Origin of the sequence: Marinobacter sp. EhC06 (assembly GCF_001650915.1) — a bacterium.
Lineage (GTDB): Bacteria > Pseudomonadota > Gammaproteobacteria > Pseudomonadales > Oleiphilaceae > Marinobacter.
Genome location: NZ_LXYO01000037.1, coordinates 114,682 through 171,976, shown reverse-complemented (window position 1 = coordinate 171,976; position 57,295 = coordinate 114,682). Strand labels below are relative to the sequence as shown.

Here is a 57,295-nt window from a genome sequence, read left to right as displayed (position 1 = left end):
GTGTTCGTTATGCGGATGAGCAGGTCAGACGCAAAGAAGCCAAGAAGAAATAAGGCGGGACTATGAGCGCGAATAACGAAAGATTGCGTCGCGCACGCAAAGTGCGCATGAAGATCCGTGAACTGGGTACCACTCGTCTGTGCGTTCACCGCACACCGCGTCATATGTATGCCCAGGTCACCACTGCAGACGGCAGCAAAGTGCTGGCTTCTGCCTCCACGTTGGATAAGGAACTGCGCCAGGGTGCAACCGGTAACGTGGACGCTGCCAAGAAGGTTGGTCAGCTGATCGCTGAGCGTGCCAAGGCGGCAGGTGTTGAGCAGGTTGCTTTTGACCGCTCCGGTTACCGTTATCACGGCCGTGTCCAGGCTCTGGCCGACGCAGCCCGTGAAGCTGGCTTGCAATTCTAAGAGGTGGAGAAGATGAGCGTTAACGAACAGAAGGCGCCTGAGCTCCAGGAGAAGCTGGTCCAGGTCAATCGTGTCGCCAAGGTTGTTAAAGGTGGCCGTATTTTCGCCTTCACCGCACTGACTGTAGTGGGTGATGGCAAAGGTCGCGTTGGTTTCGGTCGTGGCAAGGCGCGTGAAGTGCCGGTCGCCATCCAGAAGGCCATGGAAGCTGCACGCAAGAACATGGTAGAAGTTCCGCTTGACGGCACTACCCTGCAATACCCGGTCAAGGCTCAGCATGGCGGCTCCAAGGTCTACATGCAGCCGGCGTCCGAAGGTACTGGTATCATCGCCGGCGGTGCGATGCGTGCAGTACTGGAAGTGGCGGGTGTTCAGAACGTACTGTCCAAGTGTTACGGGTCTACCAACCCGGTGAACGTTGTACGTTCCACCATCAAGGGTCTCCAGGCGACACAGGCGCCTGAAGATATTGCAGCCAAGCGCGGTAAGACCGTGGAAGAGATTCTGGGTTGAAGTCATGGCGAACGCAAAAACGATCAAAGTAACTCTGACCCGCAGCCCGATCGGCTGTCAGCCCAAGCACAAGTTGTGTGTGAAGGGCCTGGGTCTTCGTAAAATCGGTCACACCGTGGAAGTGGAAGACACACCGTCCATCCGCGGCATGATCAACCGGGTTAACTACCTGGTTCGGGTTGAGGAGAACTAAGATGCGTCTGAACGAACTTAGTCCAGAGCCCGGTTCACGTCCCGCCGCACGGCGCGTCGGTCGTGGTATCGGTAGCGGTCTCGGTAAAACCGGTGGTCGCGGTCACAAAGGTCTGAAGGCACGCTCCGGTGGCAGTGTAGCGCCCGGTTTCGAGGGCGGTCAGCAGCCGTTGGCCCGTCGTCTGCCGAAGTTTGGCTTCACGTCCCGTCAGCAGCGCTACGTCGCTGAAATTCGCCTGAACGAACTGGCGAAGGTCGAGGGCGATGTGGTTGATCTGGAGGCCCTGAAAAAGGCAGACATCATTCGCGGAGAGATTCGCGAAGCCAAGGTTATCCTGTCCGGCGAACTGAGCCGTGCGGTAACCGTGAAGGGACTTCGGGTAACCAAAGGCGCGCGCGAGGCAATTTCTGCCGCGGGTGGTAAAGTCGAAGACTAAGGCGAGTCGAGGACTAAATGGCCAAGAACGCATCATTGCCTGCGGGCGCGGGTAAAGGACTGGCGGAGCTGCGATCGCGGCTCTGGTTTGTCTTCCTGGCATTGCTGGTGTACCGGATCGGTGCCCACATTCCGGTGCCGGGTATCAACCCCGACCGTCTGGCGGCACTGTTTGAACAGAACCAGGGCACAATCCTGAGCATGTTCAACATGTTTTCCGGTGGTGCGCTTGAGCGCATGAGTATCTTCGCTCTCGGTATCATGCCGTACATCTCTGCCTCTATCATTATGCAGCTCATGACTGCGGTTAGCCCGCAGCTTGAGCAGCTGAAGAAAGAAGGCGAGGCTGGCCGTCGAAAGATCAGCCAGTACACTCGGTATGGTACGGTTATCCTGGCCCTGGTTCAGGGTTTTGGTATTTCTGTCGGCCTGGCATCACAGGGTGTCACCTTCAATGACAGCTTCAGCTTCCACTTCGTGGCGGTTGTGTCATTCGTCAGTGGCGCTGTGTTCATGATGTGGCTTGGCGAGCAGATCACTGAGCGGGGTGTCGGCAACGGCATCTCCCTGTTGATCTTCGCCGGTATTGTTGCCGGGTTGCCCGGCGCTATCGGTCAGACGCTCGAACAGGCCCGTAATGGCGAGATGAGCCTGCTGGTGGTTCTGGGTATTGGCGTTCTTGCGGTTGCTGTCATTGGTTTTGTGGTCTTCATGGAGCGCGGTCAGCGCCGGTTGACGATCAACTACGCCAAGCGGCAACAGGGTCGCCGGGTGTTTGCCCAGCAGTCCAGTCATCTTCCCCTGAAGGTGAATATGGCCGGTGTTATTCCGCCCATCTTCGCGTCTTCCATCCTGCTCTTCCCGGCATCGCTGGGTCAGTGGTTTGGTCAGGGTGAGGGGATGGAGTGGTTGAGTGACATCTCCCAGGCTCTGGCGCCAAGCCAGCCGTTGTACATTATCCTGTTTGCAGCAGCAGTGGTTTTCTTCTGCTTCTTCTACACAGCGCTGATGTACAACCCGAAAGAAGTTGCGGATAACCTCAAGCGCTCTGGAGCGTTTATTCCGGGCATTCGTCCAGGTGATCAGACCGCCAAGTATATCGATGGTGTTCTGACTCGACTGACGCTGTTCGGTGCAATGTACATTGCAGCAGTTTCCCTGTTCCCACAGTTCCTGATGGTTGCCGGGAATGTACCGTTCTATTTGGGCGGCACCTCTCTGCTGATTGTTGTAGTCGTGGTGATGGATTTCATGGCGCAGGTTCAGTCGCACCTGATGTCTCATCAGTATGAATCGCTGATGAAGAAGTCCAATCTCAAGGGCTATGGTCGGAACGGTTAATCCCGTTCCCCTTGAAAACTGGAGTCGACAATGAAAGTACGCGCTTCGGTAAAGAAAATTTGCCGTAACTGCAAAGTAATTCGTCGCAATGGCTCGGTACGGGTCATTTGCTCGGAGCCTCGTCACAAGCAACGCCAGGGCTGATCCTCAAAGGATCCAGAACTGACATTGTAGAGGGTACGAATAATAGCGCTTGACCCCGGCAGGGGTCAGGCGCTATTATTTCGCGCCCTTTTATAGTGGCGGAAAATTCACACAGCAAAGCTTTGAACGCGGAGTAATTTGGATGGCACGTATAGCCGGTGTCAATATACCCGATCACAAACATGCTGTTGTCTCGCTGACCTACATCTTTGGTGTTGGCAAGACCACAGCCCAGAAGCTTTGCGACGCTACCGGTGTCAAGCCGGACCTTAAGGTCAAAGACCTGAGCGACGAGCAGCTTGAAGCACTTCGTACTGAAGTGGGCAAGGTGTCTGTCGAAGGTGATCTGCGTCGTGAAGTACAGATGAACATCAAGCGTTTGAAGGATCTCGGATGTCACCGTGGTCTGCGTCATCGTCATGGCCTTCCGGTCCGTGGCCAGCGCACCAAGACCAACGCACGCACCCGTAAAGGTCCACGCAAACCTATTCGTAAGTAACAGGTAGGCAAACATGGCAAAGCCAGGTACACGTACCCGTAAAAAGGTGAAAAAGACGGTTGTTGATGGCGTCGCGCACATTCACGCGTCCTTCAACAACACTATCGTGACCATTTCTGACCGTCAGGGCAACGTCCTGTCCTGGGCCACCTCTGGTGGTTCCGGTTTCCGTGGGTCACGCAAGAGTACACCTTTTGCTGCGCAGGTAGCAGCTGAAAGAGCCGGTAATGCGGCTGCTGAATACGGCCTTAAAAACCTGGACGTAGAGGTTAAGGGTCCTGGGCCCGGACGTGAATCTGCAGTTCGCGCGCTGAACGCGTGTGGCTACAAGATCACCAACATCACAGATGTGACGCCGATTCCCCACAACGGCTGTCGTCCGCCCAAGAAGCGCCGCGTCTAACACAGGAGACAGTGAATTATGGCTCGTTATATAGGCCCGAAGTGCAAGCTGTCTCGTCGTGAAGGGACAGATCTTTTTCTGAAGAGCGGTGTTCGCGCGCTCGATTCCAAGTGCAACATCGAGACTCCGCCGGGTATGCACGGCGCGCGTCGCGGTCGTCTGTCCGAGTACGGCGTACAGCTTCGTGAAAAACAGAAAGTTCGTCGTATCTACGGCGTTCTCGAGAAGCAGTTCCGCAACTATTACAAAGAGGCCGCCCGAGGCAAAGGTGCGACTGGTGAAAACCTGCTGCAACTGCTGGAAGGCCGTCTCGATAACGTTGTATATCGCATGGGCTTTGGTTCTACCCGTGCAGAAGCCCGTCAGCTCGTCTCTCACAAGGCGATCCTGGTCAATGATAAGCCGGTTAACATTCCGTCCTATCAGGTACGTCCGGGTGATGTTGTGAGCTTGCGTGAAAAGGCGAAGAATCAGCTGCGTGTTAAAGGCGCACTGGATCTGTCTGCAAGCCGTGCACCGGTGAGCTGGGTAGAGGTCGACGCCAACAAGATGTCCGGCGTTTACAAGTCAGTACCTGAGCGTACTGAGCTGCCGGCCGACATCAACGAGAACCTCATCGTCGAGCTTTACTCCAAGTAAAGCCCAGTTAGCAACGATAGCAGATAGGGGCGTCTATGCAGCGTTCAGTACATGAGTTATTGACACCTCGTACCATTGACGTGAAGGAATCAAGCGCCACACGTGCCAAGGTTACGCTTGAGCCTCTGGAAAGGGGCTTTGGTCATACCCTGGGTAGTGCACTGCGCCGGATTCTCTTGTCTTCGATGCCGGGCTGCGCCGTGACTGAAGCGCAGATTGACGGTGTCCTGCACGAGTACAGCGCCATTGAGGGTGTCCAGGAAGACGTCATCGAGATTCTGCTGAATCTCAAAGGCGTTGCCGTAAAAATGAACGGTCGGGACGATGCCGAGCTCACGCTCAGCAAGAAAGGCCCGGGCGTTGTGACAGCCGGTGATATCAAGCTGGATCATGACGTCGAGATTGCCAACCCGGAGCACGTGATCTGTCACCTTAGCGAGAATGGTGAAGTGAACATGCGTCTCCGTGTTGCTCGCGGTCGCGGCTATGAGCCGGCAGACCAGCGTGGTCTTGACGAGGACGAAACTCGCGCCATCGGACGCCTGCAGCTGGATGCAACATTCAGCCCGGTTCGTCGTGTGGCTTACGCCGTGGAAAGTGCACGGGTAGAGCAACGGACCGATCTGGACAAGCTGGTTATCGACCTGGAGACCAATGGCACCATCGACCCGGAAGAAGCAATTCGCCGGGCGGCGACCATCCTCCAGCAGCAACTGGCGGTGTTTGTTGATTTCGATCATGAGAAAGAGCCCGAGCGTGTTGAGGAAGAGGAAGAAATCGATCCGATCCTGCTGCGTCCGGTTGATGATCTGGAATTAACAGTGCGTTCAGCTAACTGCTTGAAGGCTGAGAACATTTACTACATCGGCGATCTTATCCAGCGCACAGAAGTTGAGCTGTTGAAGACGCCTAACCTTGGTAAAAAGTCGCTGACCGAGATCAAGGACGTTCTGGCGTCCCGTGGTCTGTCACTGGGCATGCGTCTTGATAACTGGCCGCCGGCTAGCCTTCGTGGCGACGACCGGGTTCTGGGCGGTTAATCGCCGATTAGTTTAAGGTAAGGAATCAGAGCAATGCGTCATCGTAAGAGTGGTCGTAAGTTCAGCAGGACCAGTGCGCATCGCAAGGCCATGTTCCGTAACATGACTGCGTCACTGGTTGAACACGAGCTGATCAAAACAACGCTGCCGAAAGCCAAAGAGCTTCGTCGGGTAGCTGAGCCTTTGATCACGCTCTCCAAGAATGATTCGGTCGCGAATCGTCGTCTGGCGTTCTCACGCCTGCGTGACGATGCTGCGGTTGCCAAGCTGTTTGATGAGCTTGGACCCCGTTACAGCGAGCGTCCGGGTGGATACCTTCGTATCCTGAAGTGTGGCTTCCGTGCTGGCGACAATGCCCCTATGGCATTTGTTGAGTTGGTCGGTCGTCCGCTGGATATCGAAGCGGAAGAGGTGGACGAAGACGAGGATTAATTGCCTCGGCTTCGGCCAACGATGAAAAAACCGGGTTCCGTGAGGTTCCCGGTTTTTTTGTGTCTGAGTTTCAGGGAATTCGTAGTTTTCGAGGTTAGGTGGCTGGCAAGGCGGTGGGGGTTTACCACCCCCTCGCCGACAGGGCTCTCCATTGCCCGCCAACTACTTCTTCAACATGGGCTTCAAGTAGCGGCCTGTGTGGGAAGCAGTGTTCTCCGCAACTTCCTCGGGCGTGCCCTCGGCAATGATCTGCCCACCGCCGGAGCCACCCTCCGGGCCCAGGTCGACAATCCAGTCTGCCGTCTTGATAACGTCCAGGTTATGCTCGATCACCACGATGGTGTTGCCGTGGTCACGCAACCGTTCCAGAACATTCAGTAGTTGTTGGATGTCATAGAAGTGCAGGCCGGTGGTGGGCTCGTCCAGAATGTAGAGGGTCTTGCCGGTATCCCGCTTGGAGAGTTCCTTGGCCAGCTTCACCCGCTGGGCTTCCCCGCCTGAGAGTGTCACTGCGCTTTGCCCCAGACGGATATAGGAGAGGCCCACATCCATCAGGGTCTGGAGCTTGCGGGCCAGGAAAGGCACGGCATCGAAGAATTCGCGTCCTTCCTCAACGGTCATTTCCAGCACTTCGTTGATGTTCTTGCCCTTGTAGCGCACTTCCAGGGTTTCACGGTTATAGCGCTTGCCCTTGCAGACATCGCAGGGAACGTAGACATCCGGCAGGAAGTGCATTTCCACCTTGATCACGCCGTCACCCTGGCAGGCTTCGCATCGGCCACCTTTGACGTTGAAGGAAAACCGCCCGGGCTTGTAGCCGCGGGAGCGTGCCTCCTGGGTTCCGGCGAAAAGTTCGCGGATGGGGGTGAACAGGCCGGTATAGGTGGCCGGGTTGGAGCGTGGTGTGCGACCGATGGGGCTCTGGTCAATGTCGATGACCTTGTCCAGGTTATCCAGTCCCTTGAGTGACTGGTACGGCGCATGATTCAGGCTGGTGGCCTTGTTGAGTTTGGCGGCGGCCACCGGATACAGGGTGCTGTTGATCAGAGTGGACTTGCCCGACCCGGACACGCCGGTGATACAGGTCATGATTCCCAGGGGCAGGTTCAGGGTAACGTCTTTCAGGTTGTTGCCGGTGGCGCCAGCCAGCGTTAACGACTTTCCGCTGCCCTTATTGCGCTGCTTGGGAATGGCTATTTCCCGGGTGCCATTCAGATACTGGCCGGTGAGAGAGTCGGGGTTGTCGATGATCTGTTGCGGTGTGCCCTGGCCGATGACGTGGCCGCCATGGACGCCGGCGCCGGGCCCGATATCGATGACGTGATCGGCGGCGCGGATGGCGTCCTCGTCGTGTTCGACGACAATTACGGTGTTGCCCAGGTCCCGCAGGTGGGTGAGGGTGGCCAGCAGCCGGTCATTGTCCCGCTGGTGCAGCCCGATGGACGGTTCGTCGAGAATGTACATGACGCCCACCAGCCCGGCGCCAATCTGGCTTGCCAGACGAATACGCTGGGCCTCGCCACCGGACAGGGTGTCGGCACTGCGCTCGAGGGTCAGGTATTCCAGGCCCACGTTTACCAGGAACTGGAGTCTCTGGCGTACTTCCTTCAGTATTTTCTCGGCGATTTCGCCTTTCCGGCCCGGCAGCGCCAGGGTTTCGAAGTAATCGTGGGCCTCGCCAACCGGCAAGTGGGTAACATCAGAAATATTGTTTTCTTCAATAAAGACATGGCGGGCGCTTCGGCGCAGCCGGGAACCTCCGCACTCCTTGCACGGTTGGGTGCTGAGGTTGCGAGCCAGTTCCTCCCGCATGCTCTGTGAGTCGGTCTCACGGTAACGCCGCTCAAGGTTAGGCAGAATGCCCTCGAAGGGATGAGCCTTCTCCATGATATGGCCACGGGAGTTCACGTAGCGGAAAGGAATGTCTTCATCGCCTGAGCCAAACAGCAGTACGTTGCGGAAGTCTTCGGGTAGGTCCTCCCAGGGTGTTTCGAGGTCGATACCGTAATGGTCTGCCACACTGCCCAGCATCTGGAAGTAATAGACGGCCCGGCGATCCCACCCCTTGATGGCCCCGGATGCCAGCGTCGCCTCCGGGTGATGGACAATTTTCTCCGGATCGAAGAACTGTTTGACGCCCAGGCCGTCGCAGGTTGGGCAGGCGCCTGCGGGATTGTTAAAGGAAAACAGTTTTGGCTCGAGTTCGCTCAGGGCGTAGCCGCATTGGGTGCAGGCGTAACGAGCGGAGAAGGTGTGTTCTTCGCCTTCGCCGGCCATTGGGGCTACCAGGGCAATACCGTCCGCCAGCTGCAGGGCGGTCTCGAAGCTCTCTGCCAGGCGCTGCTCCAGGCCCGGTTTAACCTTGAACCGATCAACGACCACATCAATCTGGTGTTTGCGTTTCTTGTCCAGGGCCGGGACATCGTCAATGTCGTAAACGGTTCCGTCCACCCGCAGGCGGATGAAGCCCTGGCTGCGCATGGTTTCGATAACCTGGAGGTGCTCACCTTTCCGGTCCCGGATCACCGGTGCCAGGATCATCAGCTTGCTGTCTTCCGGCATGGCAACCACCTGGTCCACCATCTGGCTGACGGTCTGAGCTTCCAGGGGTTGGCCATGGTCGGGGCATCGGGGCTCGCCGGCTCGGGCAAAGAGCAGGCGCAGGTAATCGTATATTTCGGTGATGGTGCCGACTGTCGAACGCGGGTTGTGGGAGGTGGACTTCTGCTCGATGGATATGGCGGGCGACAGGCCTTCGATATGGTCCACATCCGGCTTTTCCATCATTGAGAGAAACTGGCGGGCATAAGTGGACAGCGATTCCACGTAGCGGCGCTGCCCCTCTGCATAGAGGGTGTCGAAGGCAAGGGAGGATTTGCCGGAACCGGAGAGGCCGGTAATCACGATGAGCTTGTCCCTTGGCATATCCAGGTCGATGTTCTTCAGGTTGTGGGTTCGCGCCCCTTTGATCTGGATATGGTCCATAACACCTCGCTCGGATAAAAGCGAAAATTATACCGCGTTGGGCCCGCTGCAGCGAAAATGATACCTGGGCCCGGGCCACGCCACCTGTCCCCCGTGAGGGCGCCTTCTGCTACAATGCGCCGCCTGCGAAGGGTATCTGCCCTCAATCTGACCGCTTTCAACCCCGGCTGAGGTACGTAATTGCCATGAATGCGCTGGAAAAACGCTCCGTATCGGCCCTGGCGTCTGTCTACGCCATGCGCATGCTCGGACTGTTCATGGTGCTGCCGGTATTCATGCTGCTTGGCGAAGACCTCAAGGATGCAACGCCGGCTCTCCTGGGGTTTGCCATAGGCGCCTACGGCCTGAGCCAAGCGCTGTTACAGATTCCCTTTGGCATGCTGTCGGACCGGGTCGGCCGTAAGCGCATGATCTACATCGGGCTCGTATTATTTGCCGCTGGCAGTCTTCTGGCCGCGGCCACGGACTCCATATACGTTGTGATTGCCGGTCGGATTCTTCAGGGCGCCGGTGCCATCGCCAGTGTTCTGATGGCGTTGCTCAGTGACCTGACCCGAGAGGAAGAGCGGACCAAGGCCATGGCGACGGTGGGCATCACGATTGGCCTGTCCTTTTCGGTCTCGTTGGTGCTTGGCCCCCTTCTTGGCGCCTGGTGGGGACTGTCCGGGATTTTCTATGCGACGGCGGCGCTTGCGGTGGTCGCTCTAGTGATCGTCAACCGCCTGGTTCCAACTCCCCACCAACATAAAACCAGCGCCGACACTCATCCCGCCAGGGAGATGCTGGGGCGGGTGCTTTCAGACGGGCGCCTGCTGAGGCTGGATTTCGGTATTTTTGCCCTGCACCTGGTCTTGACCGCCCTGTTTCTGGTGTTTCCTTCCATGCTGCAGAATCAGTTCGGGCTTGCCACCAGTTCTCACTGGTGGTTCTACCTGAGCGTGATGGTAATGTCTTTCTTTGCGATGGTGCCCTTCATCATCATTGGTGAGAAAAAGCGCAAGATGAAGCCGGTTCTGGTTGGGGCGATTGCACTGCTTACATTGGCAACCGCCGGATTTAACGGCGTGTCTGGTAGCCTGGTTGCTGCCTGGGCCGTTCTGTTTTTCTTCTTCATGGCTTTCAATCTGCTTGAGGCCAGCCTGCCGTCGCTGATCAGCAAGGAGTCGCCGGCCGCCAGTAAGGGAACGGCGATGGGTGTCTATTCCACTTCCCAGTTCATGGGCGCGTTTCTGGGGGGCGCCCTGGGCGGCTTTCTATTGGAGAGTGGCGGAATCCAGAGTGTGCTCTGGTTTATGGTGGTGGTGCTTGGTCTTTGGTTGCTGGTGGCGTTCACCATGCCGGCGCCCGGTCATACCACCAGTTTCGTGGTACAGTTGCAGCAGGTAATGAACGAGCAGTACGACGACATCGATGACAATCTCCGCCGCCTCCCCGGCGTGCAGGATGTTGTGATTGTGGAGGAGGCCGCCACCGCTTATCTTAAGGTGGATCGGCAGCAATTTGATGAAGCGTCACTTGCGGACTTTTCTTTTGTCCGGCAGGCTAACAATTCTTGAAATCCGGAGGCACGCACGGAGCGCGGGCGTCCCTGAAAACAGAGTCAGGAGCAGAAAATGGCACGAGGCGTAAACAAGGTAATTCTCATCGGTAATCTGGGACAGGACCCGGATACCCGCTACACCCCTAACGGCAATGCCGTTGTGAACCTGAACCTTGCAACGGACGAAAGCTACAAGGATCGTCAGACCGGTCAGCTGGTGCCGAAAACCGAATGGCATCGGGTTGTCATGTTCGGCAAGATCGCCGAAGTGGCCGGCCAGTACCTGCGTAAAGGCTCAAAGGTCTACATCGAGGGCAAGCTGCAGACCCGCAAATGGCAGAACAAAGAAGGGCAGGATGTATACACCACCGAGGTTGTGGTGGATATCAATGGCCAGATGCAGATGCTGGACAGCCGTGGCGGCGAAGGCGGAATGAGCCAGGGCGCGCCGGCAGGACGGCCCCAGCAGTCTGGCTACAATGCACCGGCGGGACAGCAGAACAACCCGCCGCCGCAGTCAGGTGGCTACAGCAATCAGCCCTCGCAGGGCAGTATGCCCGAGCCGGTTGACGACTTTGACGATGACATTCCCTTCTAGTCAAGAGTATATGTGAAACGGAATCTGACCATCCGAAGTGAATAAAGCCTCCGCTTTGCGGGGGCTTTATTGTTACGGACTTGCAAAAACGATGTGAAATCAATCAAAAAAACGTGGAGTTACGTTCAGTTTCTCATCTATCATGTAATCCATTGTAAAAAGCGCCTGTTTTTTGGGCAGCATAATAATGACTTTAGGCTGGCGAGTGGCCTTCGGATCCTTTTTCAACGGACTCCATGACAAAGACACCAATACTGAGAAAACTGACCGGTCTGTTCAGACGCTCCGGGGCACGGCTGCGGGTGTGTCTGGAGATTCGTCCCGACGGCATTGCCTGGTCGGAATCAGGTGGGCCCGATGCCGCGAGGTCGGGATTTACTGATTGTCTGCCTGCCAGGCGTCAGACGGCGCTTGGGGAGTTGGTGGAGAATCATAGCTGGGCTGGTGCTGCGACGACTCTTGTTCTGCCTCTGGATCAGTACCAGGTATTCCAGATGGATCGTCCGGAAGGCATCGAGGAATCGGAACTGGGCGATGCGCTGAAGTGGAAGCTGAAGGATTTTCTGGATTTCAGCCCGTCTGAGGCGGTCTCCGATGTATTCCCGTTTCCGAAGGACGCTTCTCGAGGCCGTGGTGAACTGATCAACGTGGTCGCTGCCAGGAGAGCTCTGGTCTCGGAGCTGATTGCGCTGGTGCAGGAAGCTGGCCTGGAACTGGAGCGAATTGATATTGCCGAACTGGCGTTGCGAAACCTGGTTTGCAGGCTGGATGAAAACCGGCGCGGCGCGGCGCTGGTCCATCTGAAAGAGAACTACGGCCAGATGGTGATTTGCAAGGACAACACGTTGTACTTGTCCCGTCGGCTTGATGTCACCTCCGAGGACCTCCGTGATGCTGCTCGCCAGGAGTCGGCCGTTCAGTCGTTGGCTCTGGAAATGCAGCGTTCGCTGGACTATTACGAAAGCCAATTGGGCCAGGTTCCGCCGGCGATGATCCGTCTTGTTGCCCGTGACAGCGTCCTTCCGCTCGCCTCGATGCTTTCCTCCTATGTGGCCGCTGGAATTGAAACCCTCGATTGGGGGGCTCTCGGTCTCCAGGCTGATCTGGACAGTCGTTGCCTGCCGGCCTGGAGCGCAGGGCTGCCAATTCTGGAGGATGCTCACCGATGATTCAGCAGGTCAACCTGTACACCGATGAGCTTCGCCCCAAAAAGGAAAGACTCCAGGCGGGAACGGCGGTTGGTGTTCTGCTTATGGGATTGGTGCTGGTTGCGCTCGTGGCCGGTTTCCTGACCTATGAGAATTCCGTAATGGCCAATAAGGCCTCGCGCCTGGATCGACAGAATCAGCAGCTCGAGCAGGCTGTGGCGGAGCTTTCGGCAGCGGTTCAAGCTCGTCAGCCGGATGCAGAAGTGGAGGTGGCTCTGAATCGAGTAACCCAGACCCTTGCACGTCGCCAGCGTTTGCTGGAACGGGTGGAGAGCCTGGTACTCTCGGAAGGCCGCAATTTCTCGCCACAATTGTCAGCATTGGCCCGGCAGATCCCGAAAGATGTCTGGCTAACCGAAGTCACTCTCGAGTCGGGCCCGGACAAAGTCACCATTGCAGGGCGCAGCCGTGATAGTGCTCTGGTACCCCTATACCTTGAAAATCTGGGCGACGAAGCGGCCTTTGCCGGAAAAACATTTGGTGTGTTCCGGTTGTCACGGTCGGAGGAAGGCAGGTGGATCGATTTTCATGTCTCCAGTAAACGCGACGGGGAGGGCGACTGATGGCGGATGCGCCCAACACCTCCCTTGCACGGGCGGCGCAGTGGTATAACCTGCGCCCGATTCGTGAGCGGGCACTGATACTGCTGACGGCGATGGTGCTTGTCCTGGTTCTGGTCTGGGAGCTTGCGGTTACGCCATTGCAGCAACGGCACCATAGCCTGGAGAATCGCCTCCAGACCCTGTCCGCCAGTCGCGATGACATGCTGGCACAGCAGCAGACGCTCAATGCCCAGCTCGCGACCGATCCCTCCCGGGAACTGCGCAACCAGTTAAACGCCCGGCAACAAAGACTGGAACGGCTCAATCAGCAGATTGCGGATACCACTGGGCAATTGATCGCACCCACGGCTATGGTGGCATTGCTCAGGAATATTCTGGCCGCCCAGGAGTCGCTGGAGTTGCAGGTCCTCGAATTACAGACTCCGACCCCGGTCTTCGCACCGGGAGCAACCGAGCAGTCTGCTCAGGAACAGCAGGCGAGGCCTGAGCCACTGCTGTATGCCCACGATGTCGAGCTCCGGATCAAGGGAAGCTACCTTGATGTGCTGAGTTACCTGCAGCGGCTCGAGGCGATGGATGAGCGGCTCGGCTGGATCAGGCTGGAGTACAGCGCGGGAGACTGGCCCTCGGGTGAGGCCATCATCAGGGTGCAAACACTGAGCCTGGATCAGGCCTGGCTGGGGGTGTGAGATGAGCAAGCGCTTGAGTGTCCTGACTTGCAGGTGGGTGTTCCTGGCCGTAGGCTCGCTGGTTCTTTTTCCGGGCGCGGCCCAGGGGTTGCAGGATCCCACGCGGCCACCTGGTCCTCAGGCAACAGTGGCCAAGCCGGCGCCAGAGCGGGCTCTGGCTCTGGATTCCATTCTTTTCAGCAAGGACAGACGAGTCGCCGTTATTGAAGGTGAGGCCCTCAGGGAAGGCCAGGGTTTTGACAACGTGCGGGTTATCCGGATTTTTGCCGATCGGGTTCTGGTAACGGATAACGGCCGCGAACGGGTGTTGTACCTGGAGAGACTTCCGCAGGTTCGGGGAACTCAATGACAGATAATCGGATACTGATGACAACGTTTAAAATCACCGGTGCACTGGCTCTTAGCCTGATGTTGTCGGCCTGCAGTAACAACCCGTTGATGCGCTCGGCAACGGCCACCTCAACCGATGCTGCCGATGCCATTGATCGAAGCCTCGAAGAGGCTGCGCAGACAGAACCGGCAGCGACTACCGCGGGCCAGGTTTCTACGCCTTTGCCTGCGGACGTAAGCGCAGCATTGCTGCCGCCACTGTCCGGCGGCGCCGATCTGGACGAACGTTTCGACGTCAATGCCCGGGGCGTGCCGGCGGCAAGCTTCTTTGAATCGCTGGTGGAGGGGACCCGCTACAACGTGGTGGTTCATCCCGATGTCAGTGCCAGTATCGATCTCCGGCTGGGTGATGTCACCGTACCGGAAGTGATGGATATTGCCGGTGATCTTTATGGCCTGGATGTCCGCCGCAGTGGCCGGTTGTTCCGGGTTCAGGCAGACCAGATCCAGACCCGGCTGTTCCCAATTGATTACCTGCATTTCAAGCGCAAGGGCGGCTCGGAGACCAGGGTAAGCTCCGGTCAGGTGACAGGTGCTCGCAGTGGCAGTTCCGGTAGCTCTAACAGTAATGGAGACAGCACTGGTTCGGGCGAGACCCGCAACCTGGTGGGAACAACCATTTCCACGGAAACGGCTTCGGATTTCTGGCAGGACATTCAGAGCGCGTTGACCATGATTGTCGGTGGCGATGATGGCCAGCAGGTTATCGTCAATCCGGGCGCAGGCCTGGTGATGGTCCGGGCTGGTTCCGAGGATTTGCGCATGGTTGAGGAGTATCTGCGCCGCACCGAGTTGATTATGCAACGCCAGGTGATCCTGGAAGCGAAGATCCTGGAGATCGCGCTTAACGAGGGCTACCAGCAGGGGATCAACTGGTCGGATATCCAGAGTGCGTCGAGCATTACCGCCTCGGACGGTCTGCCTGAGGACTTCACCGCGCAGGCTTTGGCCGGCCAGGTCATTCAGACCTCCGATATTGGAGGCCTGTTTTCTGCCAGCGTGCGGGCTGGCGACTTCACCGGCCTGATTGAGTTGCTTGGCGAACAGGGCAACGTGCAGATTCTTTCCAGCCCCCGCATCTCAACGGTGAACAATCAGAAAGCCGTGATCAAGGTGGGCACCGACGAGTTCTTCGTGACCGACATTGATTTTGATGACAACAATTCCGCCGTAACAGCGACGGATTCGACATCCACCTCGGTGGAGCTCACCCCGTTTTTCTCCGGCATTTCGCTGGATGTGACCCCTCAGATTTCCGAAAACGGCGTCATCACCCTGCACGTGCATCCCTCTGTCAGTGAGGTGAACGATCAGGAAAAGGTGATCACCATCGGCGAGCGGGACGTTACGCTGCCCCTGGCCAGCAGCACGGTTCGTGAAACCGACAGCGTGATCCGTGCCGAGAGCGGGCAGATCGTGGTCATCGGTGGTCTGATCCAGAACTCCAGTGAGGACAACAATTCCGCGGTTCCTTTCTTCAGCGAGATCCCGCTGGTGGGGGAATTGTTCAAGCAGCGGCGGTTCCAGTCGCGCAAGAGCGAGCTGGTCATCCTTCTTCGCCCGGTTGTGGCCGGAACGCCGGAGATGAACGCGGATGTTTCTGCCAGCCGGGAGCGCATGAATGTGCTGCGCGAGTTGCTGCAATCGTCTGAATCCGTCACACCGGAACCGGAGAAAGCCGTTCGATAGCATGTACGAAGCCCATTTCGGACTGCAGGAAGCACCGTTCGCATTGACGCCCAACACCCGCTATTTTCTGCGGGCGCCCAGCCATGGCGATGCACTGGAACTGTTGCTGGTGGCATTGAAAGAGCGGGAGGGCTTTATCAAGATCTCCGGAGAAGTCGGCACAGGCAAAACCCTGTTGTGCCGGCTGTTGCTCAATGAACTCGAGCAGATCGCTCACACCGCCTATATTCCCAATCCCCAACTTACCCCGGATACCCTTTATGAAGCGGTGGCCGAAGAGCTGGGTGTGGATATGTCCGGATGCGCCAATGCCCATCAGGTTCTCAAGGCCATCAACGAACGGTTGATTGCCCACGCCATGGAGCAGAAGCCGGTTGTCCTGGTGATCGATGAGGCCCAGGCAATGCCGGAGGAGACCATTGAGGCGTTGCGCCTGCTCACGAACCTCGAGACCGAGAGTGTCCGGCTGCTGCAGGTGGTCCTGTTTGGCCAACCCGAGCTGGATGTCTTGCTCCGGAAGCAGAGCCTGCGCCAACTGAACCAGCGCATCACGTTCCACTACCGTCTTGCTCCGCTGGACCGCAACTCGGTTGCCCAATATCTGCGCCATCGCCTGGCCCAGGCCGGTTACAACGGCGCCGATCTGTTTGCTCCGGCTGCGCTTCGGCTGATCACCCGGGCCTCCGGCGGTATTCCAAGGCTGGTTAATATTCTTGCTCACAAATCCATGCTCGCCGCATGGGGCAGGGGCGACCGTCTTATTGAGCGAGGCCATGCCCTGCAGGCTATCCGCGATACCGAGAGCGTCCGTTCCCCGGGCCTGATCGGGAGGTGGTTATGAGCCTCCTGAACGATGCCCTGCGTGCCGCAGAACAGCGACAGAATCGGCCGGAGGTGGCTGCGGCCTATGTCGGCCATTCGCAGCGACCGGGTAACCGTCGCTATGGATTATGGATACTGGTACTGCTCGCGGCGGTCTTGATCGGCGCCTCAGTGTTCTGGTTCATAACTCGGGACAGTGGTGAAGCAATGCCGGCCGAGGTAAGCACCAGGCCAGCATCTGAAACCGTTTCAGAGCCGAACACCGGTGGGAATGCCGTGAGCGGGAACGTCCCGGTTGATTCGCAACCGGCGGACGTCAGGCAAGTCGCCGAGGAGCCAGTGGCTTCCCCGGTCGGGAATGAGCCGGTCAGCGAACCGCCACCGGCTCCCGAGCCCGACACTGCGGCCCCGCCTGAACCAAAAGCTCAGGAAGTGGCCCAGAAAGTGGCCCAGGAAGTGACCCAGGAAAGGGGCAGGCTGCGTGAGCCGGAGCCAAAGCCCGAACCGGTGAGAGTCGAGGCTACCGATCCGGAAACCCCCGCCAGTAAGCCGGTGGTGGCAGAGAACCAGTCAGCGCAGGATGCCGAGGCGCCAACGCCTTCGGTGAAGCAGGTACGTGAGACGCCGGAAGCCATCGACCGTCGAGTCAGCCGGGAGTTGTCGTCACTACTCCGAAGCGGCGAAAACCGGGAAGCTGAGCAGCGGTTGCAGGAACTGGCCGCCACCCAGGCCGCGACGGCCAGCCGGGAAGTCTTTGCCCGTCAGATGCTGGTGCAGGGAATGCCGGACCGGGCATTGGCGTGGCTTCCGTTATCAGTGACCGACAGCGATGCCGGGCTGCGACTTCTCAGGGCGCGGGCACTCCACGCCAAGGGCAGCCTGCCCGACGCGCTCGCCATCCTTGAGAGCAATGTGCCCACTGTAAACCAGAACGCGGAGTATCGGGTAACTCTGGCGACCCTGCTGCAGCAGGCAGGCCGCAATACCGACGCCGCCAGGCATTGGTCGGCTCTCATTGCCGAGGACGACAGCCGTGCAGCCTGGTGGGTGGGCCTGGCCATTGCCCTGGAGACGGGGGGCGAGATCAACAGTGCGGTCCGGGCCTACAGCCAGGCCGCACAGCTACCCGGGCTTTCGCCGTCCCTGGCGGATTATGTTCGTGAACGACTGAAAGCGTTGCAGGCGGGATGATGACGACAGAGCCGAAAAAGAAAGTCCGGTTAGGCGACCTGCTGGTTCAGAATGATGTCATTACTGAACAGCAGTTGATGACCGCCCTGCGCGAGCAGAAAAGCACCGGACGCAAGCTTGGCAAGACGCTGACGGATCTTGGCTACGTGGACGAGGACAGCCTGCTCAATATCCTGTCCCGTCAGCTCGATGTGCCTTTCGTGCAGTTGCGCCACTATCAGTTCAACAACGAGCTGGTAAAAAAACTCCCGGAAGCCATGGCCCGTCGGTTCCGCAGTATTGTGCTGGCGGAGCATGGCGGCGAATTGCTGGTGGGCATGGCCGACCCCCTGGACATCTTTGCCTACGATGAGCTGGTCCGCATTCTCAAGCAGCCCATCAAACAGGCGGTGGTGCGGGAAAGCGAGCTGCTGAGCACCCTGGATCTGGTATACCGGCGGACCGATGAGATCGCGTCCCTGGCGGAGGAGCTGGAAGACGAACTGGGCGACGATGCCTTCGATCTGGCGGATCTGTCCGCCGAATCTGAAAGCGCTGAGGCGCCGGTGGTCAAGCTTCTGCAAACACTGTTCGAGGACGCCGTTCAGGCCCGCAGTTCGGACATTCACATCGAGCCGGACGAAACAGTGGTCCGCATCCGGCAGCGGGTGGATGGCGTGCTTCAGGAACAGGTAATGAAGGAGAAGCGGGTCAATGCCGCGCTGGTCCTGCGCCTGAAGCTGATGGCCGGCCTGAATATCTCCGAGAAGAGGATGCCCCAGGATGGGCGCTTCAACGTCCGGGTGAAGGGCCGCAGTATCGACGTGCGGGTGTCCACCATGCCGGTTCAATACGGCGAATCGGTGGTGATGCGTCTGCTGGACCAGAGCCAGGGCATGCTGAACCTCGACGGCACCGGGATGCCGGGTCAGTTGCTGGAACGGTTCCGCAGGATGATCAAAAAGCCCCACGGCATGATTCTCGTTACCGGTCCTACCGGTAGTGGTAAAACCACCACGCTCTATGGTGCCCTCACGGAACTGAACCGCCCTGAAGTGAAGATCATCACTGCCGAGGACCCGGTGGAATACCGACTGCCCCGGATTACCCAGGTACAGGTGAACCCGAAGATCGGTCTGGAGTTCGCCAATGTTCTCAGGGCCGCCCTGCGACAGGACCCGGACGTGATCCTGGTGGGCGAGATGCGGGATCGCGAGACCGTGGAAATTGGCCTGCGGGCGGCCATGACTGGCCACCTGGTGCTCTCCACCCTGCACACCAACGACTCCATCAGCAGCGCCATGCGGCTGATCGATATGGGCGCGGAACCCTTTCTGGTGGCCAGCTCCCTGCTCGGTGTTGTTGCTCAGCGTCTGGTACGGCGGGTCTGTGATAACTGCGCCGAGGCCTACGCGCCCACTGAGCAGGAGTTGGTCTGGCTGCGCAGCTTTGATCTGGATCCCCTGGATATGGAAGCCGGGTTCGTGCATGGCCGAGGTTGCTACCAGTGCAGCAACACGGGCTACAAGGGCCGGATTGGCGTTTACGAAATGCTCGAAATGAACGAGGCCATGCTTGATGCCCTGCGTCGCCAGGATGTCTCGGAGTTCACTAAAGCGGCCCGCCTGAGCCCTCTGTACCGGCCGCTGGGGCAATGCGCCATGGACTTTGCGTTACAGGGCACCACCACGCTGGAAGAAGTGGCAAGGGTGGCAGCAACCTCAGAAGGCGAATTCTCGCCAGACGATGAGATTCCCTTGCCAGATGAACCTGTTGGGGGAGGCGCCTGATGCAGTTCAGCTACCGGGGCAAAGATGATCGTGGCAGTGTCCAGCAGGGTTTGCTGGGCGCTCCCAATGCCGATGCCGCTGCCACTGAGCTGATGCGCCGGGGTATTACCCCGCTTTCTATCCGGGAGGTTGAGGAAACAGAGTCGGTTGTTGATCGACTGAACCGGCTACCGATCTTCCGTAAGAAGGTCACCCTTGATGAATTGATAGTGTTCTGCCGACAGATGCATGCGCTGACCAAGGCTGGCATCCCCCTGATCCGAACCATGCGCGGCCTGGCGGAGACCACCCGCTCACCGGTGTTGGCGGAAGTGCTGGAGGATGTGACCACCCGGCTTGAAGGCGGCACAACCATGGCGACGGCGATGCAGGCGCACCCGAAGGTTTTCTCGGAGCTGTTCATCGCCATGATCCACGTGGGTGAGAACACCGGGATGCTGGACGACGCTTTCCGGCGCCTGTCAGAAATCCTTGAGCTGGAGCGGGACACCAAGCGGCGCCTCAAACAGGCCATGCGTTACCCGACCTTCGTCATCATTGCCCTGTTATCGGCTTTGATGATCGTGAACTTTCTGGTTATCCCGAAATTCGCTGCGGTGTTCAACAAGCTGGGGGCGGACCTGCCGTTCCTGACACAGGTCCTGGTGGGTACTTCCAATTTCCTCCTGGCCTACTGGTACGTGATGCTGTTCGCCGTTGCCGCTGGCGGCCTGTTGCTGCGGCAGTGGAAACAGTCGGAACAGGGCCGGCTTACCTGGGATCGTTACAAGCTCAGGTTGCCGATTATCGGACCGTTGCTGGAATTGATCACGCTCAGTCGGTTCGCGAGGAACTTTGCTACCATGCTGTCCGCCGGCATGCCCGTAACAACCGCGTTAACCGTGGTGGCTGACACAACGGATAACGCCTGGATCTCGATTCATATTAAAGATATGCGCGCCGGCATCGAGCGGGGCGAGAGCCTTCTCAGAACAGCCAGACACAGCGAAATGTTCACCCCGCTGATTCTGCAGATGATTGCGGTGGGGGAGGAAACCGGTTCTGTGGACGACATGCTCAACAACGTGGCGGATTTTTACGATGAGGATGTGGATTACGGCCTCAAAAGGTTGGCGGAGTCGATTGAACCGATACTGATTGTGGCCATGGGCATCCTGGTATTGATTCTGGCACTGGGCGTGTTCCTCCCGATCTGGGACCTGGGGGCCGCCGCCATGGGGCGGGGCTGAGTGCCAGCGGCACGGATTTCAGACGCCACCGGACTGGCGATGTCGCGCAGGTTCCGCTTGGCGGCAGTGCTGGCCGTTCTTGGAGTGCTCTGGTGGTTTTTGCTCGGCGTGCTGGAACGGGAAGCCCGAAACGCCGAAGAACGGGCCGCCAACATGGTAATCAGTCAGCTGAGATCGGCCCTGGTGATCAAGGGCGCAGAAGTGATGCTGAGCCGTGACGGCCGTCTTGCCGAGCACCGGGGTATCAACCCGTTTGAACTGGTGGAACACCAGTGGGGCAATTACGGAGGGCGATGCCAGCCCGAACAACTGACCCCAGCAACTTGGTGTTTCCGGGTTGGCGAACAAAAAGAGACAGAAAACGGGCCCAAAGGCTGGTTAATTTATAACCCGGGGCAGCCGATAACCATAGACAGTCGGCAAGCCAATGAAGAGCAGCCTCTGGCCTGGACAGTGACAACGGAATTTGCAGACCGCAACGGGAATGGTGCGCGGGAGCAGGAAGAACGGCTGACGGGGCTAAAACTGGCCCCGGTGTCGTTGACAGAAGAAGCAGCGCAAACGCAGGATGCGCAACGCTGACCAGACGGATGAAGAAACCGTAAAGAGGCCGATGCTATGAAGCGGGATACGAGAACGAAAAAACAGCAGGGTTTCACCCTCATTGAGCTGGTGGTTGTCATTGCCATACTTGCGATTTTGGCAGCGTTTGCATTGCCACGATTTGCTCAGCTTTCCGAGCAGGCGCATCAGTCCAGTATTCGGGCAACTGCGGGGGCTCTGGCAGCGGGTGTTGCATTGGCAAAAACCCAGTGGGTATCCAACGGCTTCACCGCTGCGGAAACGAGTGTGGTGGGCTTTGGTAACGACAATGTGGATGTCAGTGATGATGGCTGGCCGACCTCCGTTGCCTCAGACGATACCAGCCCCACGATGGATGCCACCAAGTGCGAGGAAGTCTGGCTGGGTGTTCTGCAATCCAATGCCCCCACTGTGAACGGCACCAATCCCGAATACGCGATTTCGATCACGGGTGGAAACTGTGTATTCACTTATCAAGCCGACAACCAGGGCAGCACCATTGCTTATGATGCTGATACTGGCGAAATAACCACAACCATCAACTGATAAACCTCAAAGCCAATTGGCGATAAAAACGGAGTAATACCATGAAAGCGATGACAGCCATTGCGGCAAGAAAAGAAAAAGGTTTCACCCTGATCGAGCTGGTCATGGTGATTGTAATTCTGGGAATTTTGGCGGCGTTTGCTTTGCCGCGGTTTGCGGATTTTGGTGGCGATGCTGAGTCGGCCACTCGGCAAGGTATATTAGGAGCCATGAAGTCCGCTAGCTCAATAACACGGGCAGCGTGTTTGGCGAGCTCAACTTGTGATCAAACAGCGGCTACTTCTTCAGTAGCGTTGGATGGCGCGAGCGTAAATCTTGAGTTTGGTTATCCTGCTCCGTCCGCCGGTGGGATTACATCTGCTGCACAAATTGATGTTTCCAATGCGCCTGCTTACACCGCAACGGCTGGTGGTACTCCGGGAACAGCAACGTTCACGATCGATAGTGATTGTACTGTAATCTATACGGCGGCTGCGGATGCATCTACGCCCCCCACATATACCGGCGACGATACCTGTAGCTAAAGCACGATAGGCAAATGCTTCGGTAGCCTGGGTCTTTTCAGATTGGGGCTCGCCTTAAGTATTTGAGAGGGGTGGCTGAGCTGTGAATCCTGCCAGAGGAGCAATGATGGAGGTCAGCGTTCCGAGATTATCGGGATTTACCCTGGTAGAGCTGGTAATGGTCATCATCCTGATCGGAGTCCTCTCCGCTGTGGGCATTGGCCTGTTCGCCAGCCGCTCGGCCTTCTCCCCCTTGCTGGCTACCCAGCAACTTGCCTCCGCCACGCTGCTTGCTCAACAGGCAGCTCTGGCGGGGAATCCCGCCAACACCCTCACTATCGAGCAGGGTGGAGATAGTTTCCGATTTATCGTGGGTGCCGGTTCCGGCAATCCACGTACTTTCGAGATAGCCCGAGAGGGCACCAGCCTTTCAGCACCGGGCGGGTTGCCATTGACGCTGACCTTTGACAGCAAAGGAGCGCCTTCAACCGGCACCAATCTGCAGTTTACTTTTTCGGGCGACAGTACCTTCCAGACGTGTCTCAGTTCATTGGGCGCGGTATACGCCGGGAGCTGCCAGTCATGAGGTCTACTCAAACCGGCGCAACCCTGGTGGAGCTGGTGATCACAATCGTGATTATCAGTGTGGCCATTGCCGGTGTGGTTGGTGCGTTCGCGCTCATCACTGGGCGCAGCGCGGATCCGCTGAATCAGACCCGCGCGGTTAAGCTCGCCCAGCTCTACATGGATGAGATTCTGACCCAGAAATACGATGATCAGACGCCCCAGGGCGGATTTCCCAAGTTTTCGGGGGCCTGTTCCATTGGTCCGGAAGGTTCCGAGGGCCGAGCCACTTTTGACGATGTTGATGATTACGACGGTCTTACCGGGGCGCCATCGACAGCCACAGGTTCTGCGCTGAGTGGCTATTCCGGTTTCTCCATCTCGATCGCTGTTACCTGCGCTGGAACGGAAGTTGGCTTGCCCACAGATGAAGCCAAGCGGATTGATCTCGAGATCACCGCCCCGGGCAACCAGACTTTTTCATTCACCGCATACCGGGCCAACTTCTGATGCATCGGTATCGCGGTTTTACCCTCGTTGAACTTGTCATAGTGATCGTATTGCTGGCCATTGTGGCCACGATCTCGGTCCGCTTTGTCAGTCTGTCCACGCAGGGTGCACTGGATGTCAGCTCCCGGCAACAGCGTTCGCTGGCGGGTGTGGTGATCAGCGAGCAGATCAGTCGCGAGGTTCGGGAGGCACTGCCAACATCAATCAGAACCAATTCAAGTGGCAACTGCCTTGAGTGGATGCCTATCCTGGCCGCCTCCAACTATCTCGATCTTCCCCGGGGTGCAAATCCGGATTCATTTCAGGCTGTCCCACTGCCAGCCGGAGCATCTGCCTCTGGGCGGGTGGTGGTGTATGGCTACGGGTCAGACGTATACAGCCCGGGCAGTCCCGGGCCGATCTCGCCACTGGCGACTATGCCCTCCGGTGCTTCGCCAGTGACCGTTACCTTCGATTCGGGGGCAACACACCGTTTTTCGGCGCAGTCGCCGGAGCGCCGATTTTATATTGTGGGCGAGCCGGTTTCTGTTTGTCAGGTAGGGGTGTATCTGTATCGCTACCGGAACTACGGTATCAACGCCTCACCCGCATCGGGCCTGCCGTCGAGCTATCCGGATCGGGAAGTCATGGCCGCGACACTGGCCAACAACTCGCTGAATTTCCAGGTAACGCCGCCAAGCCTGCAGCGAGGCGCGGTGGTGTCGTTCGACTTTGTGCTGGCGGATCCGGATTCTGGTGAGACTACCGATATCAGCCAGGAGGTTCAGATTCGCAATGTACCCTGAACCTCGCAATCTGGTTAATCAGGGCGGCGCTGGTCTGCCCGTTGCCTTGTTCATTATCACCGTCCTGGCTCTTCTGGTGATTGGTATGGCTCAACTGCAGCAGGCCAGCGGTGACTCTGTCAGCCTGCAGATTCAGTCCCAGAGGGCATTCTATGCAGCCGAGAGCGGCGCGCAGGTGGCCGTGAGGGATGTGCTTGAGGCGGGTAATTGCAGTGCTTTGACAACGCCCCTGTCCTTTTCCGCATCAGCGCTCAATGGTTGCAGCGCTGTGCTGAGCTGTGAATCCGTTACAGAGAACATCAGTGGCCCCGGTGGCAACACGGTTTTTTCGATTGCCAGTACGGGGCAGTGTGGAAGCGGACCTGATCGGGCTGTCCGGACAATTGAGGTGCGTGTCAGATGAAGTGGACCAGAACCGACCGCCCAATTTCCCGTTTATTCTTTCTACTGGGTTTACTGGCCTGGACAACAGTTTCTGAGGCCGCCTGGTTTGACCCTGACTGGAATTACCGCAAGGCGATCCAGATCCAGGCCAGCCAGGTGGTGGGTGATCAGTCAGATTTCACCGTTATGTTCAGGGCAATAGACTCAGATCTGGCCAGCTCCGCACAAGCAGACGGCGATGACATTGTTTTCGCCCTTGAGGATGGAACCAAACTTGACCATGAGCTGGAGCGCTATGATGGAAATACCGGTGAGCTGGTGGCGTGGATCCGGATTCCAACCCTGCCAGCATCCGCCAATTCCAGTTTCTACCTTTATTACGGCAACCCATCGGCGGGAAACCAGGAGAGTCCGGCAGGCACTTGGGACAACGACTTTCAGATGGTTCACCACCTGGAAGAGTCAGGGGACCGGCAAACCACGTTAGAAGACTCGACCGCCAACCTGAATAATGGAGATCTGCTAGGGCAGGGCAACAACTACCCGACGTACCTCAATAATGGCATTGTCGCCGGTGCAAGAGCGCATCCGGGGCAGTTCGCTAACGGACAATCTGAAGATCCGGCGGTACGATTTTTCGATTTCGGTGACCCGGGGCTTTCAACGAGTTTCACTGCCGAAGCCTGGGCAAGGGTATCCGGCAACCAGTCAGGAAGCGATCATCACCCGATTCTCTGGAAAGGTAATGTTATTGGCTGGGGTGCCAACTACTTTTTTCGAATTGCCGTCAGGCAGAACAACGGTATTACGTGGGGCGTGACCTGCGGCAACACCGAGGCCTGGTTCGATGGCGGTAGTGCAAGTACCGGGTGGGCTCACTACGCCATCAGTTTCGACGGAACCACCACTCGTGCTTACATTAACGGGCAACAGGTTGCATCCGATAACGACTGTGCAGGCAGAACCCTCAACGTAACGTCTCAGCCCTATAGATCTGGTTATGGCATCGTTCAGGGCAACGGTGAAACCATTCTGAATGGCGACGTTGATGAGGTCCGAATCTCTTCACTGCCCCGCTCTGGTGGCTGGTTGAGAACCCACTACAACAACCTCTCTGATCCGGGAGCCTTTTTTGTTGTAGGTAATGAAGAGACGGGCGGGTTCTGCAGAACAGTGACGGCCCTTTTCTGCGACGATTTCGAGCGCGGCTCCCTTGGCCCCGATTGGTCTGTGGTGACAGCGTCCGGCGGTGATGCCGGCATCAGTGCGCAAACCAGCAAGAGTCCCGTACGTTCTCTGTATACCTCCAGCGGCTTTGCCGAGGTTACGCTTGCGCCTATCGATCTTTCCGGGCTGACATCGGGCACCGTCGCTTATTGGTGGAGGCGGGGTGATGATGCTTTCAGTGAAGATCCGGATGGCGGTGAAGACCTTCGGATCGAGTATCTTGATGATGCCGGCAATTGGGAACCGATTGATCGATATCCCGGTAACGGGACAAATGGCGAGTCCGGTGACGTCGTCTTCACACTGCCGCCCGATGCATTTCACAGTGATTTCCGGATACGTTTTGTTCAGGAATCAGGCAATAGTGGTAACTTCGATTTCTGGCACATTGATGATGTTGTCATTGACGGCAGCTCCTCCCCATTGACTTGCGCAGGCGATACCTTTGGTACTGGCACTCTGTCGCCGGATGACTGGATCACCAATGTTTCCAGCGGCAGCTTTACACCCGGTGTTGTCAACGGTCGTCTCCGTATGACAGAGGCCTCCGGGAACCAGGCGACAGCCGCAACGTTCCAGAATCTGATTCCGGGAGCGGACAACTATGTGAGACTTGAGTTCGACTATTTTGCGTACGGCGGCAATGGTGCTGATGGTCTGACGATTGTGCTGTCGGATGCCTCTGTTACCCCTCAGCCCGGGAGCTTCGGGGGCTCGCTTGGATACGCCCAGCGCAACAATGGCGATCCCGGTTTCGCGGGCGGTTGGCTCGGGATTGGTCTGGACGAATTCGGAAACTTTTCCAACGCCACTGAAGGGCGCGTGGGTGGTATCGGTTTTGTTCGGGACGCAGTCGCAATCCGTGGTGCCGCCCAGAGTAATTACCAATACCTCGGAGGGACCGGCTCCCTGAACCCGGGGATTGACCAGCCCGGTAATAATCCGACACCTCACCGCTATCGGATTATTGTTGACTCGAGAGGCGGTGTTGGTCCGATTGTCTCCGTCGAGAGGGATGTTTCAGGAACAGGCAACAACTTTCAACAGCTTGTTCAACTGGACCTGAGCAGTTTTCCGAATCAACCGGTGACCCCTCAGAATTTCTATCTTTCGTTGACTGGCTCAACGGGTGGTTCCACCAATATCCATGAGCTCGACAATTTGCAGCTTTGTGCAGAAAAGCTGAATCCCGTCGGGAAGTTGGTTGATCACTTCGAGTTTGTGCATGATGGCACAGCACTGACCTGTCAGCCGGAAACAGTAACGGTCAGGGCCTGTGAAAATGCCGATTGCAGCGTGCTTTTCACGGACCCGGTGGACGTGACATTAAGCCCTTCGGGATGGGTTGGTGGTGACAGCTTCGCATTCAGTGGCGGCCAGGCTACCCGCCAACTGCAGATCACGACGGCGGGAACGGCGAGCCTGGCCATTGCATCCTCAAATCCTTCAACGAAGGCCTTTACCCAGACTCTCTGTGATAATGGAGGCGGCAGCGTTTCCGCCGCCGCTTGCGATCTACCTTTCCTTGATGCGGGTCTGGCCTTTGATATACCAGACCTGATTTCTCACCAACCAGCGACCTCAATCCAGATAAGCGCCGTGCGCCGGGATAACCAGACTGGCGCCTGCGTTCCGGCGTTTGAAAATGTGCAGCGGGAGGTGAATTTCTGGTCGACCTATGTTGATCCGGGACCGACCGGTCGTCCCGAGAGTCGTCCGGTGTTCGTTGAAAATACGGCGGTTGGATCCGGCCAGTCGAACGCCACGCCGATCAGCCTTCAGTTCGGTGCTGGCGGTATTGCAGAGGTGGATGTTCTCTACCCCGATGCAGGCCTGATAAATCTCGACGCCGTCTATCTCGGTTCAGCAGCAACCAACGATGACGGTTTGCAAATGCCGGGAGCAGACAGCTTTGTCAGTGTTCCAGCCGGCTTCTGTGTTACATCGGCGGGTGATTGTCCGGCCGGAGACTCGACCTGTCCTGCATTCAGGAAAGCCGGACAGTCGTTTGATCTCTCGATTACCGCTGTAGGCTGGGAGCAGGGTGGTGATGGTGACCTGTGCCAGGGTAATCCGGTCACGCCGAACTTCCGATTACTGGATATTCCGTTGTCCACTACGCTGGTTCAACCTGCTGGCGGGGCATCCGGTTCCGTATCGCCGGTCAGCTATTCCCATACGAGGTCCTCATCGGCAGAAGAAATTGTGGGAACAGAGGTCTCGGAGGTCGGTGTCTTCCGTTTTGAGGCTTCTCCCGTGCCGGGAAGCTATCTGGGGCGAGATGTCCCCGGTGGGAGTAGTCTGCCGATCGGACGCTTTTATCCTGATCGTTTTCGCGTATCCGTCGACCCCGGCGAGTTTGAAGCGCAGTGCTCGACAGGCTCTCCTTTTGTTTACACCGGAGAGACCTTTGACTGGCTGGTCACGCCGTCGTTGACCATTGAGCCGCTTTCTGTGCAGGGAACTCGCACCCTGAACTACACATTCACTGGCTTCCAGAAGCTTGTGGCATCTGATATCAACCGCTTGTATCCAACCTCCGACACTGCAGCCGTCGACAGGGCTGGCGCTTTTATGGCGCTCTCTCCAACCGAGTTTGGCGGCAGCCTCACAGCTCCGGTGTCTTCTCTGGGCTCCGGATTGATGCGTTATGATTTCTCTGCGTCTGACAGCTTCGCGTATAACAAAACCACTGATGCCCAGATTGCGCCATTCGTTCCCCAGCTTGAATTTTCTGTGACCAGCCTGGTTGACTCTGATGGTGTCGCGGCCGCCGCTGCTCCCTACCCGTTCACACCGGTGGCCGCGTTCGATATCCGGTTTGGCCGGTTCGCTCTGGAAAATGTCTACGGTCCTGAAAACATTGGATCGCTGGCAATGCCGTTCAGACTTGAATACTGGGACGGATCCCGTTTCATGACCCACGTGGACGATAGCTGCACAACCTGGAATACAGCTGATTTGACCAATTCGGCAAACCATCATTCGCTCAGTGCCAGTGCGCCTTCAAGCGGCCCCTTCTCCATGGGTGAGGCTGCGCCGCTGGAACTTGTGCCAAACGGAACCCGTGGAACCGATTCGTTGCTCTGGAATGTCGACGCCTGGTTGGAGTTTGATTGGAATGATGATGGCACTCTCGAAGATCCGGTTGGGCTGGCAACCTTCGGCGTCTATCGGGGCCACGACAGAGTGATCTACTGGCAGGAACGATAAAAAAGGGCAGGACCTGAGTCCTGCCCCAAAACATCAACGAACCCCGGCGGTTCGCCAATCGTCAGTCGTCTTCGTGCTCCGGATGATCCATCCCCAGTTCGTTGATCTTCCGGGTCAGCGTATTCCGCCCCCAACCCAGCAGAATCGAGGCATCACGGCGGCGGCCGCCGGTGTGCTTCAGGGCTGTCTCGATCATGATTTTCTCGAACTCCGGCACGGCCGTATCAAGAATGCCTTTCTTGCCCCGCTTGAGTTCCTGTTCGGCCCAGTTTTTAAGACCCTCCTGCCAGGTCGTTCCCGTGGTCGGAGTCTCCGCTTGGTGCAGCAGTTCCGGCGGCAGATCATCAATGTGGATCTCCCGGCCACTGGCCATTACGGTCAGCCAGCGGCAGGTGTTCTCCAACTGGCGGACGTTGCCCGGCCAGGGCAGGGTAGTAAGGTATTCTTCGGCCTCTTCTCGGAGGATCTTCGGCTCTACGGCCAGCTCTTTTGCGGCCCGTTTCAGGAAGTGCTGCATCAGGCGGGGGATGTCTTCCCGGCGCTCGGCCAGCTTGGGCAGGTGCACGCGAATAACGTTCAGGCGGTGGAAGAGGTCTTCCCGGAAGGTGCCCGCCTGCACCAGTTTTTCCAGATCCTGGTGTGTTGCGGCGATGATGCGTACGTCCACCTTGATAGGCGTCGTGCCACCCACCCGGTAGAACTCGCCATCGGCCAGAACCCGCAAAAGGCGGGTTTGGGTGTCGGCGGGCATATCACCGATTTCATCGAGGAACAGGGTGCCGCCGTTGGCCTGCTCGAAGCGGCCCTGGCGGGCGGCGCCTGCGCCGGTAAAGGCGCCTTTTTCGTGGCCAAACAGTTCGGATTCAATCAGGTCCTTTGGAATAGCAGCCATGTTCAGGGCAATGAATGGGTGGTTTGCCCTGGGGCTATGGTTGTGCAGTGCCTGGGCCACCAACTCCTTGCCCGTGCCGCTCTCGCCATTGATCAGAACGGTGATGTTGGAGTGGGAAAGCCGGCCAATTGCCCGGAAAACTTCCTGCATGGCTGGCGCTTCACCGATAATTTCGGCGTTACGCTGGGCCATTTCGGCCTGAGGCTCAGCACTGGCACGTTTTTCATGGCTGTGGGCAATGGCCCGTTTCACGAGCGCTACCGCATCATCCACATCGAACGGCTTGGGAAGGTACTCGAACGCGCCGGTCTGGTAGCTGGTCACCGCGCTTTCCAGATCCGAGTGTGCGGTCATGATGATCACGGGCACGTCCGGGTGAACGTCCACAATCTGGGAAAGCAGGGTGATGCCGTCGACCCCCGGCATCCGGATATCGCTTACGATGGCATCCGGCTGTTCGTGTTCCAGCCGCATCATGATGCTTTCACCACTGTCAAAAACTCGGGGCTGCATACCGGCCTGGTTAAGGGCGCGCTCCAGCACCCAGCGAATACTACGGTCGTCGTCTATGATCCAGACGTTTGCCGGTTGGCTCATGGGGTGTCCTCCAGAGGCAGGAAGATGATGAAGTCGGTTCGGCCTGGTTCGCTCTCGCATTCAACCAGTCCATGGTGTTGGCCGATGATGCTTTGGGTAATGGAGAGGCCCAGGCCGGTGCCGCTGGCACGGCCACTGATCATCGGATAGAAAATATTCTGTAGAAGCTCCGGCGGTATGCCGGGGCCGTTGTCGATAACGTCGACCCGGCACACCAGCCGATGGCGTCGGTTGCCAATGGTGAACTGACGCAGGGTGCGGGTGCGGAAGGTGATCGTAGGCGGTTCCTCGGAACTGTGGCCCGCCTGGTTTTCGAAGGCCGCTTCCATGGCGTTTCTTGCGATATTCAGGAACGCCTGGATCAGTTGCTCCTTGTCGCCCTTGAACTCTGGAATGCTGGGGTCGTAATCCCGTTCGAAATTCAGTCGTCCTTTGCTTTCTGCCTCAAGCAGGGTGCCCACTCGTTCGAGGATTTCATGAATGTTGGTCGGGGCCAGCTTCAGAGCCTTGTTCGGGCCCAGCATCCGGTCAACCAGGCTTCTGAGGCGGTCCGCCTCGTCAATGATGACCCGAGTGTATTCCCGCTGGTCTTCACTATTGAGTTCCCGGTCAAGAAGCTGCGCCGCACCCCTTATGCCCCCAAGGGGGTTCTTGATCTCGTGGGCCATGCCCCGGACCAGAATGCGGGTGGTCTCCTGCTGGGAAATGATGTCTTCCTCGCGGCTGATCCGCATCAGCCTGTCTCTCGGCTGGATCTCGATCAGGAGTTCTGTCGGCTCCAGGCTTATAGGCGTTACCGAATAATCAACCGTAAGTCGGGAGCCGCTTGTGAGAAGAAACTCGGCCTCTCTTCGGGTGTAGGACTGTCCGTTCCGGACGGCGGCAAACAGGGTTTTCAGTGCGTCTTCGGACTCCACCAGAATGTCCTGGAAGGGCTGGCCCTGGCTACGGGTCATGCTGGTTTCGAACAGGCTTTCGGCGGCCGGGTTGAGATACCGGATAGTCAGGCTATCTTCGAGTACCAGGACAGCCGTAGTCAGGCTGTCGAGAATGCTCTTGTATCCGTTTTGCTGGGCCGAAGGCAGTGCCATGCGTGAATCCCGTTGGTTCGACATAGTGTGACCTCCGGAGTTTTGCAAAAAGCGAACCACTTTGAGCCAGGTTCATGAATGAGTGGGCAAAGTGCGGGCAGACGGGCGTATTGGCGCTGAAAAGTGCCGTAAGCTGGTGCAAATGGCAAGAAAGCCTCTGATCAGTCCGGAAAATACGCCCCGTTGCTGATCAGAGTATGGCTTTTTCCTGGTGCGAGCGCACCAAAATAGTGCGGTCTATTTGATTGACTTGGCTAGTTCAGAGCGGAAGGGCGGTGAACCGTGAAGGTAATCGGTGAACCGGTTTTTACCTGAACCCCGTTTTCGTCCACGATATGCACTCGGGCTTCGTGGGTTCCACGGAAGACGTTATTGACGGTGATTGAGCCGGATGTGCTCTGCCCCACGGGCTGTCCGTCCAGCGTCACTTCGTATTTGTGGCCGGGCTGGAGGCCAGGTGTGCTGCGCACCTCGAACTGGACATCTCCGCTGCCACTGTGAAACGCCTGGTTGTTATCCGGATAGGCGAAAGAGACGCTGTCGTAAGCGGCGCCTTCTCGCTGCACTTCTTCGCGCAGCTTTTCGGTTTCCTGCACAACTTCTGGCTTGGGCAATGTGATGGTCGTGACCGGCTTGACCTGTACCGCTTCTGCGCCCTCACTGGGCTCGTCAGAATAGGTGACGTTGCCGTAGGCATCGACATTGCGGTAAACCTCAGCAGAGGCCGGAACCGCCAGAAAAAACAGAAGGCCGGTAACCAATCCAGACTTTGGATTCATAAGCTCACCTGTTATTGGGTTTCCTCGATTATCGGCGGCGCCCAGGGTCTTTTCAACGCCTGTAGCCCCGGATGTTGGTTACATATCGTTAAGGGCTGCAGGCACTGTGCTTTTGCTCACAAAAAAGCCCCGCACGAGGGCGGGGCTTGTCTGCTTGTCCTCTAGAGAGAGGTTTTAGCAGGAGTAGTACAGATCGAACTCGATCGGGTGAGTGGTCATGTTCAGTTTCTCGACTTCACCGCGCTTCAGATCCACATAGCCCGCGATCATGTCTTCAGTGAAGACGCCGCCGCGAGTCAGGAACTCGTGATCCGCTTCCAGGCAATCCAGGGCTTCGGACAGGGTTTCAGCTACTGTCGGAATGCTCAGGGCTTCTTCCTTCGGCAGGTCGTACAGATCCTTGTCCATGGCATCGCCCGGGTGGATCTTGTTCTGGATGCCGTCCAGGCCGGCCATCATCAGTGCTGCGAAGGCCAGGTACGGGTTGGCAGACGGGTCAGGGAAGCGAACTTCTATACGACGCGCCTTCGGACTGTTCACGTACGGGATACGGATAGAAGCAGAACGGTTACGGGCAGAGTAGGCCAGCATAACCGGCGCTTCGAAGCCCGGAACCAGACGCTTGTAAGAGTTGGTTGAGCTGTTGGTGAAGGCGTTGATGGCCTTGGCGTGCTTGATAACACCACCAATGTAGTACAGAGCGGCTTCGCTCAGGCCAGCGTAGCTGTCACCGGCAAACAGGTTCTTGCCGTCTTTGCTCAGGGACATGTGAACATGCATGCCGGAACCGTTGTCACCGACAACCGGCTTGGGCATGAAGGTCGCAGTCTTGCCATAGGCATGAGCGACGTTGTGGACGCAGTACTTCAGGATCTGAACTTCGTCAGCCTTCTTGGTGAGCGTGTTGGCGCCAACACCGATTTCACACTGGCCGGCGGTGCCCACTTCGTGGTGGTGTACTTCGATTTCCAGACCCATGGATTCCATGGCTGCACACATGGCGCCACGCAGGTCGTGAAGGCTGTCCACCGGCGGAACCGGGAAGTAGCCGCCTTTAACGCCCGGGCGGTGGCCGATGTTGTTGCGATCGAAATCTTCGCCGGAAACCCAGGCAGCTTCCTCAGAGTGGATGTGGTACATCGCGCCCTGCATGTCCACATTCCATTTAACAGAATCAAACACGAAGAATTCCGGCTCCGGACCAAACAGCGCGCCATCGGCGATGCCGGTGGACTTGAGGTATTCCTCTGCGCGACGGGCAACGGAGCGCGGGTCACGCTCATAACCCTGCATGGTAGAAGGTTCTACGATGTTGCAGGTGATGTTTACTGTGGTCTCTTCGGTGAACGGATCGAGTACAGAAGTCTCGTCGTCCGGCATCAGGATCATGTCGGATTCGTTGATGCCTTTCCAGCCCGCAATGGAGGAGCCGTCAAACATCTTGCCGTCTGCGAAAAAGTCTTCATCTACTTCGGTGGCAGGCAGTGTAACGTGCTGCTCTTTACCGCGGCTGTCAGTGAAGCGCAGGTCAACCCATTTGACTTCGTGTTCTTTGATCAAATCAACTGTCTTGGACATTGTGCATGCTCCGTAAGTTATACCGCACAGGCGGCTGTATTCATGTTCGTGGTGCCGGATCGCCCGGGTTAGCGGGTTCCGATCTGTTTCTCAGGTTCGCGCAGCTTAGCAAATGCCGTTGCGTCTTACCTGTAAATTTCGGCTGATTTCGATAAAGCAAGGCGCTTGCCAATTTTTAGGGCATGCTCCAGAACGGCGCAACTGCAAGGGTTTGGGGCATGTTTATGAGAAATCACTAGCTCTGGGGTGATCTCTTGCACTCAATTGGTGCACTGCATTGGTGCGTTTATCGGCTTTTCGCCCTAAATGGGTGCGGTTGCTTCCTAAAAAAGAATAGGCGTTTTTCTTCATATTAACGACACAGACTTTTCGCTATACTGCGCGCCGCTTCATTTTTTACCCTGCCATTTTCGGATCCCGGATCGGAAATCGCCATGCAGGGTGCCGGGCAGTCAGCTCCGGTGAATGAGTTCATTTTACGGATTTGAGACGGCATGTGCTGGGATTCCCCCTGCGAACGACCTTCTCAGGTCATTGAGTGCATGCCGCAGGAATATTTTTGTGATTGAAAAACTTCGTAATATCGCCATTATCGCCCACGTTGACCATGGTAAAACCACGCTTGTCGACCAGCTTTTGCGCCAGTCAGGCACTTTGGAGCGCAAAGAGCTCGATAGCGAGCGGGTCATGGATTCCAATGACCAGGAAAAAGAGCGGGGCATCACCATCCTGGCGAAGAACACCGCTTTGAAGTGGAATGGCTACGACATCAATATTGTAGACACACCGGGCCACGCTGATTTTGGTGGTGAGGTTGAGCGGGTCATGAGCATGGTGGACTGCGTGCTGCTGGTGGTTGATTCCATCGACGGCCCCATGCCCCAGACCCGTTTCGTTACCCAGAAGGCTTTTGCCGCGGGTCTGCGTCCGATCGTGGTGGTTAACAAGATCGACCGTCCCGGCGCCCGTCCGGACTGGGTTGTGGATCAGGTGTTTGACCTTTTTGATAACCTGGGCGCCACCGACGAGCAGCTGGACTTCCCGATTGTCTACGCCAGCGCCCTGAACGGCATTGCCGGAATGGATCACGAAAAGCTGGATGACAACATGGATGCCGTATTCCAGGCGATTGTTGATCATGTGCCGGCACCGAATGTTGATCCGGACGGCCCGTTCCAGATGCAGATTTCCCAGCTGGACTACAACAGCTTCCTCGGTGTGATCGGTATCGGCCGCATTATGAGGGGCAAGATCAAGACCAATTCGCCGGTAACCGCGATCGGCGCCAACGGCAAAAAGCGCAACGGCCGCATCCTCAAGATCATGGGGCATTCCGGTCTGCAGCGTGTTGAGGTTGATCAAGCCCAGGCTGGCGACATTGTATGCGTCAGCGGTATGGATGAGCTGTTCATTTCCGACACCCTTTGCGATCAGGCCAATGTTGAAGCGCTGCCGGCACTGACGGTGGATGAGCCGACTGTATCCATGACCTTCCAGGTCAACGATTCCCCCTTTGCGGGCAAGGAAGGCAAGTACGTTACCAGCCGGAACATCAAAGAGCGCCTGGAAAAAGAGCTGCTGCACAACGTTGCGCTGCGCGTCGAAGAGGGTGACTCCGCGGACAAGTTCAAGGTGTCCGGTCGTGGCGAATTGCACCTGTCAGTTCTGATCGAGAACATGCGCCGTGAGAACTTTGAGCTGGCCGTTGGCCGCCCGGAAGTGGTTATCAAGGAAGTGGATGGCGTAAAGCAGGAGCCGTACGAGAACGTCATCGTTGATATCGAGGAGCAGCACCAGGGTGCCGTCATGGAGCAAATGGGGCTGCGCAAGGGCGATCTGACCAACATGGTGCCGGATGGCAAGGGCCGGATGCGTCTGGACTACACCATTCCGGCACGTGGTTTGATTGGTTTCCGGAACACCTTCCTGACCATGACCTCAGGCACTGGAATCCTGACTTCGACCTTCAGCCACTACGGCCCGATCAAGGTTGGTGATGTAACCAGCCGCCAGAACGGTGTCATCGTGTCCATGGCTACGGGTACCGCGCTGACCTACTCGCTGGAAACCCTGCAGAGCCGCGGCAAGCTGTTCCTGGATCCGGGGCAGGAGATCTATGAAGGGCAGTTGTGTGGTATCCACAGCCGGGACAACGACCTGGTGGTTAACCCCACCAAGGCCAAAAAGCTCGACAACATGCGTGCCTCCGGCAAGGATGAAGTCATCGGCCTGGTACCGCCCATCAAGTTCACCCTTGAGCAGGCGCTAGAGTTCATTGACGATGATGAGTTGGTAGAAGTGACGCCGAAGTCGATCCGACTGCGGAAAAAGCTTCTGACCGAGAACGAGCGCAAGCGCGCCAGCAAGAAGTAACCTGCTGACTCTTTTGGAGTCTGATCAGAAAAGGGCCGGATGAATGATTCATCTGGCCCTTTTTTTATAGGCTTAAGCTAAACTCCGGGTAAATCCCCTGAACGGAGCGTTCCATGCTCACCCTGTATCCGGAAATCAAACCCAACGCCCAGCACCGTATTGCCGTTGATCCGCCCCACGAACTCTACATTGAGGAAAGCGGGAACCCTGACGGAATACCGGTTCTTGTCGTTCATGGTGGCCCGGGTGGTGGGTGCGAGGATTATCACCGGCGTTTTTTCGATGCTGAAAGATTCCGGATTATCCTCATGGATCAGCGGGGTGCCGGTCGGTCCACTCCGCTGGCAGAGCTTGAGGGCAACAGCACGGACAAGCTGGTTGAGGATATGGAGGCGGTACGTTCGTTCCTGGGTATCGACAAGTGGCTTCTGTTCGGTGGCAGTTGGGGATCGACCCTGAGTCTGGTTTATGCCCAGGCGCACCCGAATCGAGTCTCGGGGCTGGTTCTGCGTGGCATATTTCTCTGTCGTCCCCGTGATATTCAGTGGTTCTACCAGGAGGGTGCCAGCCGCGTTTTCCCGGATTACTGGTCTGATTTCGAGGCGCAAATTCCGGAAGCCGAGCGGGATAATATGGTGGCAGCCTATTACCGAAAATTGACCAGTACCAACGAGCTGGAACAAATCCAGGCGGCCAAGGCCTGGTCGGTCTGGGAGGGGCGATGCGCAACCCTGCATCCGAACCCCAGGGTGGTTGAGCACTTTGGCCATCCTCACGTTGCCATCGCGCTGGCCCGCATCGAATGCCACTATTTCATGAACTCCGCCTTTCTTGAGCCAGACCAGATCATTCGCGATGCCCATCGCCTGGCGGACATTCCTGGAGTTATTGTTCACGGACGGTACGATATGGTTTGCCCGCTGGACAATGCTCTGGCGCTCAGCAAGGCCTGGCCGGAGGCGGAATTCCAGATCATTCGCGATGCGGGCCACTCCGCGTCGGAGCCTGCCATAATCGATGCCCTCATCCGTGGTGTTGAGTCCGTTGTCGCCAAAACTGAGAAAAGTGCTGGCTGAATTGCGTTTTCGGGGTTGCGGCCGGTAACCGCCATGGATACACTCTTGCCCGATCTTAATTTTTGCCTGTTCAATCGTCCTCAAGGCAGTTGATGAAAGGATTGATCCAGCGAGTTTCGCAAGCCAGTGTTACCGTGGACGGTGAGCAGATAGCCTCGATCGACACAGGCCTTCTGCTGTTGCTGGGTGTCGAAAAAGGAGATAGCGAGCGCGAGGCAAGGGAACTTTGCCGAAAAATCCTCACTTACCGAGTGTTTCCCGATGACGCAGGGCGGATGAACCGCAGCCTGCTGGATATCGGTGGTTCCCTTCTTGTTGTTCCACAGTTTACTTTGGCGGCTGATACGTCATCTGGAACCAGGCCCGGTTTCTCCCTTGCAGCGGGCCCGGATGTCGCCAACCGGCTCTACGAATTGTTTGTGGCAGACGCAAGAACCCATTTGGGTTCGAACAAGGTGTGTGAAGGACGGTTTGGCGCGGATATGAAGGTTGGGTTGACGAATGACGGGCCTGTCACCTTCATGCTTGAGATCAAACAAAGGCGCGTATAGGTAGTTGCACTAGTATTGTGCGCGGCCCGTCATGCTGGACTGCAATGGTGCGAAAATGCCATGAGAGACGTTGGTTTTGTGCAGCTTGTTGGGGCTAAGGTGCTGTTAATAAAAGGTTAATGATAATCTGGCCTCGGATTTGAAATGGAACTGTAACGCAGCTCACGAGCGCTAAATTGCATAAATAATTGCGTTTCTGGTGCCAAAAGAGCTAAAAATGCAGCGCAGTTAATTTGCAAAATGAGAATGATTGTATTAAAACAGTTTCATCATCCAGAGCTTTAAGAAAGCTCGATAAGTGATTGAGCTGTATAGATCTGGATTCTTTCAGATTTATTCGAAAAAGAAGAAAAGTTGCTTCTTTGTCATAAAACTGACATAGGGGTGATGCAGAATCGGCCTCATCCAGCCTGACTGGTGAAGCCTTACAAAATCGGGATAAGAACCCGTCGCTAAAACCTGAGTTAACTCAAAAAGGAAGACGCAACATGAAAAAAACGCTCCTCGCATCTGCTATCGCAGTCGCAACCTTCTCTGGCTCCGCGCTGGCCCAGGAAACCATGTCTGCTTCCGAGCTGGCAGCCAAGATGGATTCCATGCCTACCGTTTACGGTAACATCCAGTACGTCCTGTATCATGACAGCGTAAAAGGCGGCGAGTCTGTTGTTGAGCACGCTGACAACGGTTCTACCATCGGCGTTAAGCACGACCACGAGATTGCTTCTGGCATCACTGGTTTCTTCAAGCTTGAGCTCGAAGGCCTGGCGGCGGACGACAAGGATCGCGAGAGCGGTCTGGAAGACGTCGATGAAGCTTACATCGGTATCAAGGGTGACAGCTTCGGCCAGATCTGGGTTGGTTCTGACGACTCTACCTATGAGCGCGCCGTAGACGAAATCTCCCAGTACTACGAAGTCGCTACCCTGAACATCGGCGCTGACTACACCACTGGCGAAGGCGACATGATTCAGTACAGCAGCCCGAGCTTCGGTGGCCTGACCCTGATGGGCGCTGTTCAGATCAACGGCGACGGCGACGACCAGACACTGTCTGACAAAGGCGGCAAGAAGTCCTACCCGTACCAGCTGGCAGCTGTCTATGAAATGGACGCTCTGGAACTGGCCTTCGCTATGGACTCCAACGACGGTGGCGGTTCTGCCAGCAACGAAAACACCTACGGTCTGCGTGCCAGCTACGACATGGGTGATCTGCGTGTAACTGGTGAGTACCACACCACCAAGGACGCTTCTGACACCTACGGCGTAATCGGTTACTACACCATGGGTGCCAATCAGTTCGCTCTCTCCTACGAGATGAACGTTGCTGATGACGCTACCGACACCGAAACCTCCACAGTAACCTTCCAGGCTCTGCACAACCTGTCTGACCACATGTATGTGTACTTCGAAGGCTACCTGGGCGGCGGTGACGACGGCGTATACGGCGTTGCTGATGAGAGCGAGCGTTCTATCGCTTCCGTTGGTGGTGTTTACTACTTCTGATCAGCCAACCGGCTAATCCTGTAGTACTGTAGTATGAAAACCGGCGACCTCAGGGTCGCCGGTTTTTGCGTTTCTGCGAACTGAAAAATAAGGCATTGGTATGGCAACCGAACTGGAAATCAAACTCAGTGTTTCTGAAGCCGCGCAGGCGCAGGCTTTGGAGTGGCTTTCCTCCCGTCCTGAGGTGCGAGTCGGAAAAAACAAATCGCTTATCAATCGCTATTTCGACACGCCCAATGCCGATCTGAATCGGGCCAAAGCCGCGCTGAGGGTTCGTAAAGCGGGCGATGACTATATCCAGACCCTGAAAACCCGGGGTGAGTTCGTTGATGGCGCTCACCGGCGCGAAGAGTGGGAGTGGCCGGTATTCGGTCCTGAACTGGATCTGTCTTTACTCGAAGGAACACCGCTGAATTCCGAACTGGATCTCCGCAGTCTCGAGGTGGTGTTTGAAACCAACTTTCAGCGTCAGGTGCTCTGGCTCGAAGAAGGGCAAAGTGTAATAGAGATCGCCGTCGACTCGGGCATTGTGGCGGGCAAAGATGCCAGATGGCCACTGCACGAAGTGGAATTTGAACTCAAAAGCGGGGAAGGCGGAAAACTGGTGGCCTGGGCGCTCGAACTGGCCCGAGAAGTGCCGGTCTTCCTGAATCTCGTCAGTAAGGCTGAGCAGGGTTATTTAATTGCGGGCCTGTATTGCCCGGAGATTGTCCGCAAGAGTGAGCCAATTACAGTGACTGAATTTCTTCAGGCGTTGGGCGCCTGCTGGCTGCTCGACAAGCCGTTTTCTTCGGACCAACTGGATCTCACGCAGGTGCAGAGGGCCGCTGTTACCGCAGGGTGTGGCGAACTTTATGAGTGTGTAATTGCTGAGTTGGCCAAGGGCGCCGCTGTTCGTGAATTTTCCGAAGGTTCCACTCAGCTGGGTGTTCTTCAGTTGCAGCTTGCCGCTGCAGGGCAGTAACTGTTTGATTGTGTAGCCTGGTGCTTTTCAACCGGGCGTGTTGTTTTTTTCGGGCTCTGCTTCGCCGGTTTCCTGTGCGGCGGAATGGGCGCGCCACTGTTTCAGGAATACCCGGTATCTCTCCAAAGCCTCCTCCACTACCGACACTTCCGGCGTTTCTGCAGATTTTACCAGCACAATGAGCCCCTTACCTTCAATTTCCTCGTTGGTCGGCGGATGGCAGATGACCTCATTGTCGTCGTCAATATAAGCAAGTGCAGTCCCTATGCCATGTCGTACCAGGGCGCTGACAATATCCGCCCAGTTCAGGTCGTCCAGCTTCAGGTCGTACCGGTGGGGATGGTCATGTTCGTAATTGAACAAATCTTCCAGAACCTTCTCCGAGCCGGGCGCTACTACCGAGCGGACCATAATTTCGGGATAGGTTCGAACCGGACGGATGATGGTTCTCACACCGAGTGCCTTGAATCGTCCCCGGTTTTGATCGTTAACACATTCGACAATTGTGTGATTGCCGAGATTCAGTTCCGTTAACCGATGGGCGATGTCAAAAGTCAGGCTATCGGAATAGGGATCGGCCTCGTCGGCCGCGAGCACGATGATATGCCTCGCACTACCGGCGTGAACTGCTTTCAAGGCTTCCGGGTCAAAGCCTGCACCGTGATAGTGCACAACACCAATATCGGAGAGTTCTGTGGGCAGTCCCATTGGAAACTGGCGAGTCAGAATCATGATGGGAATGGTCTCATAGCCCGGAATCGCCCGAATCTGGGAAGCAAACCTCATGAAGTACTGGTCGCCGCCATGCTGGGGTGTGTTAATGATGATGATGTGGTCATTCATTTTATAAATCCACCTTCCTGACAAAATGCGTTCCCGGCGGTAGAACCGGTACTCGATATAGTCGCTGACGATCAGGGTCAGCAAGGTAATTGAAGTGATAAACATCAGCACAATGGTGCTGAACCGACCGATCATGGTCTGGGGCGCATAATCGCCGTAGCCAACGGTCACCAGTGTGGTCATGGTCAACCAGGCGGCCTCAAATAGTGAGAGGTCCTCGACCGCCCAGATGATCAGAACCTGTACCGAGAGCAGCACGCCCAGTATCGCGAACAGGCGCTTCATCCGGCTCCGAATCAGTCCCCCCATGGGCAGGTGGGTTTCCTGATGCTCCGGATTCAGTGGGCGGCGGTTTCGTTGCATCCGTGTCGGCGGCCTGTTCAGTTGCGGGGAAGTTCGTTATACAGTACCGGAAATATAACAGAGAGACAGGGGTTTGCATTATGTCCGAGCCGTGGCACAGCCTACCGAAACCGCTGGCGGATGATGTCGCCGGAAGTTGGGGATCGGTGTTTCCGGACGGAGTTCCGGCCTGGTTAACCTCATCGGAGGATATGAATGACGCCGTGGTGGCCACTGCAATCTCCCGAAGCCTGTTCCTGCGCCAGACTCTGGAGCGCCATCCCGGGCAGATTCAAGCCCTGACAGCCTCCCTTTCACTGACGGAACCCACCACCCCTGAATACCTTCAAAAGCGTTGGCAGGACTATCTTTCCGAGGTCGATAGCGAGTCGGCACTGCATTCGGCTCTCAGGCAATTCCGCATGGAGTCTCAGTTCCGGATTATTTGGCGGGATTTGATGCGGTGGGCCGACCTGGCCGAAACCATGGCAGCGACCAGCGCGTTTGCCGATATCTGTATTGATGGAGCGCTCAGCTGGTTGTACCGGGATGCTTGCGAGCAGTATGGCACGCCTCGCGGTGCTGATCCGGTTACCGGTCAGGAAGCAGACCAGAAAATGGTGGTTCTGGGCATGGGCAAGCTCGGTGGTCGGGAGTTGAATGTGTCCTCGGATATCGACCTGATCTTCGCCTTTCCGAGCAAAGGGGAAACCGTTGGCGGTCGGCGCTCGCTCGATAATCAGCAGTTTTTCGTCCGCCTGGGGCAGCGTCTGATTCAGGCTCTGGACCAGATAACGGCGGACGGTTTCGTGTTCCGGGTTGACATGCGCCTCAGGCCTTACGGCCAGAGTGGTGCACTCGCGCTAAGTTTTGCCGCTCTGGAAACCTATTACCAGGATCAGGGGCGTGACTGGGAGCGCTATGCCATGGTCAAGGCTCGAGTGGTGGCCGGCGACCAGAGAGCCGGTGAGGTTCTGATGGAGAGTCTGCGCCCCTTTGTCTATCGCAAGTACATCGATTTCAGCGCCTTTGAATCCCTGCGCAGTATGAAGGCCATGATTGGTCGGGAGGTGCGCCGCAAGGGGCTCGAAAACAATATTAAGCTGGGCAGCGGTGGTATCCGCGAAATCGAGTTTGTGGTTCAAGCTTTTCAGCTAATTCGAGGTGGTCGGGACCGGGAACTTCAGCAGCGAGAGCTGCTGGTGATTCTCAAAGAATTGGAAGAGCTCGAGCTGTTGCCTTCGTCTGTGGTTGGTGAACTGCGCGACGCCTATGTGTTCCTGCGGAACCTGGAGCATGCGCTTCAGGGCATGGAAGACAAGCAGACTCAACTGCTTCCGGAGGATGAGCTATCCCAGGCGCGGGTCGCCACCATTATGGGTTTTGAGAGCTGGCGGGATTGTGAGGGGTGCCTCAGGGAGCACAGGGAACGCGTGGCCACCCATTTTGCCAATATCATCGCAACCGAGGATGAGGAGGATGAGGGGCAGGCGTCTCTTGATGAGGGTTGGTTTGAGCTTTGGTTGGCTGAAACGGAAGACCGGGCGGCCATCGACTGGCTAAGGTCGCGGGGCTACGAGAACCCTGAGGGCACCCTGGCCGAGTTGGTCGACTTGCGTGATAACCGGACCGTGCAGACGCTTCAGACCCAGGGCCGGAAAAGACTCAATCAGTTCATGCCCATGCTGCTTGAGGCTCTTACCCAGGTCGATAACCCCTCCGAGACTCTGTCGAGGGTGTTGCAGCTGGTAGAGGCCATTTTGCGCCGAACCGCCTACATGGTGTTGTTGCTGGAGAACTCGGGCGCCTGTACCCAACTGGTCCGGTTGTGCAGTGAGAGCCCCTGGATTGCCCGGCAACTGGCAGAAACGCCGCTTCTGTTGGATGAACTTCTGAATGCTGAAAGTTTGTACCACCCACCAGCCAAGGCCGAATTGCAGGATGATCTGCGCCAGCAGATGCTGCGGATTCCGTTTGAGGATCTGGAAGAACAGATGGAATCCCTGCGCCATTTCAAGAAAGCCCACATCCTGCGGGTGGCGGCGTCTGAACTGAAAGGCACGCTGCCGTTGATGAAGGTCAGTGACTACCTGACCTGGATTGCCGAGGTTGTGCTCGACCATGTAGTGGACGTAGCGTTCGCCAACCTGGTCAGCCGTCATGGCTACCCCCGAAGGAAGGATGGCTCTGCCTGTGAGACCGATTTCGCCATCCTTGGCTATGGCAAGCTGGGTGGGATCGAGCTTGGCTATACCTCCGATCTCGATCTGGTGTTTGTGCATCAAGCCGATCCGGAGCTGGCTACCGATGGCGAAAAGCCCATCGATAATGCGGTCTTCTACACCCGGCTGGGGCAGCGGATTGTCCACATTCTCAATACCCAGACGCCGTCAGGGCAACTCTACGAGGTGGATATGCGCCTGCGGCCCTCCGGCAACTCGGGTCTGCTGGTAAGCACATTGCAGGCTTTTGAAAAGTATCAGCGTGAAGATGCCTGGACGTGGGAACATCAGGCGCTGGCCCGTGCCCGGGGCGTTGCAGGATGTAGTGAGACTCTTGAGGCCTTCGAATCGATACGCCATGACATCCTTTGCCAACCCCGTGACCGTGAAAAGCTTCGCAAAGAGGTGGTCGACATGCGGGAGAAAATGCGCGCCAGCCTCGCCACGCCGGAAAGCCGGCAAGCCGAGGTGTTCCATATCAAGCATGATACCGGCGGCATCGTGGATATCGAGTTCATGGTGCAGTACCTGATGTTGGCCTGGTGCGCCGAAAACCCGGAGCTGACCCAGTGGTCTGACAATATTCGCCAGATGGAAGAGTTGGGACGTGCCGGTGTGATGGCTGTGGAAGATGCCGAAAAACTCAGGGAAACCTTCATTGCCCTTCGCTCCACCATTCACCGTCGGGCGCTTCAGAACCTCAATAGCCAGGTGGACGGCGATGCCTTTACCGAGGAGCGTGACTACATCCGCGCCATGTGGAAAAAAGTGATGATTGATGCCTGAGGCAAATTCAATTCCGGCAGATTTTCCTGCTAGAATGCCGGTTCCCCCGAAAAACGCTTTTTTAGGAGCAATGAAGAATGTCGATGGCTGATCGCGATGGCGTTATCTGGCTGGATGGTGAAATGGTTCCCTGGCGGGAAGCCAAGACGCACGTCCTGACTCACACCCTGCACTACGGCCTTGGCTGTTTTGAAGGTGTGCGGGCCTACAATACCGCGAACGGTCCGGCTATTTTCCGCCTGAAAGAGCATACCGATCGATTGTTCCGTTCGGCCCACATTCTGAACATGAAAATGCCGTTCAGTAAGGACGAGCTGAATGAGGCCCAGTGTGCGGCAGTTCGCGAGAACAACCTCGACGAAGCCTATCTCCGCCCGATGGCGTTTCTGGGTTCCGAGGGCATGGGGCTGAGGGCCGATAACCTCAAGGTTCACGTAATGGTTGCGGCCTGGAGCTGGCCCTCCTACATGTCCCCGGAAGCGAAAGAGATGGGTATCAAGGTGCGCACGTCCTCCTATACGCGCCACCACGTCAATATCACCATGTGTAAGGCCAAGGCCAACGGCAACTACATCAACTCGATGCTGGCCCTGAATGAGGCCATTTCCGGCGGGGCCGAGGAAGCGCTGTTGCTCGACAACGAAGGCTACGTTGCCGAGGGGTCAGGCGAGAACATCTTCATTCTGCGCGATGGTGTGCTCCACACGCCGGAGCTCACCTCCTGCCTCGAAGGGATCACCCGCGCCACGATCCTGGATTTTGCCCGCGAGCTGAACATTCCGGTCAAGGAGCGCAGGATCACCCGTGATGAGGTGTATATCGCAGACGAAGCCTTCTTCACAGGGACAGCCGCTGAGGTGCTTCCGATCCGTGAGCTGGATGGCCGTGTAATCGGTGCCGGCAAGCGTGGTCCGGTGACCGAGAAGCTTCAGGGCATGTACTTTGATGCGGTCAAGGGCAGGCTGGCTGAGCACAGCGGCTGGCTGACTCACGTCAAAGGCTGATTCCAGAAAAAGTCGCAAGCCGCCGTTGACTGTTTCAGCCCGGCGGCTTTGTTGTTTAACACACCCTGTTTACTGACGGGACGAGCAAATGGCAGACGTTATCAAGGTACCGGTATCCTTCGGCGAGGTGCTGGACAAAATCACCATTCTCGAAATCAAATCCGAGCGCATCAAGGATGAAGCGAAGGTCAAGAACGTTCGGCTTGAGCTGGATGAGCTGAGTGCCACCTGGGACGAGGCGGTAAAGGACAAGGCTGCTGAAATTGCCGATCTTCGCAAGCAACTGAAGGCGGTAAACGAAGAGTTGTGGGTGATTGAAGACGACATTCGTGATCAGGAGGCCGCCCAGGACTTTGGCCCGAGATTTATTGAGCTGGCCCGCGCTGTGTACGTCACCAACGACAAACGCGCCGCCATCAAGAAAGAGGTCAATCTGGCCCTGGGGTCGCGTTTCGTGGAAGAGAAGTCCTACCAAGACTACACCGCCCGAAAGTGATGTGCAGGTTCAGATGAACGCCTTCATCTCATTTTTCGTTAATTCTGTAGGTCGGATTAGCAAAGCGTAATCCGACAACGCTCTCCAACGGCGCCCAAGTCAGCCCGACTTTGGCGCCGTTGTTGTATCTGGCGCCGGATGAGCCTCAATCCACTGATCCAGCATATCCGTTGCATCCGCCACCGTGATCAGCTCCATCGCCCCTTCGAACTCGGCTTTCGCCCCCCAGCGGGCCTGCTCCACTGTTTTGCCAGTGAATTTCTTCAGGGCCTGGGGATAGCGATTCACACACCACTCCAGTGAATTGTAGGGGCCGGACCGGTGAGGATTGCTCGCCGCAAACAACCCAAGCACATCGGTTCCCACCGCACTGGCGATATGGGCCGGACCGGTATCGGGGGCCACTACCAGATCAGCATGGCTCATCAGCGCTGTCAGTTGTTTCAGGGTGTCCTTGCCGCAGATATTGTGGGCTTTTTCTTTCATTGCGGCTTCGATTGCGGCGCAATACTCGGCCTCGAAGGGGGCCGGACTGCCCACCAGAATCACTTTCATTCCGTGTTTCTGTACGGCATGATCTGCCAGCTTGGCATAGCGGTCTGAGGGCCAGTTACGCAGGGTATGGCTGGCGCAGGGGCTGATTACCAGGTTTCTGCGATCAGTTGCCAGTTGCGCGCTGGCAAACTCATGGTCTGAGCAACTCAAGGGAATCTGCCAGCGCGGTGGGGCGGCTTTGAGTTCCAAAGGCTCCAGGAAACTGGCGAGGCAGTCGCGAACATGCTGTTGGGGCGCGGGTTTGATTCGGCGGTTGATGAACAAACTGTGAAGATCCTTGCTGCGAGCCTTGTCATAGCCAATCCTGACCCGGGCCGGGATGCACGCAGCTGCGAGGTTGGCCCGAAAGGCCACCTGCATATGAAGCAGGGCGTCGAACTTGCGGTCCTGCATCTGTCTGCGAAGCTCGGCGTAGCCTTTGCGGCCGGCCTTTTTGTCGAAAACAATAAATTCAACGCCGGGCAAATCGCCAACGAGCTTTGCTTCGATCTTGCCGATGACCCAGGTGATCTTCACGCCGGGAAGCTGCTCCTGAAGGCTCAGCACGACAGGAATCACGTGGGTCACGTCACCGATGGCGGACAGGCGAAGAATGCAGATGGAGTTCATCAGATATTGATCCAGTTCAGGTTGTGGCCTGGGGCTGTGGAGCTTTGTTTGCAATCATTGGTAAACTGGCCGCCATTCTAACGTACTCGCGCGTGTCCGTCCCGGCATGAGCGGGTAAGGCGTGTCTTCTTTCAATTTCGGTGACCGGGGACCCAGCATGGTGGAGTCTGAAATCTGTATTCGGGAAAGGGCTTCGGCAATGCTGATTCACCCGGATTATCAGGGCAGGGTTACCGAAGACTGGTTCAATGCCGATTCCTGGGGCGATCAGGCCAGGCCGGTAAGCAGCGGGGGCCGCGGCGGCGCCTGGTTTTTGCAGGCCGGAGAGGAGAGATTGGTGCTTCGGGAATATCGCCGGGGTGGGTTGATGGCAAAGTTTGCGCGATACGCCTATGCCTTTACTCGCGAGGCGGATGTGCGATCCTTTGCAGAATTCCGTTTGCTGAACACACTGGTCAGCCAGGGGCTTCCCGTGCCCCGGCCGGTTGCAGCCTGGTACCGGAAACTGTCACCGATTCAGTATCGCGCGGCCATCATCATTGAGCGGTTGGAGAACACGTCACCGCTGGCTGACCTTGTTTCAGAGTTGGACGGTGAGGCCTGGGCTTCCATCGGAGAAACCATTCGTCGATTTCACGACGCCGGCGTCATGCATGCAGACCTGAACTGTTTCAATGTGCTGGTTCGAGGCAAAGAATACTTTCTGATCGATTTCGACAAGAGCAGGTTGATTACAGGCAATGCCCCGGCGCGCTGGAAAGAGGCCAATCTTGATCGCTTCTCGCGATCACTGGTGAAGGTGGCCGGAGAGGACGCCCGGGCGAAGGTCTGGAATTTTTTTATGAACGGATACAACAGGGGAATGGCCACTTGACCCATCCACAACAGGGCGGATCGCTTCCGTCGATACTTTGTCTTACGGATGCCTGTGATCGTCCGGAGACTGAACTCTTTATCGGACTCAGAAAGGCCGGATTCGACGTCGACGTCATGTGTAACCCCAAGGGCAGGAATTATCAGCGTCTGGTCGACGAGGGCATGGTTGCCTGTCCGATGGCCTTGAAGAACCGCTTTGACAAAGAAGGCACTGAAGCCATCCGCCAACAACTGGCGAAGAAAAAGTATGATGTCATTCACGCTTATAATCCCCGAGCGCTGGCCTGCGGGCTGCGCGCTTCCCGGGGCACAGATATCAAGATCGTCGCCTATCGCGGTGTGATCGGTAACATCAGCTTCCTCAATCCGGAGTCCTGGATTACGTTCCTCCACCCACGCGTCAGCAAGATTGTCTGTGTTGCCGATGCCATCAAGAATTACCTCGCGAGCCTTCGGTTCCTGTGGATGCACATCCCTGAAAGAAAACTTCAACGAATCTACAAGGGACATGACCTGGACTGGTATCAATCGCCCAAGGCTGATCTGACCCAGTTTGGCGTTCCTGAAGACGCCTTTGTGGTGTGCTGCACCGGACGCAATAGCCCTCGAAAAGGCTTCGACGACCTTATAGACGCTGTGGATAAGTTGCCAGAGGATGTGAATGCGCATTTGTTGCTGGTCGGGGATGTCATTGAAAACGATGAGATTCAGGCGCTGGCTGCTGCCGCGTCTCACCCCGAACGCATCCACTTCACAGGGTTCCGTACCGATGCGCCGGCCATTGCTGCAGCTAGCGATGTGTTTGTGCTTCCTTCGAAGGAAAGGGAGGGGCTGCCTCGAGCGGTTATCGAGGCTATGGTCTATGGGGTTGCACCGGTGGTGACCAATGTCGGTGGCATGCCAGAGCTAGTGGAAGATGGTGTCAGTGGGGTGGTAGTCCCGCCGGAAAATGCGCCTGAGTTGTCAGCGGCCATCGAGCGGCTGTACCGCGACAGGGAACTGGCGGCCTCCCTTGGGCAAGCTGCGAGGCAACGGATAGCCCGGGATTTTCACACCTCACAGACCGTCAGGGAGACGGGTGAGCTTTACAAAGCACTCACGGGCAGGGCCTGAATGCGGCGGTATCTGTTTTTTGTTAACCAACCCTATTCCTATTCAATCCTGCGCCCTCTTCAGGATGAGATTCGGCGCCGGGGTGACGAGGCGGCCTGGTTCGTTGCAGGATGCTCAACATCGCCACTTCGGCCCGACGAGCGCCGCCTTGGCAGCGTCAAAGAGGTTATGGAATACAACGCCGATGCGACCTTTGTGCCCGGGGACTGGGTGCCTTATTTTTTTCCCGGAATCAAGGTCGAGGTATTTCACGGCATGGCCCGCAACAAGCGTGGCCATAGCAGCGAGGATGAAAGTGATCATTACCGCATTCGTGGATGGTTTGATCTCTACTGTACGCATGCCGTCAAAGACACGGAAAAATTCCGTGAGCTGGCGGCCCAATACCAGCATTTCGGGGTTGCCCATACTGGCTGGCCGAAACTGGATCCGCTGTTATCGCAGCCCGAGAAGGGTAAGAGAAGCCACGCGGAAAACGAGTTGCCAGTTGTATTTTACGCCTCAACGTTCAGCCGATCCGTTACTTCTGCTCCGGATCTGGTGGAGAAAATCGGCGAGCTGTCGAGGAATGGGCGTTGGAAGTTCATTGTAACCCTGCATCCGAAGATGGATCCCGTGGTAGTGGACCAGTATCGCAAGCTGAGCGGCGATAACCTTCGTTTTGTCGAGAGCGATGAAGATCTGCTGCCTCTGCTGCCGCAGGCAGATGTGATGCTGTGCGATACCTCGTCCATCATGTTCGAATTCATGTTTCTGGATCGCCCGGTGGTTACCTTCAGGACCAAAATGCCGGGCCCTTATCTGATCGACGTCCAGGAAGTGGAGGATGTTGAGCCAGCGCTGGAAGAGGCTGTGCAGTATCCCGATACCCTGATGAAGGAAACACGAGCCCTTTGCGACCAGCTACACAGCTTCAGGGATGGTCGGTCGAGCGGACGGGTTCTGGATGCGGTTGAGGATTTCCTGACTAACAAGCGCAGCCAACTCAAACGCAAGCCGATAAACCTGTTGCGCAAAATGAAAGTCAGGCGCCGCTTGCGTAAGGAACTTGCACGCATGGCGCCGGAAAGCTCAGGATAGCTTCTTCGATGATCCGGATCGGGAAACGAATGATTTGAGCAGCGCCGCCATTCCTATCAATGTCTTTGTTGCGAGCACCCCCCTCCAGCTGATCAGCTGCTCCGAGGCTCGCCACCATTATGGCTGCAGCGCCGAAACAACACTTCTCGTCATTGCCCGACCTGATAACCGGGAGACCGAGGGGCAAATGGCCTTCCTGGTCGAAGCCCTGGGGTGGCAGGGCATTGAAACTATCTATCTGAAAAAAAGTTCCTTTTATCTTCGTCTCGGTGCCGTTGCCAATAGACTTTCGCGACGAAAAATTGAAAGGTTGTTTATCGGGAACAAATCCAGCTGGATCCACGAAGTATTTTATCGGGGATTCGATAGCGAGCAGCTGATTTTCGTGGATGACGGCCTGGCGACAGTAACCTACTACCACGCCATTCACGACGAGGGTATCGCCTCCCGGATTTCACCGGCAAAAAAACGGCTTTTGAGAACCATGGGAATCCGGATTCATCGCGTTGTTCCGGAGGTGATCGCTTTCTTCACGTTCTTCCCGTTACAGAGCTCCGAGCTCGTTCAGGTGCAGGTTCATGATTTCCCGGTGTTTCGCAGAACCTTCAAAACATCGGCCCGTGACAGTAGCCAGATGCCCATGGTCGGGTTTCTTGGCCAGCCCTTCGGTGGTGAAGATCGGCTCCAGCAACTGAGACTGCAAATTCAGCACGTGGTGGAACGTCATCCTGAGAGCCGCGTGGTGTACTTTATGCACCGTAAGGAAAGCCGGGAAGAGTTGGAGAAGTTGCTTGCAGAATTTCCGCTCGAGATACGACAGGCCGGTCGTCCGATAGAGGTCGAGGTAGCTCTGTCCGGAGAAACGTATCTGGCTTTCTACAGCTTTGCTTCAACGGCTCTGTTCACTCTGAAAAAGATTTTCCCGGAAATCCGGGTTTTCCAGATTGATGATGCCGCACTTGGTGCGCGGCTACCCTACTATGACGAAATAAGAAGTATGTTCAGGAGCGTCGGCGTGGAAACAACGCTCCTTCGGGGGTCACGACTTTTCGAAGCGGGCCGGTCTGTCCAGAGTCCATAACCCGGCATATTTGTTGAACGTTACCTGCGCATAGGTAACCGCCGTCAGATAACCCACAGCGCCGTCCAGAAAACCGAACCGAATGAAATATACCTGCACAAACGTCATCAGGCCCCGCAAAGTGGGGTAGATCATGGTGCGGGTCTTCTTGCCTTTACGATGCTTCTCCAGAGAACCAAGCCAGGCATACTTCGCGCTCTTCTCCAGCGAGTGGCCAAAATCCCGGTGTGTGTAGTGCGTGAGCCGGCCTCTCAGGGTTTTGATTTTGCGACCGGACGGGATCAGTATGCGTTCGTGAACCAGGGCGTCGGAAAAGCTCACACCTTCCCTGCGGAACAGCCGAAGCGGGGCTCGGCCGCTGCGCCCGAAATCCAGGCGGCTGCCATATATTGTTACCGCCCAGGGGAGCTTGTAGGCGTCTGCATCGGGATCTGCCAGGTGATCATTGATCTCCCTTGCCAGCTCGGGTGTGACGCGCTCATCGGCATCCAGTGACAGTACCCACTCACCGGTCGCTTTCTCAAGTGCGCGCTGTTTCTGGATGCCAAAACCCGGCCAGTCGGTGACTTCAACAACATCGGCCAGCTCTCGGGCCAGCTCGACAGTTCTGTCAGTACTGCCACTATCCAGGACGATGATTTCGTCTGCGACCAGCCTCGCTGACTTCAGGCAGTCGGTAATGTGGTCTTCTTCGTTTTTCGTAATAATGGTCGCTGAAACCTTGCGGGCCCTGTTTCGAACATAGGACGCGCTCAACTCTGTGAACATAGCCGAGGCGATAGAGGCCACCGCAAGCAGGTAGAAGGTGAGGAACAGAGTCCGATTGAAGGTGGCTTCGGTCAGGCCAAAGAAAAAGTACCCAATGGAGACCATGCAGCCAGCCGCCGCAAGGTGCGCCGTGGCTGCGTGGCGGCTGGACAGGTTTCTGGCAAAGATGGTCAGCGGAATGAAAATCAACAGGGCCCAGCTGAGAATGCCCGGAATGCCGCTGGTTGCGGCGTTGTTCAGCAGATCGTTATGGGCATGCCCGGTGCAGCAGTCCAGGAAGTATTTCGGCAGATTGCCATCTGCGACTTCTGCTTCAATTTTATGGGTGTATCCGCCGAGGCCTGCGCCCGTCCAGGGGTTGTCGCTGAGCATATTCAAGGCCTGCCCCCAGACTTCCAGCCGAATTTCCATGCCTGAATCCAGGTGCCCGTTGTGAAGCAAGCCATTGAGTGAACTGGACATGCGGTCGCTGGTGATGATAGCGCCGGCGACGAGCAGTGGCACAACGATCAATCCGGCAACTCGAAGCCTTTTGCTGAGCAGTGGTACGAGCACGACCAGAAGAAATGGCAGAGCAACCAGGTTGCTGCGGGTTTCAGACAGCATGGATGTCAGGACCGCAGCCGTTCCACCCGTGAAAAAGAGTATCGCCAGGCCTACCCGTTTGTCCCGGATAAAAAACATGGCAGCAACGATCGTCAACATGCCGCCCAGGAGGGCGAGATTGCCAAAGCTGATGGGATTGATCCCGCCACCGAAACGGGAATTCAGCACCTGCCCAAGCGCGCCCTGGCGGGCGGCAACGGTCACGAGAAAAATTCCTATGATTGATACTGCCATCAGTCCGAAGGCTGCGAAGGTGGTTCGGGCGCCGATCCGGGCATAGCTAATGGCAACAATGAGTGGCCAGAACAGGATAAACCGGGCGTGCGTGCCAAACGTTTTTCCACCCTCATAATCAAAGCCTTCCAGGGCCCAGGACAGAAAGCTCACCAGAACGAAAAACCAGAAGGAAAAGTGCAGCAGCCTGAGCTCTTTGGGCTTGTCCCAACCGGTTTTATACAGTGATTTCCGAGCACTGAGCACCATTCCGGCAATGGCAAGCAACAGGGTGGCGCCGGCCAGGATGCTGGAAGACAGGAGTGCGCCGCCAAACCCGATGATCAACAGTGCATGGAAGGCCAGTGTGGGGTTCAGCATACGCGATCCGGGTTGTAGGGGTTGATTTCGCCGGGTGGTCGATGGCGCATGCGCTTGTACTCCCACTGATACTGCTCGGGGATTTCTCGCACGCATTGTTCGATGGCGTGATTCATGGCCGTGGTTGCGGCCACAGGGTCCTTGTCGCCGAGGCCCGGGCCGGTCTCGCGCACGACGATCCGGAATCCGGAAGCATCGGGCAGGCGTTCCGCATAGGTGATCAGCACGTTGGCGCCAGTGCGCTGGATAAGCTTGGACACCAGGGTCATGGTCTTCACTTCCATGCCAAAGAAAGGAGCAAAGGCGTTGCCTTTACCCCGGGGTGACTGATCCGGCAGAATCCCGGCAACACCGCCTTCCCGGAGAATCGAGGCAAGTCGGGCCAGGCCACGACGGTCGCCCCGGACCAGTTCTGAGCCAAGCCGGCCGCGAACCTTGATCATATAGTCTTCGAATTCGGGCATATTCGGTGGGCTGTAAAGCGCTGCCATTTTGTAACGCGATGAGAAGAACAGCCCGGCCAGTTCCCAGTTGCCCAGGTGCGGCGCAAGGAGGATCAGCCCCTTGTCGCCGGCCATGGCCTTGTCGATCAGTTCCAGCCCCTCGGTTTCCCGGATCAGGCCAAGGCATTTTTCCACCGGCCATTCCCACATCAGGGGGACCTCGAGCATGGTCATGCCGGTCTGGGCCAGGGATCTCTTTGACATAACCGCGCGTTCGGTGTCTGAAAGCTCGGGGAGGCAAATGGACAGGTTAATGTCGGTTACCTGGCGTGACTTGGTAGGCAGTCGCCAGACCAGATAACCCACGAAACGACCCACCCGCTGGGCGCCGGCAAGGGATAACCAGCCGGCAATCCTGAGCAGCCCGGCAATGATGAAATACTTGAGCTTGCTCATTTCCGGCCGTACCGATCCTCGTAACGAACAATGTCGTCTTCACCCAGGTAAGAGCCCGACTGGACTTCGATCAGTTCCAGGTCGATGACCCCCGGATTCTCCAGCGAGTGCACCTGGCCAATCGGAATGTAGGTGGACTGGTTCTCGGTGACCAGATAGGTTTTCTCGCCGTTGGTGACCCGGGCGGTGCCACTGACCACGATCCAGTGCTCGGCTCGATGGTGATGCATCTGCACAGAGAGCTTGGCGCCGGGTTTTACCGTGATGCGTTTGACCTGGTAGCGGGCGCCGTTGTCGATGGAATCGTACACTCCCCAGGGTCGGTAGACTTCCCGATGGTTCATGTGTTCGTGGCGGCCATCGGTCTTGATTCGCTCCACCACGGTTTTGACGTCCTGAACGCTGTCTTTATGGGCAACCAGCACGGCATCCTTGGTTTCGATAACCACCAGGTTGTCCACGCCAACCGTTGCCACCAGCCGGCTATCGGCACGGATCAGCGTGTTGGCGGTGTTATGGGTAATTACGTCGCCGGTCAGGCTGTTGCCGTCCGCGTCCTTGTCACTGACTTCCCAGAGCGCGGACCAGGAGCCGATATCGCTCCAGCCGGCATCCAGGGAGACCACGGCGGCCTTGTCGGTCTTCTCCATGACGGCGTAGTCCACCGAGTCTGACGGGCATTCGGCGAAGCGTTCGGCGTTGATTCGCGTGAAGTGCAGGTCATCGGCGGTGTCTGCGATGGCGGCACGGCACGCGGCCAGGATATCCGGGCGATGGGCTTCCAGCTCCTCGAGGTACTGACGGGCACCAAACAGGAACATCCCGCTGTTCCAGAGGTACTCGCCGGAATCCAGGTAGCCATTGGCGGTCGCTTGGTCCGGCTTTTCGACAAACTTGTCCACCAGGTAGCTGTCAGGGCCCAGTTCGGTGCCACGATGGATGTAGCCGTAGCCGGTTTCCGGATGGTTCGGGACAATGCCGAAGGTGACCAGTTTCCCTTCCCGCGCCAGCGGAATGGCTTTCTTCACCCCTTCCTGAAAAGCCGTGACGTCCTTGATCAGGTGGTCGGCTGCCAATACCAGCATCAGAGGATCGTCGGCGTCGTTTTCGGCGGCCTCGGTCAGCTGCAGTGCTGCCAATGCAATCGCCGGTGCTGTATTACGGCCGCAGGGCTCCAGGATGATCCGCGTATCTTCGTGACCGGATTGCCGCATTTGTTCCGCAGCCAGGAACCGGTGTTCCTCGTTGCAGATCAGTAGAGGGTTTGCTGCGTCCATGCCCTCAAGCCGCGCAACGGTGGCCTGCAACATCGACAGGGGGCCGTTGGTCAGTTTCAGGAACTGCTTCGGATTCAGCTGGCGCGACATCGGCCAAAGGCGTGAGCCGGTACCGCCAGCCATAATGACGGGGTGAATCATCTGTACACTCCGGGCTTGAGTTAAAGAATGCCAAGTAAAACATCAAAATCAGGCGCGTCATCTTATCATAAGGCAACCATGATATTGTTCTGACCAGTCCGTAAACTGATTGCCTTGACACCAGGAATTGTGATGAAGCTGCCGTTGTCCGTTTATTACATCACCCAGAACGAAGAACTGCGATTGCCGGAATCCCTGGCGAAGGTTTCTGGCTGGGTCGATGAGGTTATCGTAGTTGATTCCGGGAGCACTGACCGAACCCGAGAAATTGCAGAAGCGGCGGGCGCCCGGTTTGTTCATAACGACTGGCAGGGGTTTGCCTGCCAGAAAGCTTTTGCCGCGAGCCTGTGCCGAAATGACTGGGTGCTGGATCTGGATGCGGATGAGGTGCTTTCGGACGAACTTGTGGCCAACATCAAGGCCCGGTTCTCAACGCCGGTTGACCCGGATGTTGCGGGGTTCCGGATGCGCTGGGTGCTGTCCCAGCCAAATCCCCGGCATCCGTTCCGTCATGATAAATCCAAGAGAATCCTCAGGCTCTACAATCGCAACAAGGCGGTGATTGAGGCCGAAAAGGACAGCAACAATGACCGACCCCAGGTGAAATCAGGCCGGGTCGTGGATCTCAAGGGCGACGTGTTGCATCGAACGCTGATTTCCCTGGAGCAGATGGAGCGCAAGTACTGCCAGTTGTCTACGGAGCAGGCTCGCTTTATTGCCGCAAAGGGGCGGCGAATCTCAAGTGCCCGTCTGTTCGCCGAGTTTCCCCTGAAGTTCCTGAAGTATTACTTGCTGCACCGACAGATTCTGAACGGCTGGTTTGGCCTTAGCGTTGCCATTACTGCGGCCAACCGGAACTTTATGCGGCTGGCGAAGGCTCGCGAGATAGAGATGCTGTCTGAGTTTGAGGAGGAAAGTACCCGGTAGGAATCAGTGTGCCCAGATTATTTTCCAGTGGCCCGGCGCTCAGTAATGGCTTTTCGATAAAGGGCCTCTGTTTGTTCAGCCATGGCTTTCACTGTGAGGGTTTCACGTGCAAACGCCACAGCGGACCGCTGGCTCTGTTTCAACGCTTCCAGATTGGCGAGCGCCCGGGCCATGAGATCGGCAAGGTCTCGGTCGTTGTGTCCGGCGCTGAGAGAGGAAGGTGGGAGAAGGTCGCGAGGCCCGGACACCGGAGTGGAGACAACCGGACAACCGTAGATGAGCGACTCAGCCAGCACATAGGGAAAACCTTCCCGCTCGGAGCTGATCACTGTCAGTTCGGCTTTGCAGTAAACCGGTGCCAGGTTCCGGCTGAACCCTGCCAGGGTGACCGATTCTCCGAGACCTGATTGTTGAATTAGACGCGCCAGCTGTTCCCGCTGGCTTCCTTCGCCGAATATGGTCAGGTGGCAGTTGTCGGCAGAGGGGCCAAGTATAGCCCAGGCCCTGATCAGCGCATCAAAGCTTTTTACGGGTTCTAGACGCCCCACGGCTATCACATTGGTGACACCTGCCGGAAGATTGGGGCCATCGTCCGCTGTATTTTGTTGGCGTTCTGAGTCGACACCATTGTAGATCA

At 56.9% G+C, this 57,295-nt stretch carries 55 protein-coding genes (2 of these 55 running past the window's edge); 44 read left to right on the top strand and 11 right to left on the bottom strand.

Annotated features, from left to right (window positions below):
* From rplF to rplQ, 12 genes are all read left to right on the top strand, one after another.
* Positions 1-53, top strand: partial view of a 50S ribosomal protein L6 gene (gene rplF, locus A8B84_RS20530; RefSeq protein WP_064230336.1) — the end only. It extends 481 nt beyond the left edge of the window; the window shows 53 of its 534 coding nt (coding positions 482-534); its start codon lies off the left edge, out of view; its stop codon occupies positions 51-53.
* Between the two features lie 9 nt (positions 54-62).
* Entirely contained in the window at positions 63-410 is a 348-nt protein-coding gene (gene rplR, locus A8B84_RS20525; RefSeq protein WP_008174890.1) for a 50S ribosomal protein L18, read from the top strand.
* Positions 411-422: 12 nt separating this feature from the next.
* Positions 423-923: a 30S ribosomal protein S5 gene (rpsE, locus tag A8B84_RS20520; protein WP_008174892.1), complete on the top strand. Its 501-nt coding sequence runs from the start codon at positions 423-425 to the stop codon at positions 921-923.
* Between the two features lie 4 nt (positions 924-927).
* Positions 928-1,116, top strand: a complete 189-nt coding sequence (rpmD, locus tag A8B84_RS20515; RefSeq protein WP_008174894.1) for a 50S ribosomal protein L30 — start codon at positions 928-930, stop codon at positions 1,114-1,116.
* Position 1,117: 1 nt separating this feature from the next.
* Entirely contained in the window at positions 1,118-1,552 is a 435-nt protein-coding gene (rplO, locus tag A8B84_RS20510; RefSeq protein WP_008174897.1) for a 50S ribosomal protein L15, read from the top strand.
* A 17-nt stretch (positions 1,553-1,569) separates the two neighbouring features.
* Complete coding sequence (secY, locus tag A8B84_RS20505) at positions 1,570-2,892, top strand: preprotein translocase subunit SecY (RefSeq protein WP_064230335.1); 1,323 nt, start codon at positions 1,570-1,572, stop codon at positions 2,890-2,892.
* A 30-nt stretch (positions 2,893-2,922) separates the two neighbouring features.
* A complete protein-coding gene (gene rpmJ, locus A8B84_RS21420) occupies positions 2,923-3,036 on the top strand; it encodes a 50S ribosomal protein L36 (RefSeq protein WP_008174902.1) in 114 nt (37 codons plus the stop codon).
* Positions 3,037-3,178: 142 nt separating this feature from the next.
* Positions 3,179-3,535, top strand: coding sequence for a 30S ribosomal protein S13 (gene rpsM / locus A8B84_RS20500; protein ID WP_008174904.1), 357 nt, complete (start codon positions 3,179-3,181; stop codon positions 3,533-3,535).
* A 13-nt stretch (positions 3,536-3,548) separates the two neighbouring features.
* A complete protein-coding gene (gene rpsK, locus A8B84_RS20495; protein WP_007153992.1) occupies positions 3,549-3,938 on the top strand; it encodes a 30S ribosomal protein S11 in 390 nt (129 codons plus the stop codon).
* An 18-nt stretch (positions 3,939-3,956) separates the two neighbouring features.
* Positions 3,957-4,577, top strand: a complete 621-nt coding sequence (gene rpsD / locus A8B84_RS20490) for a 30S ribosomal protein S4 (protein ID WP_008174909.1) — start codon at positions 3,957-3,959, stop codon at positions 4,575-4,577.
* Between the two features lie 35 nt (positions 4,578-4,612).
* Positions 4,613-5,617: a DNA-directed RNA polymerase subunit alpha gene (locus A8B84_RS20485; RefSeq protein WP_008174911.1), complete on the top strand. Its 1,005-nt coding sequence runs from the start codon at positions 4,613-4,615 to the stop codon at positions 5,615-5,617.
* Between the two features lie 33 nt (positions 5,618-5,650).
* Positions 5,651-6,049 (top strand): 50S ribosomal protein L17, encoded by a 399-nt coding sequence (gene rplQ / locus A8B84_RS20480; protein ID WP_064230334.1) that lies wholly within the window; start codon positions 5,651-5,653, stop codon positions 6,047-6,049.
* 162 nt (positions 6,050-6,211) lie between these two features.
* Here the strand turns inward: rplQ and uvrA are convergent, their stop codons facing one another.
* Entirely contained in the window at positions 6,212-9,034 is a 2,823-nt protein-coding gene (gene uvrA / locus A8B84_RS20475) for an excinuclease ABC subunit UvrA (protein WP_064230333.1), read from the bottom strand.
* A 185-nt stretch (positions 9,035-9,219) separates the two neighbouring features.
* Between uvrA and A8B84_RS20470 the strand changes: the two genes are divergently transcribed.
* The 19 genes from A8B84_RS20470 (at position 9,220) to A8B84_RS20380 (ending at position 29,036) form a co-directional block, all read left to right on the top strand.
* Positions 9,220-10,590: an MFS transporter gene (locus A8B84_RS20470; RefSeq protein ID WP_064230332.1), complete on the top strand. Its 1,371-nt coding sequence runs from the start codon at positions 9,220-9,222 to the stop codon at positions 10,588-10,590.
* A gap of 57 nt (positions 10,591-10,647) precedes the next feature.
* A complete protein-coding gene (gene ssb, locus A8B84_RS20465; RefSeq protein ID WP_008174919.1) occupies positions 10,648-11,172 on the top strand; it encodes a single-stranded DNA-binding protein in 525 nt (174 codons plus the stop codon).
* Between the two features lie 236 nt (positions 11,173-11,408).
* On the top strand, positions 11,409-12,341 hold the full coding sequence (locus A8B84_RS20460; RefSeq protein WP_064230331.1) for a hypothetical protein: 933 nt from the start codon (positions 11,409-11,411) through the stop codon (positions 12,339-12,341).
* Positions 12,338-12,943 carry a PilN domain-containing protein gene (locus A8B84_RS20455; RefSeq protein WP_064230330.1) on the top strand — a complete coding sequence of 202 codons (606 nt, stop codon included), beginning with the start codon at positions 12,338-12,340 and terminating at the stop codon, positions 12,941-12,943. Before A8B84_RS20460 ends, A8B84_RS20455 begins: the two co-directional genes overlap by 4 nt.
* Complete coding sequence (gene gspM / locus A8B84_RS20450) at positions 12,943-13,632, top strand: type II secretion system protein GspM (RefSeq protein WP_064230329.1); 690 nt, start codon at positions 12,943-12,945, stop codon at positions 13,630-13,632. Before A8B84_RS20455 ends, gspM begins: the two co-directional genes overlap by 1 nt.
* A 1-nt stretch (position 13,633) precedes the next feature.
* A complete protein-coding gene (locus A8B84_RS20445) occupies positions 13,634-13,981 on the top strand; it encodes a hypothetical protein (protein WP_064230328.1) in 348 nt (115 codons plus the stop codon).
* A 17-nt stretch (positions 13,982-13,998) separates the two neighbouring features.
* Complete coding sequence (gene mshL, locus A8B84_RS20440) at positions 13,999-15,711, top strand: pilus (MSHA type) biogenesis protein MshL (RefSeq protein ID WP_082905247.1); 1,713 nt, start codon at positions 13,999-14,001, stop codon at positions 15,709-15,711.
* A gap of 1 nt (position 15,712) precedes the next feature.
* The gene (locus tag A8B84_RS20435; RefSeq protein ID WP_064230326.1) at positions 15,713-16,552 is read left to right on the top strand and encodes an ExeA family protein; all 840 of its coding nucleotides are present in this window, start codon (positions 15,713-15,715) and stop codon (positions 16,550-16,552) included.
* Positions 16,549-17,724: a tetratricopeptide repeat protein gene (locus A8B84_RS20430; protein ID WP_064230325.1), complete on the top strand. Its 1,176-nt coding sequence runs from the start codon at positions 16,549-16,551 to the stop codon at positions 17,722-17,724. The genes A8B84_RS20435 and A8B84_RS20430 overlap by 4 nt, the downstream gene beginning before the upstream one ends.
* Complete coding sequence (locus A8B84_RS20425; protein ID WP_064230324.1) at positions 17,724-19,493, top strand: GspE/PulE family protein; 1,770 nt, start codon at positions 17,724-17,726, stop codon at positions 19,491-19,493. The genes A8B84_RS20430 and A8B84_RS20425 overlap by 1 nt, the downstream gene beginning before the upstream one ends.
* The gene (locus tag A8B84_RS20420) at positions 19,493-20,722 is read left to right on the top strand and encodes a type II secretion system F family protein (protein WP_064230323.1); all 1,230 of its coding nucleotides are present in this window, start codon (positions 19,493-19,495) and stop codon (positions 20,720-20,722) included. Before A8B84_RS20425 ends, A8B84_RS20420 begins: the two co-directional genes overlap by 1 nt.
* Before the next feature lie 39 nt (positions 20,723-20,761).
* Positions 20,762-21,304: a hypothetical protein gene (locus A8B84_RS20415; protein ID WP_227512881.1), complete on the top strand. Its 543-nt coding sequence runs from the start codon at positions 20,762-20,764 to the stop codon at positions 21,302-21,304.
* A gap of 36 nt (positions 21,305-21,340) precedes the next feature.
* The gene (locus A8B84_RS22010; RefSeq protein WP_064230321.1) at positions 21,341-21,850 is read left to right on the top strand and encodes a type II secretion system protein; all 510 of its coding nucleotides are present in this window, start codon (positions 21,341-21,343) and stop codon (positions 21,848-21,850) included.
* Between the two features lie 41 nt (positions 21,851-21,891).
* Positions 21,892-22,374, top strand: a complete 483-nt coding sequence (locus tag A8B84_RS22005; protein ID WP_064230320.1) for a type II secretion system protein — start codon at positions 21,892-21,894, stop codon at positions 22,372-22,374.
* Between the two features lie 106 nt (positions 22,375-22,480).
* Positions 22,481-22,939, top strand: coding sequence for a type II secretion system protein (locus A8B84_RS20400; protein ID WP_064230319.1), 459 nt, complete (start codon positions 22,481-22,483; stop codon positions 22,937-22,939).
* Positions 22,936-23,427, top strand: coding sequence for a prepilin-type N-terminal cleavage/methylation domain-containing protein (locus A8B84_RS20395; RefSeq protein ID WP_064230318.1), 492 nt, complete (start codon positions 22,936-22,938; stop codon positions 23,425-23,427). Before A8B84_RS20400 ends, A8B84_RS20395 begins: the two co-directional genes overlap by 4 nt.
* Complete coding sequence (locus A8B84_RS20390) at positions 23,427-24,212, top strand: type II secretion system protein J (protein ID WP_064230317.1); 786 nt, start codon at positions 23,427-23,429, stop codon at positions 24,210-24,212. The genes A8B84_RS20395 and A8B84_RS20390 overlap by 1 nt, the downstream gene beginning before the upstream one ends.
* Positions 24,202-24,615: a hypothetical protein gene (locus A8B84_RS20385; RefSeq protein WP_064230316.1), complete on the top strand. Its 414-nt coding sequence runs from the start codon at positions 24,202-24,204 to the stop codon at positions 24,613-24,615. Before A8B84_RS20390 ends, A8B84_RS20385 begins: the two co-directional genes overlap by 11 nt.
* On the top strand, positions 24,612-29,036 hold the full coding sequence (locus A8B84_RS20380) for a DUF2341 domain-containing protein (RefSeq protein WP_064230315.1): 4,425 nt from the start codon (positions 24,612-24,614) through the stop codon (positions 29,034-29,036). The genes A8B84_RS20385 and A8B84_RS20380 overlap by 4 nt, the downstream gene beginning before the upstream one ends.
* 61 nt (positions 29,037-29,097) lie before the next feature.
* Here A8B84_RS20380 and ntrC read toward each other — a convergent pair whose 3' ends face one another.
* From ntrC to glnA, 4 genes are all read right to left on the bottom strand, one after another.
* A complete protein-coding gene (gene ntrC, locus A8B84_RS20375; RefSeq protein WP_064230314.1) occupies positions 29,098-30,525 on the bottom strand; it encodes a nitrogen regulation protein NR(I) in 1,428 nt (475 codons plus the stop codon).
* On the bottom strand, positions 30,522-31,616 hold the full coding sequence (gene glnL / locus A8B84_RS20370) for a nitrogen regulation protein NR(II) (RefSeq protein ID WP_064230350.1): 1,095 nt from the start codon (positions 31,614-31,616) through the stop codon (positions 30,522-30,524). Before glnL ends, ntrC begins: the two co-directional genes overlap by 4 nt.
* 254 nt (positions 31,617-31,870) lie before the next feature.
* Complete coding sequence (locus A8B84_RS20365; RefSeq protein WP_064230313.1) at positions 31,871-32,395, bottom strand: DUF4124 domain-containing protein; 525 nt, start codon at positions 32,393-32,395, stop codon at positions 31,871-31,873.
* 174 nt (positions 32,396-32,569) lie between these two features.
* Positions 32,570-33,973 (bottom strand): glutamate--ammonia ligase, encoded by a 1,404-nt coding sequence (gene glnA / locus A8B84_RS20360; protein ID WP_064230312.1) that lies wholly within the window; start codon positions 33,971-33,973, stop codon positions 32,570-32,572.
* A gap of 561 nt (positions 33,974-34,534) precedes the next feature.
* Between glnA and typA the strand changes: the two genes are divergently transcribed.
* From typA to A8B84_RS20335, 5 genes are all read left to right on the top strand, one after another.
* Positions 34,535-36,346: a translational GTPase TypA gene (gene typA / locus A8B84_RS20355; RefSeq protein ID WP_064230311.1), complete on the top strand. Its 1,812-nt coding sequence runs from the start codon at positions 34,535-34,537 to the stop codon at positions 36,344-36,346.
* 113 nt (positions 36,347-36,459) lie between these two features.
* Entirely contained in the window at positions 36,460-37,422 is a 963-nt protein-coding gene (gene pip, locus A8B84_RS20350; RefSeq protein WP_064230310.1) for a prolyl aminopeptidase, read from the top strand.
* Positions 37,423-37,514: 92 nt separating this feature from the next.
* On the top strand, positions 37,515-37,973 hold the full coding sequence (gene dtd / locus A8B84_RS20345; RefSeq protein ID WP_064230309.1) for a D-aminoacyl-tRNA deacylase: 459 nt from the start codon (positions 37,515-37,517) through the stop codon (positions 37,971-37,973).
* Between the two features lie 488 nt (positions 37,974-38,461).
* Entirely contained in the window at positions 38,462-39,475 is a 1,014-nt protein-coding gene (locus tag A8B84_RS20340; protein WP_064230308.1) for a porin, read from the top strand.
* A 100-nt stretch (positions 39,476-39,575) separates the two neighbouring features.
* A complete protein-coding gene (locus A8B84_RS20335; protein ID WP_064230307.1) occupies positions 39,576-40,439 on the top strand; it encodes a CYTH domain-containing protein in 864 nt (287 codons plus the stop codon).
* A gap of 27 nt (positions 40,440-40,466) precedes the next feature.
* Here the strand turns inward: A8B84_RS20335 and A8B84_RS20330 are convergent, their stop codons facing one another.
* Entirely contained in the window at positions 40,467-41,645 is a 1,179-nt protein-coding gene (locus tag A8B84_RS20330; RefSeq protein ID WP_064230306.1) for a potassium channel family protein, read from the bottom strand.
* 80 nt (positions 41,646-41,725) lie between these two features.
* On the opposite strand from A8B84_RS20330, the gene glnE reads away from it, so the two are divergent.
* The 3 genes from glnE to A8B84_RS20315 all read left to right on the top strand — a co-directional run bounded on the left by glnE (position 41,726) and on the right by A8B84_RS20315 (position 46,132).
* The gene (gene glnE / locus A8B84_RS20325; RefSeq protein WP_064230305.1) at positions 41,726-44,632 is read left to right on the top strand and encodes a bifunctional [glutamate--ammonia ligase]-adenylyl-L-tyrosine phosphorylase/[glutamate--ammonia-ligase] adenylyltransferase; all 2,907 of its coding nucleotides are present in this window, start codon (positions 41,726-41,728) and stop codon (positions 44,630-44,632) included.
* A gap of 77 nt (positions 44,633-44,709) precedes the next feature.
* Positions 44,710-45,636: a branched-chain amino acid transaminase gene (locus A8B84_RS20320; RefSeq protein WP_064230304.1), complete on the top strand. Its 927-nt coding sequence runs from the start codon at positions 44,710-44,712 to the stop codon at positions 45,634-45,636.
* An 88-nt stretch (positions 45,637-45,724) separates the two neighbouring features.
* Positions 45,725-46,132: a DUF6165 family protein gene (locus A8B84_RS20315; RefSeq protein WP_064230303.1), complete on the top strand. Its 408-nt coding sequence runs from the start codon at positions 45,725-45,727 to the stop codon at positions 46,130-46,132.
* Between the two features lie 99 nt (positions 46,133-46,231).
* Here the strand turns inward: A8B84_RS20315 and A8B84_RS20310 are convergent, their stop codons facing one another.
* On the bottom strand, positions 46,232-47,296 hold the full coding sequence (locus tag A8B84_RS20310) for a glycosyltransferase family 9 protein (RefSeq protein ID WP_064230302.1): 1,065 nt from the start codon (positions 47,294-47,296) through the stop codon (positions 46,232-46,234).
* Positions 47,297-47,453: 157 nt separating this feature from the next.
* Here A8B84_RS20310 and A8B84_RS20305 point away from each other — a divergent pair, with 157 nt between their 5' ends.
* The 4 genes from A8B84_RS20305 to A8B84_RS20290 are packed head-to-tail and all read left to right on the top strand — an operon-like array spanning position 47,454 to position 51,446.
* On the top strand, positions 47,454-48,170 hold the full coding sequence (locus A8B84_RS20305; RefSeq protein ID WP_064230301.1) for a 3-deoxy-D-manno-octulosonic acid kinase: 717 nt from the start codon (positions 47,454-47,456) through the stop codon (positions 48,168-48,170).
* The gene (locus tag A8B84_RS20300; RefSeq protein ID WP_082905245.1) at positions 48,167-49,285 is read left to right on the top strand and encodes a glycosyltransferase family 4 protein; all 1,119 of its coding nucleotides are present in this window, start codon (positions 48,167-48,169) and stop codon (positions 49,283-49,285) included. Before A8B84_RS20305 ends, A8B84_RS20300 begins: the two co-directional genes overlap by 4 nt.
* Positions 49,286-50,365, top strand: a complete 1,080-nt coding sequence (locus tag A8B84_RS20295) for a CDP-glycerol glycerophosphotransferase family protein (RefSeq protein WP_064230300.1) — start codon at positions 49,286-49,288, stop codon at positions 50,363-50,365.
* Positions 50,366-50,399: 34 nt separating this feature from the next.
* The gene (locus A8B84_RS20290) at positions 50,400-51,446 is read left to right on the top strand and encodes a polysialyltransferase family glycosyltransferase (protein WP_138103211.1); all 1,047 of its coding nucleotides are present in this window, start codon (positions 50,400-50,402) and stop codon (positions 51,444-51,446) included.
* On the opposite strand, the gene A8B84_RS20285 is transcribed toward A8B84_RS20290, so the two are convergent.
* From A8B84_RS20285 to A8B84_RS20275, 3 genes are read right to left on the bottom strand one after another with little or no spacing between them, the layout of a single operon-like run.
* Positions 51,405-53,414: an O-antigen ligase family protein gene (locus A8B84_RS20285; protein ID WP_064230298.1), complete on the bottom strand. Its 2,010-nt coding sequence runs from the start codon at positions 53,412-53,414 to the stop codon at positions 51,405-51,407. The genes A8B84_RS20290 and A8B84_RS20285 overlap by 42 nt on opposite strands.
* Complete coding sequence (locus tag A8B84_RS20280) at positions 53,408-54,313, bottom strand: lysophospholipid acyltransferase family protein (RefSeq protein ID WP_064230297.1); 906 nt, start codon at positions 54,311-54,313, stop codon at positions 53,408-53,410. The genes A8B84_RS20285 and A8B84_RS20280 overlap by 7 nt, the downstream gene beginning before the upstream one ends.
* Positions 54,310-55,731: a mannose-1-phosphate guanylyltransferase/mannose-6-phosphate isomerase gene (locus A8B84_RS20275; protein WP_064230296.1), complete on the bottom strand. Its 1,422-nt coding sequence runs from the start codon at positions 55,729-55,731 to the stop codon at positions 54,310-54,312. Before A8B84_RS20275 ends, A8B84_RS20280 begins: the two co-directional genes overlap by 4 nt.
* Positions 55,732-55,863: 132 nt before the next feature.
* On the opposite strand from A8B84_RS20275, the gene A8B84_RS20270 reads away from it, so the two are divergent.
* The gene (locus tag A8B84_RS20270; RefSeq protein ID WP_064230295.1) at positions 55,864-56,658 is read left to right on the top strand and encodes a glycosyltransferase family 2 protein; all 795 of its coding nucleotides are present in this window, start codon (positions 55,864-55,866) and stop codon (positions 56,656-56,658) included.
* 17 nt (positions 56,659-56,675) lie between these two features.
* On the opposite strand, the gene A8B84_RS20265 is transcribed toward A8B84_RS20270, so the two are convergent.
* Positions 56,676-57,295 carry the 3' portion of a glycosyltransferase gene (locus tag A8B84_RS20265; RefSeq protein WP_064230294.1) on the bottom strand. Its footprint extends 442 nt past the window's final position, so 620 of the gene's 1,062 nt are visible here — the last part of the coding sequence; the start codon falls outside the window, past its right edge — the gene reads right to left on this strand; it ends in the stop codon at positions 56,676-56,678.

Coding starts and splice junctions, on each gene's coding strand:
- rplR (WP_008174890.1), top strand. CDS start 63: ATGAGCGCGAATAACGAAAGATTGCGTCGCGCACGCAAAGTGCGCATG.
- rpsE (WP_008174892.1), top strand. CDS start 423: ATGAGCGTTAACGAACAGAAGGCGCCTGAGCTCCAGGAGAAGCTGGTC.
- rpmD (WP_008174894.1), top strand. CDS start 928: ATGGCGAACGCAAAAACGATCAAAGTAACTCTGACCCGCAGCCCGATC.
- rplO (WP_008174897.1), top strand. CDS start 1,118: ATGCGTCTGAACGAACTTAGTCCAGAGCCCGGTTCACGTCCCGCCGCA.
- secY (WP_064230335.1), top strand. CDS start 1,570: ATGGCCAAGAACGCATCATTGCCTGCGGGCGCGGGTAAAGGACTGGCG.
- rpmJ (WP_008174902.1), top strand. CDS start 2,923: ATGAAAGTACGCGCTTCGGTAAAGAAAATTTGCCGTAACTGCAAAGTA.
- rpsM (WP_008174904.1), top strand. CDS start 3,179: ATGGCACGTATAGCCGGTGTCAATATACCCGATCACAAACATGCTGTT.
- rpsK (WP_007153992.1), top strand. CDS start 3,549: ATGGCAAAGCCAGGTACACGTACCCGTAAAAAGGTGAAAAAGACGGTT.
- rpsD (WP_008174909.1), top strand. CDS start 3,957: ATGGCTCGTTATATAGGCCCGAAGTGCAAGCTGTCTCGTCGTGAAGGG.
- A8B84_RS20485 (WP_008174911.1), top strand. CDS start 4,613: ATGCAGCGTTCAGTACATGAGTTATTGACACCTCGTACCATTGACGTG.
- rplQ (WP_064230334.1), top strand. CDS start 5,651: ATGCGTCATCGTAAGAGTGGTCGTAAGTTCAGCAGGACCAGTGCGCAT.
- uvrA (WP_064230333.1), bottom strand. CDS start 9,034: ATGGACCATATCCAGATCAAAGGGGCGCGAACCCACAACCTGAAGAAC.
- A8B84_RS20470 (WP_064230332.1), top strand. CDS start 9,220: ATGAATGCGCTGGAAAAACGCTCCGTATCGGCCCTGGCGTCTGTCTAC.
- ssb (WP_008174919.1), top strand. CDS start 10,648: ATGGCACGAGGCGTAAACAAGGTAATTCTCATCGGTAATCTGGGACAG.
- A8B84_RS20460 (WP_064230331.1), top strand. CDS start 11,409: ATGACAAAGACACCAATACTGAGAAAACTGACCGGTCTGTTCAGACGC.
- A8B84_RS20455 (WP_064230330.1), top strand. CDS start 12,338: ATGATTCAGCAGGTCAACCTGTACACCGATGAGCTTCGCCCCAAAAAG.
- gspM (WP_064230329.1), top strand. CDS start 12,943: ATGGCGGATGCGCCCAACACCTCCCTTGCACGGGCGGCGCAGTGGTAT.
- A8B84_RS20445 (WP_064230328.1), top strand. CDS start 13,634: ATGAGCAAGCGCTTGAGTGTCCTGACTTGCAGGTGGGTGTTCCTGGCC.
- mshL (WP_082905247.1), top strand. CDS start 13,999: ATGACAACGTTTAAAATCACCGGTGCACTGGCTCTTAGCCTGATGTTG.
- A8B84_RS20435 (WP_064230326.1), top strand. CDS start 15,713: ATGTACGAAGCCCATTTCGGACTGCAGGAAGCACCGTTCGCATTGACG.
- A8B84_RS20430 (WP_064230325.1), top strand. CDS start 16,549: ATGAGCCTCCTGAACGATGCCCTGCGTGCCGCAGAACAGCGACAGAAT.
- A8B84_RS20425 (WP_064230324.1), top strand. CDS start 17,724: ATGACGACAGAGCCGAAAAAGAAAGTCCGGTTAGGCGACCTGCTGGTT.
- A8B84_RS20420 (WP_064230323.1), top strand. CDS start 19,493: ATGCAGTTCAGCTACCGGGGCAAAGATGATCGTGGCAGTGTCCAGCAG.
- A8B84_RS20415 (WP_227512881.1), top strand. CDS start 20,762: ATGTCGCGCAGGTTCCGCTTGGCGGCAGTGCTGGCCGTTCTTGGAGTG.
- A8B84_RS22010 (WP_064230321.1), top strand. CDS start 21,341: ATGAAGCGGGATACGAGAACGAAAAAACAGCAGGGTTTCACCCTCATT.
- A8B84_RS22005 (WP_064230320.1), top strand. CDS start 21,892: ATGAAAGCGATGACAGCCATTGCGGCAAGAAAAGAAAAAGGTTTCACC.
- A8B84_RS20400 (WP_064230319.1), top strand. CDS start 22,481: ATGGAGGTCAGCGTTCCGAGATTATCGGGATTTACCCTGGTAGAGCTG.
- A8B84_RS20395 (WP_064230318.1), top strand. CDS start 22,936: ATGAGGTCTACTCAAACCGGCGCAACCCTGGTGGAGCTGGTGATCACA.
- A8B84_RS20390 (WP_064230317.1), top strand. CDS start 23,427: ATGCATCGGTATCGCGGTTTTACCCTCGTTGAACTTGTCATAGTGATC.
- A8B84_RS20385 (WP_064230316.1), top strand. CDS start 24,202: ATGTACCCTGAACCTCGCAATCTGGTTAATCAGGGCGGCGCTGGTCTG.
- A8B84_RS20380 (WP_064230315.1), top strand. CDS start 24,612: ATGAAGTGGACCAGAACCGACCGCCCAATTTCCCGTTTATTCTTTCTA.
- ntrC (WP_064230314.1), bottom strand. CDS start 30,525: ATGAGCCAACCGGCAAACGTCTGGATCATAGACGACGACCGTAGTATT.
- glnL (WP_064230350.1), bottom strand. CDS start 31,616: ATGGCACTGCCTTCGGCCCAGCAAAACGGATACAAGAGCATTCTCGAC.
- A8B84_RS20365 (WP_064230313.1), bottom strand. CDS start 32,395: ATGAATCCAAAGTCTGGATTGGTTACCGGCCTTCTGTTTTTTCTGGCG.
- glnA (WP_064230312.1), bottom strand. CDS start 33,973: ATGTCCAAGACAGTTGATTTGATCAAAGAACACGAAGTCAAATGGGTT.
- pip (WP_064230310.1), top strand. CDS start 36,460: ATGCTCACCCTGTATCCGGAAATCAAACCCAACGCCCAGCACCGTATT.
- dtd (WP_064230309.1), top strand. CDS start 37,515: ATGAAAGGATTGATCCAGCGAGTTTCGCAAGCCAGTGTTACCGTGGAC.
- A8B84_RS20340 (WP_064230308.1), top strand. CDS start 38,462: ATGAAAAAAACGCTCCTCGCATCTGCTATCGCAGTCGCAACCTTCTCT.
- A8B84_RS20335 (WP_064230307.1), top strand. CDS start 39,576: ATGGCAACCGAACTGGAAATCAAACTCAGTGTTTCTGAAGCCGCGCAG.
- A8B84_RS20330 (WP_064230306.1), bottom strand. CDS start 41,645: ATGCAACGAAACCGCCGCCCACTGAATCCGGAGCATCAGGAAACCCAC.
- glnE (WP_064230305.1), top strand. CDS start 41,726: ATGTCCGAGCCGTGGCACAGCCTACCGAAACCGCTGGCGGATGATGTC.
- A8B84_RS20320 (WP_064230304.1), top strand. CDS start 44,710: ATGTCGATGGCTGATCGCGATGGCGTTATCTGGCTGGATGGTGAAATG.
- A8B84_RS20315 (WP_064230303.1), top strand. CDS start 45,725: ATGGCAGACGTTATCAAGGTACCGGTATCCTTCGGCGAGGTGCTGGAC.
- A8B84_RS20310 (WP_064230302.1), bottom strand. CDS start 47,296: ATGAACTCCATCTGCATTCTTCGCCTGTCCGCCATCGGTGACGTGACC.
- A8B84_RS20305 (WP_064230301.1), top strand. CDS start 47,454: ATGGTGGAGTCTGAAATCTGTATTCGGGAAAGGGCTTCGGCAATGCTG.
- A8B84_RS20295 (WP_064230300.1), top strand. CDS start 49,286: ATGCGGCGGTATCTGTTTTTTGTTAACCAACCCTATTCCTATTCAATC.
- A8B84_RS20285 (WP_064230298.1), bottom strand. CDS start 53,414: ATGCTGAACCCCACACTGGCCTTCCATGCACTGTTGATCATCGGGTTT.
- A8B84_RS20280 (WP_064230297.1), bottom strand. CDS start 54,313: ATGAGCAAGCTCAAGTATTTCATCATTGCCGGGCTGCTCAGGATTGCC.
- A8B84_RS20275 (WP_064230296.1), bottom strand. CDS start 55,731: ATGATTCACCCCGTCATTATGGCTGGCGGTACCGGCTCACGCCTTTGG.
- A8B84_RS20270 (WP_064230295.1), top strand. CDS start 55,864: ATGAAGCTGCCGTTGTCCGTTTATTACATCACCCAGAACGAAGAACTG.